Source organism: Candidatus Bathyarchaeota archaeon (assembly GCA_025059045.1).
Classification (GTDB): Archaea; Thermoproteota; Bathyarchaeia; order Bathyarchaeales; family DTEX01; genus JANXEA01.
The window spans coordinates 1-56,910 of sequence record JANXEA010000011.1 but is presented as its reverse complement, the minus strand read 5'-3'; the positions used below and the strand labels follow the sequence as shown (position 1 = coordinate 56,910).

The window sequence follows — 56,910 nt, the reverse complement described above, 5'->3', positions numbered from 1 at the left end:
GGAAGTTAAAATTGAGGAGATGCCGGATTTTAACTGCTGCGGCTTCCCAGCAGACCCAGTAAATCATGAACTTATGTTCACATTGGCGGCTAGGAACCTTTGCATCGCCGAAAGACTTGGGCTCAGCATCATGACCCTCTGCAATGGATGCTTTGGTACGCTTAACAAGGCAAACATTCTACTAAAGAGAGACAAGGAACTGCGAGAAAGGATCAACAATTATCTTCGACATGTGGGGATGGAATTCAAAGGAACGACACAGGTCAAACATTTGATCCACGTCCTTACAGAGGACGTTAAATTAGATAAGATAAGGGAAGCCATTGTAAAGCCTCTTAAAGGATTAAAGGTAGCGCAGCATTTAGGATGCCATGCCTTTAGACCTGCTGAGTACATCGGGAGAGACAACCCGGACAACATGTTCATCCTAAAAGACCTCATAGAGGCTACGGGCGCCGAATGCGTTAAGTATCCGGGAGAGACTGACTGTTGTGGCAACCCAATAATTGGTGTTAACGAGGAGATCCCCCTCAGCATGGCGAAGGAGAAGCTTATGAACATTAAAGCTGTAGGCGCGGACGCGCTTGTAACAATATGCCCATTCTGCTACATGATGTATGATTTGAATCAACCTCGCATAGAGAGGACTTTCAACGTTAAAATCGGCATCACCATCCTTCACTATACACAACTACTAGGACTTGCCATGGGTCTAACAGCCGAAGAAATGAAGATCAATGAATTAAGAATAAAACCGGATTCGATCCTCAAAATTGTTAAAGCATAAACACTCATACCAGTGAGCTAGGCTAATGTGAGCCCCCTAATATTGCATAGTGGAATCGAGTCTAGTAGAGGATCCTTAAATCAAAGGAGAAGCAAATGCCGGCACTGTGGTACAGACCAATCTAAAAAGTGCGCGGACCATTTCCCCACTGTAAGCCACTAAATCGCGCAGATTATACTTCTTAATAGGGTGTAAGGTCGATCTTCTCCCAAGATATGCTTGTGGAAACGTCTAAGCCCTGCACCCTTATTCCCATTTTTTCAAGCGCATTTCGGAGATTGTAAATGCATTCACCCACGTCTCCCTTATCACAAATTATGGCAACGATAATGTCATGAGTACCATAAGTCTTCCAGAGAAACTTCACCTGACTCTGCCTCTTAAGGAAAGAGATCATCTTATCGAGGTCTTCCGTATTCACGTTTATGCCCAAGATCACAGCCGACAATCCCAGTTTCTCAAAATTCGGAAAAGCTGTTATCCTTTTAGTTATTAATCCCTGCTTCTCAAGCCTCTCTATCCGCCGATATATGGTATTCCTTCCAACATTACATGATCTTGCAAGTTCATCATAAGAATGGACGCCGCTTGTGATTTGACGTATTATCTTATGGTCGAGATCATCTAACGTTTGCCTCATGAATTTCACTCATAACTCAATGTCGACTAGTTATATAAAAGGCTAAGCCTTTAATTTCACCAGTGTTATAGGGCTACTCGTTCGATCATAGAACGAGAACCACGCATAATGTTTGTGCATGGGTATAGGTTGCAGTCAGAGCATACGCTAATATTCCTTCTCTCAGCGCAATCTCTTATCGAACACTGCTCAATCTCCCAGCAACCCGGACACCAATCTTCAACGTTGTCTAGTAGATGGTAGGGACATGACTCACAATCTAGTCCGCACGCGCTAATTAACTTCGGTCTACTCTTAGACTTTGCTGAAGTATTCTTCCTTCTAATCGCATAAATGGTCATAGTGTCTCTAATTATAATGCAATTTGTAACATATATTTAAATTTATGTTACATTTAGTACCTGAAAATGGGTAAAAATGTTCCATCGTGAATACTATCTATGTTTTCACCTTATCTAATTTAGTAAATTTAGTGGAAATGTTTAGGATAGGTAAGATTAATATTTTCTCCAACAGAAAATAATTTTCACTCTGAATGATGCGAGGGAAGGTTTGATGAGAAAGTCTTGGAGTGAGGTAGTGAGTTTAGGAATAGTTCATCCGATGATCTATCCCGAGACATTACGTGGAGAAGGTCCGATCCTTGAAACTCTCAGCAAGATTGTTGCTGACGATTCTTTTGGAGCGATAGAGGTTTCATGGATAAAGGATATAGAGATCCGAACTAAGGTTGCAAGTATTTTAGATTCAGCCTATATGGATGTAGTTTACTGCGCAGGGCCGCCAATCTTAATGCAGAAACTCGATCTGAACTCTTTCGATGAGAAGACAAGAATGAAGGCAATCGAAGGCGTAAAGAGTCTAGTTGACGAAGCTTATATGCTTGGCGCAAAGATTATGGCCATAGCAAGCGGACCTGACGTTGAAGCCAGAAAACGTAGTGAAGCCAGAAATCTTCTCCAGGATTCTTTGAAGAAAATCTGTGAATATGCAAGAGAAAATGCAAAGGACTACATTTTGATGATATCACTTGAGAACTTCGACAGAGATTATGACAAGAAGCTTCTAGTTGGTCCGACCGCCGAAGCAGCGGATGTTGTCAAGTCTGTAAGGGAGGAGTATGAGAACATCGGCTTGACAGTTGATCTAAGCCATCTTCCATTACTTCATGAGACCCCAAAGCAATCACTGACTGCTGCAGCAAAATACCTAGAGCATGTTCATGTCGGAAACTGCATTTTGAAGGATAAGAATCATCCGCAGTATGGCGATCAGCATCCACGATTGGGAATTAAGGGTGGAGAAAACTCGGTTAAAGAATTGATCGAATTCCTAAAGATTCTTAAGGAAATAGGGTACTTCGACAAGAAAGCCGTAACCAAGCGGCCAGTAATAAGCTTCGAGGTGAAACCGTCATCAGGAGAATCCTCAGAGGCTATAATTGCAGGTTCAAAAAGGATGTTTGCAGAAGCTTGGTCGAAAATCTAAAAAAGGATAATGAACAACTTTTCCACAGCGTTTGAGGTGAATGAATTGAATAGAAAAAAGATTTATGTAACAACAAGAATTCCGGAGGCAGCGCTACAGATACTTCGACCTAAATTCGATGTGGAATGCTGGACAGAGGAGACACGCCCGCCGAAAAGTCTCATAATCGAGAAGGTGAAACAAGTAGATGGCCTAATCTGCCTTTTGACAGAACGTATAGACAAGGAGGTTATTGACGCTGCGGGACCCAGCTTCCGCGGCATTAGCCAAATCGCCGTCGGATATGATAACATTGACGTAGAGGCCGCAACCAAGAAGGGAATATACGTAACGAACACGCCTGGAGTTTTAACCGAGACCACTGCGGACTTCGCCTTCGCATTATTGATGGCGGTAGCCAGAAGGGTTGCAGAAGCAGACAGATATGTAAGAACTGGAAAATGGAAGGTTCAATGGGACCTTATGATGATGACAGGCCAAGATGTGTGGGGAAAGACCATTGGCATAATAGGCATGGGGCGGATTGGCCAGGCGATGGCGAGAAGAGCAAAGGGTATGAATATGAAGATCCTCTATTATGATGTCGTTAGAAATGAGCAGGCAGAGAAGGAGATAGGAGCCGAATTCACAGACTTAGAAACACTCTTGAAAATGTCCGACTTCGTTTCGGTCCATGTTCCGCTAATGCCACAGACCTATCATCTCATCAATGAGAAAACACTTAAATTAATGAAGAAGACAGCATGCCTAATCAACACTTCACGTGGACCAGTTGTTGACGAGAAAGCGCTATATAAAGCGCTGAAAGAAGGCTGGATATGGGGTGCCGGACTAGATGTTTGGGAGGAAGAGCCTACAAGCCCAAATAATCCTCTTTTGCAGCTTGATAATGTAACAGCAGCGCCGCATATAGCAAGTGCCAGTATAGAAACCAGAACCAAGATGGCGATCATGGCTGCCGAGAACATGGCAGCAATACTTGAGGGAAGGGTCCCGCCAAATTTAGTAAATAAGGAAGTCTTAGAAATTAGTGAACAAAAGAAACGCTGACAGCACATTCTCATTACTTGGATGAGAACTATCCCCTTTTTTATGTAAAGTTTTCTGTCAGTACAATCTAAAAAATCTTCTCAGCCAAACTCTCCCCATAAAGCTTAATGAGAAGATTTCGTGTAATCTCCTCAGGCCTTTTCGCATACAACTTGAATGATAGACTATCATCTTTCCTCATTATATCTAATGCGCCCCATCCCCCCTCCCTGCAAACCTGAACGCACTTCGGATCTCCTCCACATAGGTCGCAGATCACCGCATAATTCTCTTTGGGGTGGATGAACGGAACTTTTCCCGGGCAAGCCTCTATACATTTTCCGCATGCCACGCATCTCTCTTTATTTACTATGACAGCCTCTGTCTCCATATTAACGGAAAGAGCGTTTGTAGGACATGCTGCTACACATGGATAATCATTACATTGGGCACATAGGTGCGGAACTTCAACGCTAGGTACAAGCATGAAGACTCTGATCCTTGATGCCTCGGGCCAGATCTTTCCTTCATGGCTTAGCGAGCAGACAATCTCGCATCTTCTACAGCCACTGCATCTTGCATAATCCCTTGAGATCCATATATGCTCTTTCTCAGACATTCCACATCAAATTAAAATCGTAGCGTCAGAGTATATTACTTTTCCGCATCAACAGCTCATCGCATTTATACTTTAGCAAGCGGTTTGCGAGTCTACGAATGCTTTTTATCTTTCATTTGAAAATATCATGCAGGTTTTAGGCTTCAGCGCAGAGAAGAATTATGGGGCGAAATTTGAATGAATCTTAAGTCTAAGTTTCTTGGATTAGAAGCTGGCGGGAAAAAGGTTGTTGTCCTCAATCGAGAAGACGCTGACGACCTCGTCGTAACAAGTTTAGAAAGAATTAGGGTAAGAAAAGATTCGAGGGAGATAACAGCGATAGTGAACATTACTGATATGCTTATCGAGAAGGGGACTTTGGGAGTTTACAGGGAAGTTAAAGAAGCCCTTAATCTAAGCGATGGCGATGAGGTTGAAGTTCAGGTTTCGCCACCACCGGCATCTGTATACTTTATAAGGAATAAGTTGGCACGGAGGAAACTTACCTATGAAGAGATTCTCGAAATAGTTAATGACGTAGTCAAGGGGAATCTAAGCGAGATCGAGATTGCTTCTTTTGTTACATCCCTCCACATCTATGGATTAGACCTAGATGAAGCAACGAGCCTTTCAATGGCGATGGTGGAGACGGGAAACGTTCTCAAAATAAACAAACAATTGATTGTTGACAAGCATTCTATTGGCGGTGTGCCTGGAGACAAGACGACGCTGCTAGTCGTTCCAATCGTCGCGGCCGCTGGTTTGACTATACCAAAATCTTCTTCACGAGCCATAACATCGGCGGCAGGGACGGCAGACAGGGCGGAGATACTCATGCCAGTCCAATTGTCTAAGAGCGAAATGGAGAAAGTTGTAGAGAGGACTGATGGATGTATCGTTTGGGGAGGGGCACTTGACATGGCGCCCGCGGACGACATATTCATAAGGGTTGAACATCCGCTTTCCATAGACCCGCTTCTTCTGCCATCGATAATGAGTAAGAAGAAGGCGGTTGGCGCCAAAATGCTTGTCGTTGATATTCCAACGGGAAGAGGGACAAAAGTAAAGACTATAGGCGATGCGGATCTTCTGGCGAAAGATTTTATTGAACTTGGAAGGCGCCTAGGAATCAAAGTTCAATGTGCTGTAACCTATGGAGAGCAACCTGTAGGATGCGCAATAGGTCCAGCCCTCGAAGCAAGAGAGGCTTTATCCCTATTAATAGGGGAGAGTTACGTGCCCGACCTATTAGACAAGGCGGTGAACATTGCAGGCATTCTGATCGGGATGAGCGGCATAAGCAATGGGAAGGAGATTGCTCTAGAGATGATCAAGTCGGGAAAGGCTGAGGCAAAACTTAGAGAGATCATAGAGGCGCAGGGCGGAGATCCGAAGATTATGCCGTCAGATATTGAGGTTGGAGATAAAACATTTACGGTTAGATCTGATAAGAAAGGATTCGTACTCTGGATAAACAATGCTTCTCTGGTTGAATTAGCTAGGCTAGCAGGTGCACCTAAAGATAAAGGTGCAGGAGTCTATCTTCACAAGAAGCTAGGCGACGCTGTAGGTGAAGATGATCCTCTCTTCACTATTTATGCTAACAGCAGCGTCAAGCTTCAAAGGGCGATTGACGAGCTTGAAGGCTCATACGTCCTTGGCGTCGGTGAACGCAGGGATATGCTGATCCACGAGATAAGAGAGATTCCAGTAACTAAGAAAACGTTTATGATTGATAGGTAGGATGGTTGCTAAGTGTCTTGATAAAAGCGGTCACATTCGACCTGTGGAATACTCTTCTCGAAGAGAAAGACTACTGGCCGGATAGAGCGAGATACTTGCAGCAGATGCTTAAATGTATCAATCAGCCTAGGACAGAAGAGGTAATAAAAGAGGCTTACAATAAAGTCCAAGAATACATACGAATGATAGATCAAACAGAGGATCATCGCTTCGTACCTATAGAAGACAGGATAGAGCTATTCATCAGAAACTTATCTCTGGAACTGAGCCCTGAGCTGAAGTGGGCGGTGAAAAAACATTTAACAGAGGTTGCTGCTAAAAATCCTCCACCACTGGTGAAGGACGCGGGAGATGTATTGAGGATTCTTAGAAACAAATACCGGCTGGGAATAATAAGTGACAGCGGCTTGACTCCGGGAAGCATTCTAAGAAAAGTTTTAGAGGATCATGGGATCTTGCCACTTCTAGATGTAACAGTCTTCTCTGACGAGGTTGGCTACAACAAACCCCATAAGGCAATGTTTGACAAAGCCCTTAATAATCTCCAGGTTAGACCAGATGAAGCAGTTCATGTAGGCGACCTTCTGCATAAAGATATCGTCGGCGCAAGGAAAGCTGGAATGAAAGCCATATGGTATAATCCTAAAAGAGAAAAGAACCTGAGCGAGGTTGAATTTGACTTTGAAGTTCATAGACTGATTGATGTTGTTAGAGCTATAGAAGAATTGAGCCAACGTTCTTACTGATCTCTTCTCTAAGCAATATGTCCCAAGAGTATCTTAATTCCAACCCCGATGAGTATGAGCCCGCCTATAATCCCGACTCTACGCCCAAATATTGCGCCAAGCTTATGCCCAAGCTGCATTCCAATGAAAGATAGGAAAAATGTCACTAATCCAAACAGAGGTGCTGCAATCATTATAGGCATCCCTAGAATTGCTAGGCTCACCCCGACTACCAAGGCATCAATGCTTGTTGCAACTGATAAAACGAGCAAAACATGGAACGACAGTATTAGGGAATCAGCTGCCTCCTCCTTAAGAGTTTCAAGGATCATCTTAGAACCTATAATAGAAAGGAGAAGAAAGCCTATCCAATGATCTAATTCAGAAATTAAATCGGCCAGCATGACCCCTCCTAGCCAGCCGATTAAGGGCATAGAAGTCTGAAAAAACCCGAAGGAGAATCCAACCTTTAAACTATTCAAAATCCTATTACTTTTTGTCGCTAAGCCATTAGTGACCGATACCGAGAAACAGTCCATAGCAAGACTTAACGCTACAAAAAGTGTTTCAGCGAGTTCCATTAGCTTCTCTTTCCCGGCCGGTTTTTTGTCAGACTGAAAATCAGTGGCATAATAAAAATCTTACGAATAAACACTTCTCCGCTAATCTTGCTCTATCGGCAAATAAGTATCATTCATTAATCTTCACATTTAGGGTGTTGTGGCAAAAACCATTAAATCAATCCGCTTCATATTCCTTAGATAAATTCGAGAGTGGAGAACATGGCCTTTAAAGGCAAGAATCGCATCACGAAAGAGGAGGTTGAACATATATCCTGGCTTGCGCGCATACACCTTACCGAGGTGGAAAAGGAGATCTTCACCGAACAGTTCAACAAAATCTTAGAATACTTCAGAATTATTGATGAAGCGGAAACTAGAGGTATTCCGCCAACATACCATATAATTGATCTTAAGAATGTTTATCGCAAAGATGAGCCTGGAAACACTCTCACAAACGATGAGCCCTTAAGAAATGCCCCCAGAAAAGAGAATCGTTTCTTCAAATCTCCGAGAATGGTTTAGTTGATATCGGATTAGAGGTTCAAAGATGGCGAAACCATACGAATTGTCAGCAATTGAGGTTGTAGAAAAAATAAGGTTATGTGAACTATCCGCTGAAGACTACATTGAGTCAATATTAGAGAGAATTGGGAATTTAGAAGACAGGATACGTGCATTCATAACATTAACGCCCGAAGAATCATTAAGAAAGGCCAGAGAGGTAGATCAAAAAGTTAGAAGAGGCGAAAAAGTAGGGCGCCTAGCCGGGTTAGCAGTCGCTGTCAAGGACAACATAAGCACAAAGAATCTACGCACAACTTGCGCGTCGCGAATGTTGGCGAACTACATTCCTCCATACGATGCGACCGTAATAACGAAGCTGAAGGCCGAGGACGCGATCATCATAGGGAAGACTAACATGGATGAGTTTGCAATGGGGTCAACTACTGAAACAAGCTATTTTGGTGCAACTCGAAACCCATGGAACTTAGAGAAAGTGCCTGGAGGCTCCTCAGGGGGTAGCGCCGCGGCAGTCATAGCTGAGGAGGCTACAGTCGCCCTAGGCTCTGATACCGGAGGATCGATAAGATGTCCCTCAAGCTTCTGCTCCACTTTTGGGCTTAAACCCACGTACGGACTTGTAAGCCGATGCGGACTTATCTCTTATGCCAACAGCCTAGAGCAGATCGGACCTATTACTAGAGAAGCCCAAGACTCAGCTCTCATCCTATCAGTGATAGCGGGACATGACCCACTAGACAGCACCTCTGCAAACTTTTCCAATAAAGATTATCTCAAAACCAGTGAAGATGAAGAGAGAAACTACAAGATCGGTATAATCGAAGAGTTTTTTGGAGAAGGAGTAGAGGATGACGTGAAAGAATGTGTTATGGATGCTGTTTCAACACTAGAAGATCTTGGAGCTACCGTAGAAGAGGTTTCGATTCCAAGCGTGAAATATGCGTTAGCATCCTATTATATTATAGCAATGTCGGAGGCGAGTTCAAACCTCGCCAGATATGATGGATTGAGGTATGGGTATCGGAAAGAAATAGATGAAGGCGACTGGTCTAATGTATTCTCAGAAAACAGGAGGTTAGGGTTTGGACAAGAAGTCCGGAGGCGCATAATACTCGGCACCTATGCATTATCAGCTGGCTATTACAACCAATACTATCTTAAGGCGCTTAGAATCCGCACGCTACTGAGGAAGGACTTCGAGAAAGCCTTGAAGAGATGTAATGTGCTCGTCGGTCCAACTATGCCCGTCCTACCATTCAATATTGGAGAAAAGATAGATGACCCATTAGCACTTTACATGTGCGATATTTTGACTGTACCGGCTAACCTTACTGGAAACCCAGCAGCATCGATACCCTGCGGCTTTAGGAAAGGTCTCCCTGTGGGCATGCAGATAATTGGAAAGCCATTCGACGAAGATACAATTTTTAAAATTGCGTTTCTATACCAACAAAACACGCATTACCATAGACTGAGACCGGACATCTAACTTCTAAGCATATTCCCAAGTCACCTGATCCGAAAAAGGCGAAGTGTGCATATTCTGGAGAATCGCATACAGTTCATACAGATACCAATGAACAGCACGGGTATTTCTTAAACCAGCCGCGACTAGTGGTGATAGAAATATCTCAGAGTCTCAATCGCATCCAAATATCGTTCGAAGTATCTCTCGTAAATGTCTCTGTTCTCGCCTGGTTCAAATACCTTCTCCTTGGAAGAAACTGTCTCCCGCAACTGCTCTGTTGAACTGTGCCACTCCAATCCAAGAAAAGCAAGCATTGCAGCGCCCAAAGCGGTATATTCCTTCTCCTCTGGGACGATTATCGGCAAACCAGTAACGTCTGCTCTAATCTGGTTCCACAGAGGATTCTTTGACCCGCCTCCTACAACTCGGATTCCAACAATTTCCAAGCCCATGGTTGCACGGAGTATATCTAACGCGTATCTCAATTGATACGATAAACCCTCGAATATTGAGCGGATTATTTGACTACGGGAAGACCTTAACGTTAATCCCAGTATTGAACCCATAACTCCATACTTCTTTGTAGGTCCACTTTCCTTGACAAAGCTTGGTAAGAAGAGGATGCCCTCAGATCCAGGAAGAGAACTCGACGCCTCAGCTATGATTGCTTCATACTTTTGTTCGCTCCGATTCTGGAAAATCTTGTCAATTGCCCATTCCAGTACACCAGATCCCATCATAAGTAGCTGAGGATTCCAGAAGCCATCCTGCGCGTCAGCCTCGATCACCAGCCCCTCCTCAAAAGCCTCCCTTGTAGGATGATAACGGTCCATGCGGATACCCAGAATCTCCCATGTTCCACTTGAAAGTATAGCCTCCTTTTCACGTGCACCGGAGCCGAATATCGCAAATTGAGTATCATGACCGCCAGCCAATACCGGCACGCCTGAAGGGATTGAGCAGTCTCTCTCAGCTTTATCTGTTACGTAGCCGACTATTTCTCCAGGCTCACACCATTCTGGAAAAAAGCTCCTGTCCAATCCTGCAAGATCCAGCATCAGATCTGACCAGTCTCTTACCTGTAGATTCATAGCCATCGTAGTGGATGCGCTTGTAGGGTCTATATGAAACCCTCCTGTTAGCCTTGACGTTATTAGACCAGGCATCATCAGCCAACAGTAAGCTTCGTCCAAAGCCTCCGGGGCATTTTCCCTTAGCCAAATCATTTTATATAGGGTGTTAAATGAGATGGGCTGGTAACCTGTTATCTGAAAAACCTCCCATGGTGAAATTCTCTCTTCAAGTTTTCGAACCAGATAGTTAGTTCGATTGCATTGCCAAGATATCGGCGGATAAGTCAGTGATCCATCACGATTAACAGGAGCTCCGTCCGCACCCCACGTCGCTACAATTACCCCTCCAATATTCTTGCCGCCCAATTCTTTACAAACTTCCCTAGCACATAAGCATAATTTTCGCCAGATGGCATCGAGATCCCATATGAGCCAATCCGGGTTGCTGCCGCTCTGCGGCACAGACTCATTAGGCAGACTTCTGTAAGTGACGATACAACCATTTTCGTTTACGGCTACAACCTTCAGATTGGTGGATCCGCAATCAAACACTAAAACGTACTTTTCTTCTCCTTCTTCACCCATCAACCTCAACCTCGCTAATCATATATTGGGACCTTGTTGATCTTAAAATGTATTCATCAGAATCTCTTGCAGGAACGTACATTCATACGAATTTACGCTCAAAATATAGACATAGACTTCCCAGATGCGAATAGCCAGAGCCAAGAATAGTCCCCATATATCACTTTTTCGAAAATTTTTTCGCTTCATTAAGAACTGTCCCGGCAAGCAGCACTCTATCTTCATGGGTCCTCATGATTGTGTTAGTAACGACGACACTAACCCCAAGATCTTCAATTCTAGTTCTTTCTTTCTCGTCAACCTTATCCAATACGAAGATATTTAGGAAGTCGGCATAGAGTTTAGCGACGGAGTATGCCGAAACCTCCAGCCCTATACCGGACATCAGCTTATCGGCGGGACCTTTAATTGGCCTTCCGCCAACTATTGGGCTGATGGCAACCTTGCATCCTTCACTCTTTTTCAATGCGCCTCTTACACCCTTTAACGATAGTATCGTTCCAATGCTAACGATTGGGTTGCTTGGGCAAACAATTATAATTTCACTCTCTTCGATCGCCTCAATAACTCCTGGCGCTGGCTGAGCGGTTTCTTCACCAAAAAACTTCACATCCAGAACTCTATCGGCGGATCCTCTCTTAACTAAGAATTCTTGAAAATGCATCAGTCCAGCGTCGGTAAGCACCCATGTTTCAAATCTGTCATCTGTCATTGGAATTATCTTAACTCTTATTCCAAGTCTCTTACTTATGTCTGCGGTTACTTCAGAGAGTTTGAATCCCCTTCGCAGCATATCCGTCCGATGTATATGTGTTGCAAGGTCTCGATCGCCAAGCTTAAACCACCCCTCATGCCCATATGTCTTGAGCATTTCTAAGCAATGGAATGTGTCGCCATTTATTCCCCACCCCTTACACTCATCAACCAAACCAGCTAAAGTGTAAGTTATTATATCGATGTCCGGTGATATGTGTAGACCATGAAATTCTATGTCATCGCCGGTGTTAACAATGATCGTGATATCCTCATTCGGAACGACTTCTACTAATCCCCTTAGGAATTTTGCTGCTCCAACACCACCAGCTAAAGCCGTGAGCACATTCCTCTCCCCCATGAGTTGATAAAGACGAATTCTTCCAATTTCTTTCGAGTTGGCGGGGTTGGCCATTCAGCCGGATACCCAATAGTGATTACGGCTTGAGGTTCAACGTCTGGAGGTATCCCTAAAACTTTTCTAACAGTATCTTGAGAGAACAAGGGGGCACAGTACCAGCAAGATCCCAGACCCTCGGAATGCGCTAATAGAAGAATATTCTGGATTGCGGCGCCTAAGCTCTGCGTTGCCATAATGTGCTCGCATCTTTTCCTTTCTTCATCTGGATAATGATCCATGCCGCTCATCGTTATGCAAGCAATGATTAATACTGGGGCGGCAGTGAAACGTGCTATGGAATCCTTGATGAGAGATCTGCGAATCTCATAGGGTACTCCATCCCTCATTAATGCTTTATCCCATTCCATCGCCATACTCTCTGCCAGTCTTCTCTTAATCATACTATCGTTTATAATGATGAAACGCCAAGGTTGCGAATTATGAGCTGAAGGAGCCCATCTGGCAGCCTCAAATACTTTACTTAAAAACTTCAAATCCACATCTTTCTCTGTATATCTCCTTACACTCCTTCGAGTTTTAATGAGTTCAAGAAACTCTTGGGTCAATGTCTATCTCTCGCTTAGCTGGATACGGGAAGTTTTTTTCTAAGCATTGTCCGCTCCACTTCTTTGCCGGATTCAGATTTTTGGTCAAGGAAGAATGAATTTACGAAACTATTGAATCCGGTGTTACCGGCAAGTGCGGCCATAAAGACACTTATGAAAATTATTTCTGCCCATGCTTTTGGGAGGACAAATGCAAGCAACCCGGTCCCGCCCCTTCCGATGAAGAAAGGTAGTAGCGAAACAAAATAGACGATTGTAAAGATGCATTCTGGAACATATGAGGCTAAAACCATTGGAATAATGACCAAAGATTTTCCGCTTTTTTGTTTCCATAAAGATCTGCTTAATATTCCTGCTGTCAAACCTGATAATGCCTTCCCAACGGGTAATCCGATTAGACCTAGCCAGCCGCCTGACCCAAGAGGGCCATAATATACTCCTGGCAATATTCCTCCTATTACTCCAGTTAATAAACCCGTGAGTGGACCGCCATATATACTTGCAACAAATATGGATATGTGTGAGAGGTCAAGTGAAACGCCTGGAACGATTGGTCCAACATGGTAGGATATGATGAATAGAATATTTGCAAGCGCACCCATTAAACCGACAAAGGCTATAGTTTTCGTCTTCATGCTTTTCGCCCTTTATGGTTGTAAAGACTAAATTCTTACTATTTAAGAGTTGTTACTCAAAAATGAGTCAATGAGGGTGATTTCGACAAAGCATTCATAGGTATTAAACCATATTGAGAAATTGAAATTCTTTAAGTATTTTCTTTAAAGACTTGTCATTTCAGCAGATTTTAATCCTTCAAGTGATATTTCAAGAAACTTCTCTAGCGGTATTCCTAGTTCCTCACATTTAGATATTCTTTTACGGTCTGCTCCCCTGGCGAAATCCTTATCCTTGAATTTCTTTTTGACAGTTTTGATATCTACGTCTTGAATATTTTTGGATGGCATTACGAGCGCGCATGCTATTAGTAGCCCGGATACAGCGTCTGCGGCGATCAAGCCCTTTTCCATCAGGCTCTCTGGCATGGTGCCAGTAGCTTCATTATGCGCTCTTATAGCTCTTAGAATCTCATCTTTGACCTTGCCCTTCAGCATTTCGCATGCAACAATTCCATGCATGATGAAATTGTCACATGTTTCTTCGTAATCTATATCATGTAACAGGCCTGTCAACTCCCATTTATATTCATCTTCGTTAAGATATTTTGCCAGATTCTTCATAATGGCTCCAACTGCAAGCATGTGGCGAAGGACGTTCCGGTTCTTGACTTTCGAATTAATCAGCTCGATTGCATCTTCACGAAGCATCTGTACCACTTAAACACTATTACCTACCTAATGGATAATTATAACGAGACGGTTTCTTTCGGCCATGATAATAGAGAGAATATGGTCTGCCTATTTGATAAACTTATAGTACCTATAGCCGTAGTCAGTCTCGCTTCGTCCAAGATCAACTAATGCAAACTCTTCTCTAGGAGGGATAACACTATCACCATATCCTAGCCTTCCCTCATGAAGGTCTTCATACACTTCCATTGTTATCTTTTGTCTTTTGTCTAATTGTTCCATAAGTCCAATTTTTTTCGTCACATCTTTGTACTCTGATTGGACGATGAAGCTGCAAACAATGGCGCTGCTTCCACTTCCATACGAACCTATACCAAGTCTTTTACCCTCAAGATCGCTTTTACTCAATTCGAAGTGACTTGCAACGCCAAGCCAAACCGATGCGGTGTAAGAGTTTCCTATTTGGCTTAGCGCAACCAAGGAATTCGCAACCTTCTCTTCATATGCTTTTGTGAATTCTTCTGTAGCTGAGAACCGCTTTCTAAACTCCTTATGCGCGTCTGATATATAATATTCCACATCGGTCATGCCTTCTCGGCTGGGCTCTGAACCTATTCTGCTAATTATATCCCTCCATACAGGGGCGTTGCGTAAATCATGTATTAAGAAAGTCGCGAAAGCATATTGAACCATTTTTGGAAAAGGCGAATGAAATGATATAAGATCGATTTTCTCGATTACTGGGTCATTCATGGACCTAAGGACTCCATACCTTACCATATTCCTTTTATATGCGTCAGCCGCTATTCTCATATCCCTCAGATAGCAACCAATGGAATACTGACCATTAACCACTGCTGTAGTTCTTTCGACTGGCCTAAAGAAGTCTTTGTCATCAACTGTCCCAAACCCCGTGAATTTCGGTTCATATACAAGCAGACGAGGATCATCTTTAAGGAGTAATGCCACTGCAGCCGCTCCCTGCGTCGGCTCCCCTGAGGAGTTCAACTCATATTTTGCGATATCTGTAGCGACTACGATGGAATATTTTGCTCTGTTCCATCCAGACGCAATATATGCGAGACGATCAATAATCGCGTAGGTTGCTCCGACGCATGCGAATTTTGTTTCAGGCGCGCCAATATGATCAAAGCTTCCTTTTCCATAGATTTGTTCAAGCATCCCTTGAACGTAGCATGAAATGGGTTTGGCAGCATCAGGTCCGGACTCGGTCGCCACATGGATAAAGTCTATATCCCTTGGTTTGAGATCATTCTTTACCATAAGATCTAGCGTAGCCATTGCCGCCATGGTAGCAGCATCCTCATGAGCATCAGGAATTGCCAGTTTTTCTATTCCCAAACCCTTCGTTATCTTGTTTGGATCTATGCCTCGAGCTTTTGCCATCTCCTCTGTGTCAAGGTAAATTTTAGGAACATAAGCCGCGATATCGTCAATCCCAACTCTCTTCATAACTAGTCTCCTTTAAAGTTGGATGAGGAGTTGACTACTTGTTACATCTCTTCGGATTAATAATCCTTACTGAAAAAAGGTTAATTTCGTCTTGCATAGAATGAGATGTTTTCAGTCATATGATATATTTTCTGATCTCTTGATCATCCAAGGCTTGTCCCCTCATTATTTCTACTTTATCCTTCTTAGTGATCTTTACGTCCACTTGCTCATGGGAAGGAGCGTCAGAATAACGAATAGTTATTCCGATGGCCTTCTGGATAATCATTTTGTTGCATCTTCCAACTACTACCGTTATAGGACCAGGATAGCCTATTACCTCCATGTGTAGAAGGCCTTCGTTCTTTGCGATTGATAGAAGCCTATGGTTTTCCTCTCTGTTTCTTCCTACAATAATCTTTGTTTTTCCCAACCTAAGGTGCCGTCCAATCTTCAGAAGCTCAACATCAATTAGACGCAATCTTCTTCGGTATTTCAAGTAGTCCCTTAACCTTTCAGAAAATCTCGGATCTGTGAGTAGACAGCCGCCTGAAGGGCTGGCGTATCTCTTGATTCCAAGCCTTCTTGCCAATTCAATCTGGACAACTCTTCTCCTCCCCCTAATAGCCAGTAGCCTTTCGCGATTTACAAAGCCAATCTTTTCTGGCTCTGTTATGGGAAGAAGCTTTGCTGAGAGAGGTCTCAAAATTTTTCCCTCTAATCCAGCCTCTTTCTCTATCATTAGAAGTGCTTCCATTCTCTGAGAGAATGGTCTCTCGTCCAGAACCTCCCCGGTGACGATGAAATCCGCACCAATCTTCTCCATTAATTTCTTAGCCTTCTTAAGTGCGAAAATTCTGCAATCGATGCATGGGTTCATATGACTGCCGTATCCATGCCGTGGATTAATGATCAAATTTAGAAAATCCCTCCCCAACGGTATCTTATGGATCCTTATTCCAGTCTCATCAGAAAATTCATCTAAAAATGAATCGGGATCGGCTGAAAATGGATTTATGAAGTGGACGCCTTCAACTTTCACAGACTCGATCATTATCAGCTTTGCTGCCAAAAGACTATCCAGCCCGCCCGATAAGAGTGCAAGTGCTTTAGGTTTTCTTTTCATATTCCCTCACCCACATTTGTTCAGATGATAGCATTTAAAGGATCCCCTGTCACTTTAATGAATTTCTACTCGATCTTTGCTTATTTGGAACCGAAAATAGTTTCTCACATTTAAGATAACGATAGGCTTAATCTTACGTTAATCGAAAGATTTTTGAGTTACGTTTTTAGATTAGATGTGGTCAAAAAACAAAGATAGGTCTTACCATTCTGTGGAGTAGGTGAAGACGCTTATGCTCGAGATTTCGGAGAGAACACGTAACCTCGGCACAGAGAATGCATTTGTAGTTTTGAAAGAGGTGAATGACCTACTTAGTAAGGGATATGACATTGTTAACTTCTGCATCGGACAACCGGACTTTGACACGCCCGAATACATCAAAGAAGGAGCTATTAAGGCTATAAGAGAGGGGAAAACTGGTTATACTCCGTCGGCAGGGATACCGGAGTTGAGAGAAGCTGTGGCAGAATTTTTCTCAGAAACGAGGAACATTGATGTAAAGCCTGAGTGGGTGGTTATAGCAAATGGCGCCAAACCTTTTATAGGGTACGTTATTCTATCCGTCACAGATTATGGTAAGGGACATGAAGTACTCTATCCAAATCCTGGTTTTCCAATATACGAGTCGCAGATTCGTGCTCATGGAGCTATTCCTGTTCCTCTTCCATTATTAGAGAGAAAAGGCTACGCTTTTGACCTCGATTATCTAGAGAGCCATATAAATGAGAACAGTAGGCTCTTAATCCTGAATTCTCCTCACAATCCAACTGGCAGCGTGCTAGACAAAAAAACGCTAGAAAAGATTGCTGAGATAGTTCTGAATCATGACAAGTTATGGGTCTTCTCTGATGAAGTCTATTCCAGAATGGTTTACGACGGCGAATTTTACAGTATCGCCTCAATTCCGGAGATGATGGAAAGGACGGTAATAGTGGACGGGGCTTCGAAGACTTATGCCATGACCGGATGGAGGATAGGTTTTGCGTCTAATCCGAAACTTGCAGACCATCTTGCACGTTGGGTCACAAATACAGATTCATGTGCAGCTCATCCCAATCAGTATGCTGCTTTAGCAGCATTGACTGGGCCTCAAGATGACTCTAGAAAGATGATGATGAGTTTCAAGAAGAGACGGGACCTTATAGTTGGAGGGCTTAACTCAATAGATGGTATAAAATGCCTGAAGCCTGGCGGCGCATTCTACGTATGGCCAAACGTTACTGAAGCATGTAAAATCGTTGGAGCGAAAGACTCAGAGGATCTCCGCAGGAGACTCCTCTATGAGGCAGGAGTTGCAGTTCTTTCAGACATTCACTTTGGACATCGGAATGAAGGAGAAGGTGAACATATAAGATTCTCATATGCCACTTCTGAAGAGAATATCAAAGAAGGTCTGAAAAGGATCAAAGAGTACATTGAGGATCATCGAATAAAGTAAAGGCTTTCAAAATTTGATCGGATATCCACTACATACAATTCTAATGAATTTTGCTTTGAATGAGCTGTAAGGTACGTGAAAGCATTAGCCCAAGCATCCATCCTGCAACCACGATTATCGTTGCCGGAAAAGCGCCCGAAAATTCAACGTTGAAGACAAATATCTGGAAAACAAATATTGCAAAAGATATCCCTGCAGCAGTTAGTGCTCCCTTGAACCAACCGTCTTTTAAGGTTTGAATAGATAATAGTCCAGCTAAGAAAATATCCCCTAGACCAAGCATCATGTAGCCCATGCGAGGAAACGTAGGCAGCACTACTGCTACAGGCAAGTGTAGAACAAGAACCATTTTTGTCGCGGCCTCCCCCATTAATCCTGTTACGAATACTTGAATAATGTCCATTACCGTTAAGAGTGTAGCGAAAATTAAGATTGTTTTCCAAGAGAAAAGTGATCCCATATAAGCAGTTACCAGGATGACCATGAACGCTGCGAAGAAGTCTGCTATAAGGAAGTTCCAGCAGCACAAATAGAGAAGTAAGAATGTAGTGGGAAATAGCAGGGCTAGATACCATCTTCTTGACGTGATGTACGCGAGTGAAAACATGACGTAAGAGTAGACAGCAAGAAATGTTATTTGTACTGTGTTACTAGGCGCGTAAGCTATGACGGATGTTATAACCCCCAAAGAAATTACTAGAATTATTACCTCATATATTCCCAATTTTCTTTCGGTGAAAAGGGAATAGACACTCCTCTGAAGTTTCTTATGTACAAGCATGCATGAAATAAGTATCAGGAAAACGGTAATTGGAAGTACAAGATCAAATTCCATTTCAATCCCAGCTCCATTCAGGATCTGTAGTTTGGGTGTCATTAACTTGGATTTGTTTTTCTTTTTCTCAGCTCCAGATGGCACATAGGATCGTCGATAACTTTTGGGATGTACTCGATTAAATCCGTGGCGGTCATGTGATGCCCCTTTTCCTCCTCTACTAAGTCACCAGCTGCGCCATTTATGTAAGCACTGGCAACTGCCGCCTCGAATGGGTGGATCCCTCGCGCAAGGAAGGCTCCAACTATGCCGGATAGAACATCGCCTGTTCCTCCTACAGTCATTCCCGGATTTCCGGTGAAATTGAATTTGGTTTTGTATCCGTCGGAAATTATATCAACATGTGACTTCAACAGGACTACCGCATCTAGGTCTTGAGCCGTCTGTTGGACCGCTTTAGCCCTTTCATCCAAGTCTCCGAAAATCTTTCTTCCAGTTAATATCTCATATTCACCCGTGTGTGGAGTCAATACTGTTGGAGTTTTAAGTGCATGCTTGAATTCTGCGAAGGCCTTCAATCCATCTGCATCCAGTAAAATCGGGATCTTTTTCTCCTCCCCGATGGTCAAAATTTCTTTAACAGTTTCCACAGTCTCCTTATGTAGTCCCAAACCTGGGCCTATTATCACTGCACTTACCTTGTTTAAGTGATGTCTCAAGACCGAGATATTCCCTGTATTAAGATGCTCGCCTTCCAATTTGATGGTGATTAAATCCGGGGAGATTGACGAGATTGCATATGCAGTCTTACTGGGTGCGGCTATAAACACTAAGTCAACCCCGGTTCTAAGCGCTGCCAAAGCTGCAAGTGTAGGCGCGCCTGAATATGTCTCGCTTCCGCCGATGATTAGAAGCCTTCCATGATCGCCTTTACGGGCTTCAGGTTTACGTGGCTTTGATATTGCAAAGACATCGCCTGGACCTGCATACATTTCAAGTTCTTCTGGGACGCCAATATCCCTAACTACGCAGTCTCCAGTGTATTCCTTGGCCCTTAATATTCCCGGTTTGAGTTTATGAAAGGTGACAGTTAAATCTGCTTTTACTGCTTCGCCCTTGACCTCCCCAGTTTCCGAGTCGACTCCACTGGGTATATCCACTGCTACCTTGAATGCATCCATTTTGTTGATTATTTGTATAATGTTGGATATGGGCGGTCGCGGCGGACCCTTGAGTCCCGTTCCTAGTAAAGCGTCAATAACCACCTCTGCCTCAATGTTGGGAATGAGAGATGAATCATCTACTTCGTGAATTGTTATGGATCTCTTTAACGGCTTAAGTGCTTGCCAATTGATCTTTGCTTCTTCGCAGGATATGTCGTGAAAACGTCCGGCTAACACCACCGTGGTCCTAAATCCCATGCATGCGAGATGCCTGGCGGCAACAGAGCCATCTCCACCGTTTCCTCCTAAACCGCAAAAAATGGCTACCCTTGCATCGCTTGGCTTAAATCTGGAGGCAACTTCTAGGGCGACATTTCTCCCCGCATTCTCCATCAGAAGAATTCTTGGAATCCCATAATATTCTGCATTAATCTCCAGCGCTTGCATCTCTTTTGAAGTTATTATATTTACCTTTACCATTCGGCAAGCCATCCGATCTAGTATTAGAGATTCACCTTTACATATCCGTTAAATCTACGTATCCTACCATCCTTCTCTAGAAGCCTTAATAAGGTTTCAGTTTCATCTTCTGTCAATCCATATTGTTCTCCGCTTGCTTGATATACCTCATTCACATGCGCCTTTTCAAGTTTCTTTATAATCTCAAGTAGGTCGAGTTTCTTAAACTCGACATCCGGCGGAACCTCCGTGAGCGTCCATGAACGTAGAAGTATGAACGTTATGATCATGCTTTTCTCATCTTTTTCGTCACATAATATGACGAGACCTTTTCCCGCGGCTTTCTTTCCAGTTGCCTCCTCATATGGAATAATCTTAAGCCATTGTCTTGCTGGTTCAGGAATGTCTTCGATTTTATCGATGACTCTTTTCCGAAGGCGGCCTTCCCCATCCATATATGTAGAGGAGGCTACGGCGTAAAGATTGTTACCTAAGAGGCTTGGTTGAAATAGAATTGTGCTCCCCTCAAGTTGAGCGAAACCGCTTCCAGGCGGACACTTTAGCGCCTTTACAGTTACCCTTTTCACTTTGGAGTCCGAGCAAACCTTGAAGAGCCATTTACCAGTTAATGGGTCATCGACCGAATAGAATCGTACTTCGCCCTCCCTCATCGCGCGGAGGCTCATGTCAACCCAAGAATCCTTACGGCGCTCTTCAACCTTAACGATTCGCATTTTTAATTTTTCCGGAAGCACTAGCATTTTGTTCTCACTATGAATTGTTTCGTTATATAAATAAATTAATCTTTAAAGTAGCAACTTCTAACGTTCTCCACAGTGGCATAGTTGAGAAGATCTATAACCGTAGTGAATGGAAATTTTTAAAAAGGCACATGAAAAACATTATTACAAAGAGGTTAAAGGATAAAGGGGGAGAGAGCTATGCCCATAGCTTTTGTTCTGATAAATACGGAGATTGGTTCGGAGGGCGAGGTTTTGAATGAGTTGAAAAAAGTGGAGGGCGTCGAGGAAGCTTATAGCGTCTATGGGGTCTATGATGTAATTGCAAAGGTTAGTGCTGAATCAATGGAGAAGTTGAAGGATATAGTGACATGGCGCATAAGGCGCCTTAATAAAGTCAGGTCCACATTGACTATGATAGTAATAGACTCTATGACGAAATCTAAGTAACAAACATTTCTGCCACCGAGTTTCCCTTCTAGGAAAAGTGTTTATTTCCAGTAAATAACAGCCGTCAGCTTAACTCTGACATCTCATTATAATCAATTAAATGCCTTTTCGTCATCCGGCTGTAAAAATTCTTTTGCAAACCATATAATAAACATTATTGGGCACATAGATGAGAATCATTCTAGACAAGGGATTCCGAAGGCTTCTTAGCTAGATTTTCCAATATTACAAGTAGATCATGTTGTCCTAATACCGGTAAAGCTTCTATTTCATTCCATTCACTGAGACCCGCTTTCCTCTTAAGAACGCCTATGTCAAATCCTTTATTAATTATAGGGGTAAGGGTTTCGATATTAACCTCAACGTTGTCTACTCTCCTTCGATATCTTTTGTTCGGCAATGTCTGATGGACAGCTTCTTCAATGTCTTTAATCAATGTTTTTGGGCTGATTACTGATATTACGCGTCCCATACCAAAGTCAATGTCGAAACATCGGTAGGCTGGAAAGATCATTTTATCGGAGTTGCTGATGAAGATTTTTATATCGTTCGATCTCACAGGTATTAGTTCTCTTGGCATTCCGAAAATTTTGCTTCCTGGGATAAATTTGGTTCCAGCAACGGTTACAATATTGGGCATTTTAATCTTATGCCATTCGCGGCGAATTGGAGATGTATTGAGTGCGTCAATCTCCCATTGGTGTATGTTCCCCTCTCCAATGCCTATTTTAACGTTGTTTCCATAAATAAAGAATCTCACAATTGTGCTACGGTTAAATCTGCCCCACCGTGAGTTTAATAGTCCGCTGAGAACCACTTTTAATGCTAATTCTGGAAGACATAGCTCATTCAATCATTGTTGGCCTCCCAGGTGATTCTTCGACCATCTTCAGCAGTGATATCGCCTGGTATGTCGACTCAAAATCCGAGATTCCGATGAATATTGATCTCCTGAAACCACCATTAGGATTTTGAAATTTTGCAACCAGTCCAGCTGTCTCTTTTGGATACATAAGTTTTTCACCCAATGCTGTTAGCGCTCTAGCACCGAAGTAAGTGTCTTCTAGATATATTGGGGTGAGTCCTGGCAACATAACAAATCCCCCGGATGCGACTTCTCGTTCTCTAATCCACTTCAAGGTGTCTGTCATTGACACTTGATTGTATCCTATTCTTCTAAGGGTCTCGATCGCATAGCGCGTTGAGGCAATCATGGAACGTTTTTCGCTGCCGAAGCTTCCGTCGTCATTCTTAGTCATTAAGATGGCGCGTACGATCTTTCTCGGGTCAAAATTGAGACCTCTAGCATTCTACATAAGTCAACCGCGAGGTAGACATTCTCAACTTCTGAGATAACCTCAATGTCTATATCTGGATTTTCAATCCTACCAATTGATATGTTAAGAAGTTCTACGAGGTTATCGAGCGGTCTTATAGGGTGACCTCCTAGAATTGCCAAAGATGAAACGACGTAAAAGGCGGATCTGATAGAATCAAAGCTTCCATCTTCATGCTGAAGGCTTTGCAAGAAATTGATTGTATACTTCCTATCTTTGGTTCGGCTCCCAGCATCTTCAGAATCATTAAAGCATAGTATGTATCTTGAGCGTTTGATTCCGCACCTCTGCAAAATGTGTATCCGCCATCGCTATTCTGCCGCTCGAGAACATATGTAATAACCTTTTTTATATCAATTAGCCATCCTCCATTAACCATCGGAGGGTCATGATCCCACCATTATATACTGCAGGTTTGTAGAAGCCATCAGCCTAGACCTTTAAGTCTAGGCGGTTAAAGGTGGGCCTCATCACCTTCGTGAAGAGATAAAAGTCAGAAAAGACACACTTAAGTCTTACGTCTTTTTCGAGATAATAAATCCCAATAATAATTACTTCGATTAAGACAAATAGGAGAAATAAAGCAGAAGACTGACAATTCAGGATGTAAACCTATGATCAAACTGCACATAGGGTTGGACGACACTGACTCGCCTAGAGGAGGGTGCACAACGAAAGTAGCGGCCTTGATGATTGAGAATTTTCGAAGAATAGACGTATCCTTCCTTGATTATCCAAATCTTATCAGACTAAATCCAAATGTTCCATGGAAGACTAGAGGGAATGGCGCAGTCTGCCTAAGACTCCTTTGCGACAAAGGGGATCTCGATGATTTAAAGGAGATAGCGATTCAGACTGTGGAGGAGAACTCAGATCTACATTATCCTAGAACAGACCCTGGAATAGTGTTCCTTACGGGGGATGTACCGATCGAGATAGAGACCTTCGCCGAAATGGCGATTACAGGACTAGTTAGGAAAAGAGAGGCATTTCAATTAATAAGACGATATAGGGCTGAGGCCGTATGTTTTAATGAGGGCCGTGGAGTTATTGGAGCCCTTGCAAGCATCGGTGAACAGTTGAAAAAGGACTACACATATGAGTTCATTGCTTACAGAACCCCTGAGAATGTTGGAAAGCCGAGAATGATTGACTCTTCATCAGTTCTTTTGATGAGTAAAGAGTTAGGATCAATGTCCTTCAATAACGTTGATGAGGAAACCGGCCGCATTCTCATAACCCCTCATGGGCCAGATCCTGTATTATATGGCATCAGAGGTGAAAGCCCAGATGCTGTGAGGCGCGGTCATGAATTAGTTGTATCATATGAGCCTATTGACCGCTGGGTCATATTCCGCACCAATCAAGGTACCGACGCACACTTGAGGAGGATAGGCTCGATTGTCTCAGCGAGGCCTTTCTGCCCGGCTATAATAAAAGGTGAAGTTGCTAGTAAACCGCGCGTAATAGCCGGCGGTCACGTTATATTCCAACTTAAAGATCAAACTGGCACAATCGATTGTGCAGCCTATGAACCTACAGGAGATCTTAAAGAGAAAGCAAAGATGCTTAGGGTTGGCGACATCGTTGAGGTATACGGCGGAATACGAAAGGCATCAACGTGTAATCCACTCACGATAAATTTAGAAAAGATTAATGTCCTACGGTTGGCGCCAGAAGTTATTCTTTGCAATCCTTTATGCCCAAGATGTGGAAAGAGAATGAAGTCTATGGGAAGAGGTCAAGGTTTCGAATGCAAGAAATGCGGGCTTCACGGAAAGAGACTTGAGAAGATTGCTGAGGAAGCTAAGAGATCATTAGAGCTGGGAATATATGTTACCTCACCTCGATCTCAAAGGCACCTTACAAAGCCCTTAAGTAGATATAACCTAGAAAAGTGTGGACCTCCAGAATTTTTGGGTAAGCCAATTCCCATCGACAGTTTTTACGGCGTAGGTACATCTAGTGGCTGAGTTCGGATACCTAGCTCAACCCACGAAAATTTCTTCTGTAATGATTTAGGATAGTATAGCTTCCAGTCATAACCAACCCTTTTACCCCATTCATAGTAGATTCTTGGGTCGATATAGCTTCTAAGCGAGGTGCCCAGATTATAAGTGCCAGTTTTCTTCTTGGAGTCTATCTGGAGTCTCATCTTCTCTAGAACTCTGGAACTTTTCTCTTTTTCTTCTTTTAATTTTTCTCTAAGCTTTTGAATTCGCTCTCTATGCTTTTTTCTTAGTTTTATAATTTTATCTTTATAAGAATTGATAGCTTTTCTTTCCAGTCTAATTCGTCTCGAATTCGTCTTATTATATCTCACGTTTGCTTTTAATGAATCCAGCCTTTGCTTTAAAAGATTTATTCTATTCTTTCTCGCCTCTATTCTCTCATAAAATTTCTTTAGGGTTTCCGAGAACCTATTTTTTTCCTTTGCGATCTTCTCTTCAATCTTTTTTTGCTTATCTCGTGCAATCTCCGTTTTATTTTTTAAGTCCATCATCTTTTTCTTTAAAGAGGCGCTCCATCCTCTTGGAAGTGTACGTTTATGATTACATACTTTTGCTGCTTCCAAGTTTGCCATCGTGGCGATATATTTTTTGATGTAATCTGGATCTTCCAGCTTAACTTGTGCGCTGTAAAGCGTATCCTCTACGGCTGCTGTTGCATAGCACGTTCGAAAAACCTTTGCTGACAGTCCAGGTATGACCTCGTCCAGGAATTCGCTCACACGCTCTGAATTAACACCTTCAAAGAGTGATGACTTAGCGTTCTGGCAGAATTCTTTTAGGTTTCTGATAATTATGTCTGGGAGTTCAATGTTGAAAACGTGGGGGACGGAATCTTTGCCAAGAAAGTTAATGATGACTCGATTACCACTGCCGAATGTTATGTGCTCTGGTCGAAGTGTTGATGCGCCGACAGTGTCCGCTTCATCCGGATCTTTCTCGTCGCCAACTCTTATCTTTAGAAAATCTATGAGAAAACAGACCGTGGCGGTCTTTCTACGTCTTATGTCGTTTGAGTTAAGATTTTTCCATATGTGCTCCTTAACAAGATGAAGATTTTGCCTAAGTTCCCTCGCCTTCTCAAACTTCTCAATGTCCTTCATCTGTTTAAGTGTAGTGCTCTCCGAAATCCAAACATACTTCATCTTTCCAGAAAGTTTATCTCGCCATCTTGCTATCCACAAAGCATTAGGCTGCCAAATGATTCTTTTCCAATTTCCAGGTGGTACTGGGGCGTCTGGAGATAAATTCAACTCAATATCTTCTTCTTTGGGTCCCTCCTTCCATCTTCCGCGCAGAGGATGTTTTCCACGACCTAGAAAAATACTAGAGGGCTCAACTCTATAGTTGCCTATCTCAATTTTCACACCGTCAACGATCGCGTATCCATACCTCTCCTTGTTTGCTTCAGCAATAATTTTCGCCTCTTCAGTCAATCTTTTTCTTTCCTCTTTCGAAAGGTTTGCTTTAAGATTCCTCTCATTCTCAATAAATTCAAGAATTGGCGAAAAATCAAAAGCCTCAGGTTTTAGCCTTGCCGTTACTCCCAGAGCTCTACAGAAGTCTTTGAAGAAATTCTTAACGAACGTGCGGTCTTTAGCGTATTTTGTGCCAAGTTTCTTTGCCCATGCAACGGCCATTTCCTCTTGCTGCGGATTGAGAGTAATTATTTTGCCCTGTATCTTAATTGATAGATTTCTGGGAATGTACCTTGGAACCAGGACTCCGTTGTGTATTAGCTGTCTCATCGAGCGTCCATCCATTTTATACTCGAATTTGGTGGGGTCTGGTGAAGATATGTATTCCGATTCGAGATTCGTTGCCTTAGTTCTTAGTAAAGTAAATGTTCATCCAAAAGCATAATATATAACATCAACGTTTGACAGAATTCTCTATTGAAGCAATAGATTAAAGGATGTTGGAGATATGAGTGAAGAAGTCAAATTGCCGCCTGCCGTTCAAGAGAGACTACTCAGACTTCAGCAACTACAGCAGACGCTCCAGAATATTTTGACTCAAAAACAACAACTTGAGATTGAGCTTCTGGAGATTGATCAGGCTCTGTCCGAACTTGAAAAAATATCAGATGATGGTATCGTGTATAAATCTGCCGGCTCATTACTTATAAGGACTGAGAAAGCAAAGGTCATTACAGATCTTAACGAAAGAAAAGAGTTAGCCAATATGAGAATATCCGTTCTAGGAAAACAGGAGGAGCGGCTAAGAAGCCAAATAAAAGAGCTCTCAGAAAAACTACAGAAAGACCTGCGCCCACTATCTCCCGCGTGAATCGGTGAAAGTGCTTGGCCGATTCAAATGTATCGGAGCTAACTCAAGAGGATTTAGAGAAAATATCCGAGGTAGCGGAGGAAGCCGCTCGAAGAGCCATTCTATCCAAAATACCCGCGAATAACATTTCCGACCTAACTGTTTCGGTTGACATCGATAAAGTAGAAGACTTAAACATTGAAGTGGAGGTGGAGTTAACACTCTCGCCGCTTTGTAAAGGGATAGATGTTAAAAGATTGGTCAACGAATCCACGGGAGCCGCATTCGCAGCCGTGGAGAAATACTTGAGGAAGATGGGATGTCAATTCAAGACATCAAGTCCCTGATTGGTAAATCCAAAGTTGAGTCAATTATAATTCTCTGCCATCAGAATGCCGATCCAGATGCCATATGTTCAGCGTACGTGTTTTCACAGTTGTTGAGGCGGCTGATTGAAGGGGCTAATATCCAGATTGTCTGTCCAGAAGGCGTAAGCAAACTGTCAAAAGAGGTATGCAACTTCATACCTATCAATTATGTTGAACTAGAGGCTGAAGAATTCGATCTCGAGCTCGTGGACCTTATTATAATGGTGGATACGAATACGATTCAGCAGCTGGGAGGATGGAAAGAAAAAATTAAAGAATCAAAATCTCCTCTTATCGTCATTGATCATCATGCAATTCACCATGAGACTGAGAAAATTGCAGCCCTAATAGTATCGGATGAAAAATCATCATCAACATGCGAAATAATATACACATTCTTCAAAAGCCTGGGTATTAAGCCCTCGAAAACCGAGGCGGAAGCGCTCATTCTAGGAATAGCGTTTGACACTAAGCATTTCACTCTGGCAAATTCAAGTACTTTTAAGATAATAGCTGACCTTGTTGACGTTGGCGTCGATGCACGAGAAGTCCTTTCAAGACTCTCTGTTAAAATGGACATATCTGAACGTATTGCACGTTTGAAAGCTTGTAAAAGACTTGAATTGATGCGACTTGGAAAATGGCTTATAGTCTTCTCTCATGTTCGTTCTTATCAAGCTTCAGCCTCTAGGGCTCTTGTGGATATGGGCGCGCATGTGGCGATAGTTGCTGGTCAAAAGAAGGGAACTTTGCAGATTAGCATTCGATCTGATCAACAATTTTATAAAGAAACAGGATTCCACCTTGGCAGAGACTTGGCTAAACCACTCGGCGAATGTTTAAATGGTATGGGAGGGGGGCATTCTACAGCTGCAGGGGTTAATTGTGTCGGGAACTTTGAAAATGTGGTGAAAGAGGCGGCGAAAATTATAAGAGAAAGACTGAGTGAACAGTGATAACGCCAAATTCTACTATTAAACCTTATGTTAAGAATTCACGCAACATTAGCTCATGCTTTCTAAGCCAGCTATGCTTGGGGTCATCGGTCCAGGCACCGTATCTTCTCTCATCCCCAGCAAGCGTCCAAAGATAATATAAGCGGTAGCCAGGTGCAGCCGCAACCGGATGGTATCCTCGCGGGATAACTATTGTATCATTGTTCTCCACAACATAAACCACATCGAAAGGTTCATCATCTTCAGGTGAGCTATAGATTCTTTGTAGACCAAATCCCTGTTCAGGTTTGATCTTATAGAAGTAGACCTCTTCCAGCGGGGCTTCTTCAAAAGTTTTTCTGTCATGCTTGTGCGGTGGGCAACTGGACCAGTTTCCCGGAGGATTAATAGTCTCCCCAACGAGAATTCTCTCAGCCTTCACATTCTCTCCTATTATCGTGTATACTTTTCTTGTCCAATTCAATGCTCCGACAGTCCTTTCTATAACATCCACCGGCTTAACTAATGTGGGTACACCTTCTATACTACTCCTGGCCCCGGAAACTCCAATCTCTAATCTCGGTGTTTCAGCTACTACACTATATTCTGTTTTGGGTGGAAGGTAAACAGCCGTTGCTCTTCCAGAGAAAACATCGCTTCTTTCGCCTATGCTTCGAAAGTCAATGTTAAAGGAATTCCTCCATGCTTGAATTGAACATTTCCCAGTAAAGATTGTGAGGACTACCTCGTTACTTTCTGTTCTACCCTCGAACTTGTCACCTACCTCAGGCAGAAACAATATGCCAAACTCTATGTATCTCAGTTCAGAGTTTTGAGGACCAACAATATTTGTATATCCTTTTCGCATCTTCTTTGCCTTATAAATATGAGATTGCAATTTTTCCACCTTTGTGATACTGGTCAGTTATAGAGAGTTTATCTTATTCCAATCTCTGAGGAAAACTTCTTTGCGAACTCGATGCACCTTTTCTTAAATAACTCGTAGCTTGAGGAGAATTCCTTCATTGTCTTTACTGTTGAACCGAAAATAGACCATTCTTCAGGGGGAACACCTCTCTCGCCATATCTCTTAGGATTCAGTATTCCGACCGTCTCAAGTATTGATAGTTGGGATGGCGTTAACTCATAAGCTCGAATGAACTCATCTCTTATATCACCCCACTTACTGGTTAATCTTTCCAAAATTTTGGGATCAACATCCATATTAACGGATTCACGAAACTTTTCAATATTGAAATCTGGACTAAGGCTGACATTCAATACATTCATCTGATGATTTGGAAATTCTGTGTGAGTCATGTTTTTATCTGCGAAGGTAAGTAGGGTTTCCTTTGGGTGTCTCTTTGAAGCTGGTAAGACATCAATTCTTCCAATCACCATTTCAGCTTGCTCTTTCGTTAGTCCGTAACGGGCCTGTATATATTTGATCCACTTGGGTCTATTGGTAGAGGAAAAGAATATTTCATACACCCTCTTGGTTACTAGGATGCCGCAATATTCAATGTCATTCTCAAGCATATCTAACTCTCTCTTAACTTCCTCTATTTTAGTGGAGAAAATGCCGTTCTCGGCTAGGAACTTGATCAAAGGTTCTTTGTTTATTGGGTTTAGGTATTTTCGGCTGCTAAGTGCAACAACTTTTTCCTCAATTGTTGGTAGGTCTTTTATCTCGTTCCATGCATTCAGCGCCTCTGCAAGTTTTCGCAGGGATTCTTCTCGGTCTTTTGATTTCTTTAGCCCTTCAAGAATGATTTTTTCAGCTTGTACTTCGCGGATGTGGTCGTCGAGTCTTCCACCCATATTAGTTTCGTAAACGGTTGTGAGCGGGATCCCCTTTCTGATGGCTTCCGCTCTGCCGTCTATTTTAGCCAATATGAGTTCTACTTCCTGTGACACTGTGAATGTCACTGTATTATTTGTTCCTATTCCCAGACTTTCAAGTTTTCTAGTTATTTCTATCGCAGCAGGTGAGCTCCCGGCAACCTTGAATACAATGTTAGGTCTTCCTCTCTCAAGATAATTCGAGTATCCCCATAAAAGGTAAGCGTCATACTTCTTCAGAAATTCCTCGGCATCCGAGTAGAACTTGAGGGCGTATTGCATACTTTTCTCATAGCTATCTGCTACGAGAGGGTTTAATTGTAAGCTGATCATGCCGTGAAGCATGCCAGAAGCGATCGCAATAGGTCTAAAAACTGTCAAGTTCCTCCATATACTCACTTCAGTTGCATATGCTGCGAGTTCATCTCCTCTTTCGCCAGGATTTTTCATCAATTCAGGATGAAGCCTAAGTATCGTTTTGAAGTCTACGCACAAGTTTTCACCCTTGTATCCCTCCCATTGGCTTGGATCATCATCATAGGCGATTGCCGCCAAAGACGGATTCGTTGATACTTGCACGAATCCCAAGTGCCTGAGCCATCTGAGCCCTAAAGCATAATCGTTCCCAAACTTGCAGATACCTAACTCTGAAGCCTTGTAATAGATATTGCTCCTAATACTCTCCTTTGCCGCTTCTAGAAAGGATTTCAGAATATTTTTTTCATCTATTTTTTTCTCAATCTCCTTAGCAATGTAAGCAACCATTGCACCAGGAGGTCTATAGACCTTCTGCATCACCCTCTCCATTTCATTAAGGTTTTCTTTAACAACAGTCCTTGCAATCAATGCTTCTTTGCCATTAAAGAGTTCCTCTCTCTCAAGCCTTTCCCAATCTTCTAATGTCCTAACTATGATTTCTAAGGCTTCATCCACCTCCTTCTCCGAGAAACCAACGATTTTTCTTTCAAAACCGTAAAAGTTTAGAGCCATATTCAGAAGCGTATCATAAGCCCTTCCGCAGATCAAGATCTCCCTCTCATTGAAGCCGTTTAGCAAACTAACGTTAAAGACAAAATTCAATTGGCGGACCACGTTTTGCAAAGTTTCTACTAGTCTTCCACGCATCTCCTGATGGAGTAGATGGTCTGCAGCTAGCCTGGTGTGACCTTTCAATGTGAGGTAGACGACATGGTGGCTATGATCTAAGCTGGGGGGTGGAAACTCAAGGTCTTCAGGCTGGCTTGAAAAGATGATTTTCTCTATGTTACTCATTTCCTTAGATTCGCTCCATAGTTTACAATATTTTTTATTTAGACGGTGTCCATAGAACTTAAACCTATCGGTTTCAAATGGCTGCAGATATTAACGGTCTACTTCAGATCATTAGAGGCCGCTATCCTTCACGGGTAATATAGGTGGGAATTAAATGGATTGGATAAGCCCTTATCTTGAGTTTACTTTCTACGTAACGAGCGAAGCATTCATCATACTTCTCGCCATGGCAAGTAAGCAAAACTTTAGGTTTGCATTCTTCGACAAATTTTATAAGATTCGGGAAGTCTGCGTGATCGCTTAGGGGGAATGCTTCGCGCCTAGCAAACACAGCCCAGCCTGAAACAAGCGCTGGGACATATTCCCGTCGATTTCTGACATTATAATTTTTAGGGGTTATAAACACAAAGTTTTTGGTCTCAATAATCTCTTTAGCATCCTCTGACTTTTCGTCTACATACTCCAACTTATAACCATAGGATCTATAAATATCGCTTACACGTGTTACTTTCCAATGTGTTACAACCGGGATACCGGCCTCATTGAAGATTCGTGTCACTTCCTGAGCGTTTCCAAGCGGATCCGTTTGAAAGGTCGGGCATTTTCCCTCTCTAATCATATTTTTAGCCCAAGTAACCATCTCATTTGCCACTTTCTCTTTCGGAGGGAAAGTAAAGCTCGGCGAACCGAAGGTTGCCTCAAGAATTAATACATCGCAGTGGACGGGTTCAGCTGGCCTCATAGTTTTTGTGTACTCAGTGTTAAAGTCGCCAGTGAAGAGTATGCTTCCATCAGGCGAGCATATCTCGAACTCATATGACCCTAAAACATGGCCAGAGTTTCTTGGGATCACTTCAATGTCGTCGATCATAACTTTTTTGTGAAGGGTTAGCCGCTGCCAGTTTTCAATTTTAGCCCCAAAAGCAGAGACCAGATGCATCGTTTCTATAGATGAGAACTTTAAAGCATTTTTCAGCCTGAAGGCAAATGAATGGTCATGGTGACCGTGGGAAATAAAGACTGGAGCTCGGTTGCATATGTTTATAATTGGGTCAAGCAGCATTTCGACATTTTTATACTGTAGATGGATTCCATCTCTCCATGAAATTCTCAAGGCAAGCTCCGCCCAGGATTAATATGATGATCGTATTGATTAGAGTTTCTTTTAAATTGCAATAGTTCTTCAAACTTTCTCATTATACGGGTTGCGGAGGTTTGTATTATCTAAACGATTTGTTTAAGTATTTCTGGCCAAGTATCTTCCAAAAAAGTTAAGGTAAGGCCAAAAAAGGTGGCTAAAGAGTTTTGGCTCTAATAGAGACTAAAGAACTGACTTACACGTATCCCACGGGGAGTAGGCCAGCATTTGAAGATATAAATCTGAAGATTGAGAGAGGAGAGTTTGTACTCTTAACGGGCCCTAGTGGATGCGGAAAAACTACATTCTGTCGATGTCTCAACGGTTTGATACCCCATTTCTACCGAGGGAGACTTGAAGGGGAAATAGTGGTTGCAGGTCTTCGGGTCAAGGATCATCCAGTATGTGAACTAGCCCGGCATGTTGGTATGGTGTTTCAGAACCCTGAAAATCAACTATTCGCCCTAACGGTTGAAAAAGATGTTGCATTTGGTCTCGAGAACCTCGGTTACCCGAGGGATGAAATTCGTGAAAGGATCGATTGGGCGATGAGGATTACAGGCGTATATGATCTTAAAAATCGTCCACCATTTGAGCTTTCGGGGGGGCAACAGCAAAGAGTAGCAATCGCCTCGGTATTGGCGATGCGGCCTGAAATCATAGTCTTGGATGAGCCGACGAGTTTCCTAGATCCGCTGGGCGCTAGACAGATATTTGAGGTGATAAATAAACTGAACAAGGATTTGGGAATAACGATTATCCTTGTTGAGCATAGGCTTGATATGACGGCAAAGTATGTAAACCGCGTAGTAGTTATGAATAATGGTAAAGTGGTTATGGATGGGGACCCCAGAAAAGTCTTCACAGCTGAAGAATTGAGACTTGTAGGTGTTGGCGTACCTAAGATTGTTAGACTTTTCGAGTCTCTTAGAGCGAAGGGTTTCGACCTAGGTAAGGTTCCACTTAGTCCCGAGGAAGTCTATCAATCAATTTTGGAGGTTCTTAAAAGATGATTGAAATTGAGGACTTACATTTCAGGTATCCTAACGGGGTTGAAGCGTTAAGGGGCATAACACTTGAAATACTTGACGGAGAGTTTGTGGCGATTATGGGGCAAAATGGAGCTGGCAAGACGACGCTTGTAAAGCATATTAATGGACTCTTAAAGCCGACGAAAGGAAAAGTTATTGTTGATGGAGTTGATACTAGGCAGGTCAGTGTGGCTGCGCTATCTCGGAATGTGGGTCTGGTCTTTCAGAATCCAGATCATCAGTTATTCAGTGAGACTGTAGAGGAGGAGATAGCGTTTGCGTTAAGGAATTTCGGGTTCGATGAAAGGACAGTGCAAGAAAGGATTAATTGGGTGTTGGATCTCTTAGATCTAGCGCAGTATCGAAAAGCCTCGCCCTTTATGCTTAGTGGTGGTGAAAGGAAAAGGTTAGCTTTGGCTTCCGTTTTAGCGTGGGATCCAAAAATTATAATTATAGATGAACCAACTATAGGTCAAGACAGCCAGCAGAAGGAGAGCCTTAAAGAGTTTATTTTTGAACTGAATAAACAAGAGAAGACGGTTATAATAGTGTCTCATGATGTGGAGTTTGTGGCAGAATGCAAACCTAGGATTATTCTTATGTCTAATGGCAGGGTGATCGGTGATGGAGCCGCCCAGGAGATTCTGACAAATTCTGAACTGCTTACCGAAGCCTCTGTGGCTCTTCCAGAGATCACACAAGTATTCATCAAGCTTTCAGACCTTGGCTTTCCAAAGAATGTTATCGACCTTTACGAGGCAGTTGACATACTCTCAAGGGCCATAGGTGAAAAGGTTTGAGCATTTTCGACGGGTTTAAATTCAGAAGTGTTTCATCCCCGGTTCATCGGCTGGATCCACGGGTCAAATTCTTCTATATCTGCGTGACTTTTACTGTTGCTATTATCTTTAATAATTTAATCCCGCTTTTAGTAATCTTTCTTATGCAGATTCCATTTGTTGTTGTAGCAGGAGTCGGGAGGGAATGGACACGTTCCATGCGGGGTGCCTTGTTTTTTGCGTCCATAATTTTCATTGTGAATTTCCTATCACTTCATTTCTACGGATATTACTCATCAGTTGCATACATTGTTGAGAGATCAGTTACGATGACAGTACGTTTTCTCGTGCTGGTCGAAACGTTCTCGATTTTCTTCCTAACAACATCACCCGACCTACTTGGTTTGGCACTTGAGCAAAGCGGTTTCCCATACGACATATGCTTTGCATTTACGACGGCGGTCCGCTTTGTTCCGGTTTTAGCAGAAGAAGCGCAGACAATTGTGGATGCGCAGAAGGCAAGGGGGCTTGAACTTGAAGGAGGCAACTTTGTCAAAAGGATTAAAAATTATATTCCAATTCTGGTGCCGCTGCTCGTGAACTCGATAAGAAGAAGTCTTGAACTTGCCGAAACTATGGAATCAAGGGCGTGGGGGGCAAGCAGAAAGCGAACCAATATATATGCGTTAAAGATCGGGATGAAAGATGTAGCGCTTACACTTTTCTCGATTATGCTGCTCACCGTCTCACTATACACGCATTTCTTTGTTGAAATCTCTCCGATTTCTCAAATGTTTTCCTAACCCTCTACTAATCAATATAGAAAATAGTTGCCGAGATATAATAAAAAAATAAAAAAAATTGGAAGACGATTTTAGTTCATCTATGGTATACATACTGCTGTCTGAGTATGTTGTACGCCTTCTATTTGATGAATGCTTTTAACCAAATCTTTGAGTGCATCTAGGCTCTCAAGCTCGGCGAAAACAATTACATCGTATTGACCAGTAACTGTATGAGCAGTTTTGACTCCCTCAATTCTTGAGACCTCTTTTGCAACCTGCCAAGGTTCACCCTTTTCTACCTGGATAAAAATGTAGACGTTCACCTGCATAGAAATGGCACCGCTTTAAATTTTTAGTGTATACTACAGAAAAATCTATCGGAACGATTTATGACCTAGTCCCTTGTTAGCTTAAAAAACCTTTTAAGAAAAGGCGAATTATCAATTCTTAGGGCATGAGGGCCAGGGTTGAGATTTCGGTGATTATTAAGGAAGGAATGAATGGGTAATGGAAGAAGATAGAATTAGGAGATTTGCGGAGTTAAGAGAGAAACTGGAATCAAGAGTTAAGAATCTAGAAGCAGAGTTAGATGACCTTAGGGATCTCTTGGAATTTGTCAATGAAGCTCTTGTTGAGAAAAGCTTTAAGAAGGCGGAGGAGATTACAAAGCCTCACGTTACTGCTCTGCAGAAAAAAACTAGAACCGTAGAACTAAGAACTGACGGTGGAGAAGTACTTGGTAACATCTATATTGATGAAGGATCTATGCGAATTATTCCAGATCCGAGCAAACTATTTAATACAAAAACGCCTCCGTTTTCATCATTTTTTGTCGACAAGATTCTGAATAAGATGAAGAATAAAGATGAAGAACTTGCGCGTGAAGGTAAAATTTCCCAAGAGAAGATTTTTTCATTTGAGATAATAGCGGAAGAAAATATGTTGAAACAAATAATTATTAAAAATGTTGACGGTCAAAGAGAGCGAGAGATTACATCTGCGATAAGGTGGACATTGGAAAAGATGTACCAAAAGATTAGGGAAAGCGCGTTAAGCTGAGGTCCCAGTACTCCTCATAATAAAATTGGGGATCCATTTTCGGTTAGTCACAAAATTTGATGAACGTTCGTATGTTTCTGATTGCAGAAATGAAGTTAAACTTGAAGGGCGTCTTAGGATACATGGACTCAGAAGCGGGAAAAGGCAGTCATTCTCCGATGGGTCAGTGTACCTCGATCTCTTCATCGTCCAAAATAAAACATGAGAGAAGCACACATTTTAAATTTTTTGTGGTAATAAATGTTGGTTGCCACCTAGCTATTCTGGTGGTTTGTAAGCATTCTCTTTCGTTGGTGTAGCATTTAGAATTATGTATAGAATATTGTTTCCTCGGACTAGAACTTGACCATAGTGAGCAAGCAGGTTGCCGTTATTGTATTCAGACGCCCCATCCAAAATTATATTCATGTAACTGTCACAATGAACCATTTTCCCTCTGTACTCAACGCCATTTTTCAGCACAATGGCAATGTAACCGTTCAGCTCTCTAGTTAACATGTTAAGAGGTTTCTTGCTAGGTTCCATAAGATACCGCCAGACTTTGCATTATGAGATTTTAGGCTAATCGTATAAAAAGTTTATCGAAAAGCTTTAAAAGTCTCTGTTACAAGTTCTTCTAATTCTTGTTTGACGCAAAAGGAAAATTTCATGCTCCGTTGAAGTTGAGTGTGTAAGCATACACGTTTATAAGTGTAGATTTCTTAAGTAATCTGGAACAATGGAGACCAAAAATGGCATCAAATGTTTACTCCTTCTTGATTAGAACGGAGATTGCTCCTGCATATCTGGGTGAACTGCTGCTTTTCATTTATCGTGAGTACCTAGTTCCGCTACATCGAAGATTTACAAATGTTAGACGTTGGTTTGAAAATGGTCGAGAAGTGCTAGCCTTTACAGCTGTGGACATGCATGGTTTTTGGTATGTCGACATTGAAGTTGCATTTGGCAATCCAATCGAAGTTAAAATGTTTCCTTTCGGCGATGTTCCAAAGGATGTTTTGTCTAGACTCAAGGATGACCTCATTATAGCGGTTCAGCTTTTCGAGGAAAAGATGCGGCAGACAACTATTTACTTTGCATGGGTTCCGGAGGCTAGGATGGTTCCAGAGAAAACTGTTGATAGAAGAAGAAAGCTGATAAGTAGGATTTTTTTGGGGAACATGCTTGTCTTCTTCATGATCTTTATTATTATGAGTTATGTCCTGTTTATAACGGTCACAGAAGTTCTTGGTTTACCCATTGAATATTATCCATTGATCCTCGTTGTCCTACAGTTCTTGACAGTTCTGTTTTCAGACAAGATCGTTGCAACTATGGGAGATTGGACGATAACCCCTTCGAGCCCATATGTTCACATTTTGCAGTATCATCTTTCGCCAGAACAGTTTGCTTTTGTTAAACAAAATTTCGGAAAGGAAAGGTTTCTTCAGATGAAAAAAGAGATTTACGATAGAACCTTAAGTCTGGGGCAACCTCTCACATATGAAGTTGCTAGAGACGTGTTCCATAGGCATGGTCTCTATATTAAACCTGAAAACTTAGTGATAAGAACTATTGATGTATATAGTATTGTAAAGAGCGTAGCTGAGAAATTCGGGATACCTATTCCAAAAATTATGATATCTAACATCATAGTGCCTAATGCAGCTGCGACGGGACCAACTCCGAGACTCGGTTTAGTTCTAATTACGACTGGTCTACTCGTTCAACTGGATGAGGACGAGATCTATGCCGTTGTTGGGCATGAGTTAAGTCACGTGAAAAGGAGGGATCCCTTAGCACTTTCTATCTTAGTCAACACCGAGTATCTTCTCAGAGTTTATTGGTTATGGAACATTCTCTACTTCTTTGGGTTGTTCTATTTCTTCTTAGCTATTTCCGTAATTTACTTTATAGCTAAGTTTTTTGAGGCTAGGGCGGATTTAGAGTCCGCAATAAACTTGGGCACGCCTGAAATTTTGGCCAATGCGCTTAGGAAAATAGGCTATCGGCGGATCCAAATGGAAAGGTCACAGGGTAACTGGCTTGGAACATGGTTCGGCATGAATCCTCATCCTCCAGTATCCTTCAGGGTTAAGCGACTTGAAAGTATTGAAAACCTTCGTAAGATTAGGCATCCCTTCTTACAGTCTATAAGGGATTGTATAGAAGGTCTACTCGAAGATATTAAACGAATTTAAGAGAAGCCAAAAAGGGCACGCTTAAATAACATTGTACGAGATTTCAAGAAGGAATATCCCGGCTAAAGCAAGCATTAACACGCTCCAAACCTTCGTCACTTTGCATCTTCTAAGAGCCATAGCATATAGAATAAGGGTGACAAGAATCATGAAGGGAACCGTAGATATAATATCAAAAAATGAAACGACGAAAGGTCTAATCAATCCAACCGATCCCAAGACGAGGGTCATTGTTATGATGTTATCGCCTATAACATTTCCTATCGAAATTTCTTCTTCTCCTCGAATGGCAGCAGCGACCGAAACTGCCAATTCGGGGATGATGCAACCAAATGAGAGTATCGTCAGTCCTGCATAGAAGTGTGTTATTCCAAGGGCATTAACAACGGATAGCGCTCCATGAACAAGTAGGTAACTTCCGCAAGCTAGTATAGCGCCGCCTAGAATAATGGCTGCAATAATCTTCGCATCCAAGCGAATAGAGCCGTTTACGGTCTGGCCACTCCCGTTTCCTCTACGAATATGATAGAAGATAATGATGGGATACGCTGCCAAAAAACTTAAGGCGATCCACCATGTTACTGCACCAAACACCAAGGATATTAATGTTATCATACCTGACATCCCGATCATGAAGAGACACTGATCTTTCACTGGATTATCCTTAATTCTAAATTCTCGTATCAATCCGCATATGCCGAGGACGAGAGGAACATTATAAATGTTGGATCCAATAATATTCCCCAGCGCCATATAGCTAGAGACTGAAAGAGCTGCAACAAGAGAGGTTACGAATTCTGGGAGAGACGTTGCCAGAGCTACGAAAATTGCTCCAACTGCGGCTTTATGAAGATTAATCCTTTCTGATAGCGATAATGCGGAAAAAACCACCTCCTTTGATCCGATGTGAATCAATATGATGCCTGTCAGGATAGCTAATATGCTAATTAATAGGTCCATATTTATCTTAAGATTTCAGAATTTTATAGATCCAAGATATAAACTTACCTGATTAATTATAAGGCATAAAATTTTTTGCTTGGTGGGGTCGCCCGGATTTGAACCGGGGTCACGAGCGCCCGAGGCTCATAGCCTAGACCATGCTAGCCGACGACCCCTTTTCCGTCATTAGCGCCCATAAAGGATTAGCTTCAGGTTCCTAAATAACTTAACCCCGGACATATCGATAAAAACCTTGTACTCTGATTCTATAAGCTGCTTAGCCTCCTCTACTTCTCAGCCAGCTTGCAGATGGAGAACAAAGGTGGTGGATACACATCCTATAGAAGAGCAGAATCCCACGTTCAAGACGGGTTTAACGCGTTAAAGTTACTTGAGATGTTTGGCGCTAGCCTAGAAATGTACAAAGTCCGTTTCTTACAAAGGCTCAGTATTGTGAGCAAGGCTTCGATTAAGTGATGGTTATGTACTATGCGATTTGTTTCTTACTCCACCTTGGGCATAAGCCAGCAAAGCCTCTGGGCCGAATTCGCCAATCTTTTGACGCCATTTTTGCCTAGATTTTCGTGCGCAGTAAAGTAGAAGATAGAGGAGTAAAGCGGCAAGTCATTAATAGTTTAATGAGTGTTCATATTATGAACAAGAAAAAAATGGGGAGCAATGTCTATAATTCATGGGCGCACGTAAACTTCTGATGGGATGATCCGCTTTCTCTTGTAAAGATCCCCTTCAATCCTACGGAAATAGGAGATTACATCTCTCCCTTTTTGTGTCAATGAGAAGATTATGGTTCCCTCTTCTTCTTCCTCTCGTATAAGATCTTGGCTCGCGAGGAAGTCAATATACCTTTTAAGTCTTGTCCATGAAAGATTTGCACGGCACATAACGTGGGTTGGTCTTCTTCTACCCTCGGCAACTGCCTTAAGGATGTCTATATAGATTTCCATCTGTGACCTTCTAGACATCCAGTCACCGCCGAGAAGGTTTGCTGGTAACATGTAGATACATATGCATATATTTATAAGCTTTATGAACGATCTGACTCAAGAATACATGTTTAACGGTCAAGAATTAAATTTTCTTTATTCCTTCAGGGATTCGATCACCCTTAAGGCTTCATCCAGATTATTAAATTTTATTTTTAGGTATGCGACTGTGACGGGGGGATCAGAGGTCTTCTCCTTCTTTCCCTCTTTTGCGTTCTCGTTTGCCGTATTCACCCCCTCTTTTGCTGCAAGTTCACTTATTATTGTTTCAAGTCTATTCACTAGGTTGTCAAGGTTTCTCTCATGTTGTCTAAGCGTAGATACAAGCAAGTCCAGATAGCTGCATCTTCCTTTTTCTTCTTCAACGCTCATTCTTTATCCATCGCTGTATTGAATTTGGATTGTACCCATATTTTCTAGGCATTGATTATTTGAAGTTTTCTGTTATCGGAGCTCTGAAATTAGTGGCCCCAATGATTTTAATTAATTGTCAACTTTCCAGTCAATTCTAGTTTCACCGATTTTAGCATACACTTTCACTATGCTAACGACTATTATGAGTAGCCAAATCGGAGAGTAGATTAGGTAGAAAGCCGCAAACTCGACCGGATGAAACGCTGTATTCATTTTTCTCGTAATCCAGCCAAAAAGTGAGGAGTATACTCCGATACTTCCAACCAATGGTATAAAGCACTTCAAGAGGGCAAGCGATGATGCTGTAAATGCTGTTGGAGGGAGGAGGATGCTGGTTTGGGTTGAGAAGAAAATTAACGCGAGATAAATTGTCTTTACATATAACTCGTCAGGCGTGAATAGAATGAAGAGGAAGAAGGGAAGAAACGGAAACATGAAGAAGAGAGGTGGAAGAACTACGGAAGGATGCTGCTTGACTATTTTTAGTAGGTATCCCAGATTTTCCCTAAGCCATAATGCACCGCCAATTCCCCAGCGTTTCCTTTGTTCGAACCATTGTCGCCAAGATGGAGGTGCCCTTGTATAAATCTCAATATCATCAAGAAACTTGTAGGCTAAGCCTTCCCTGAACGATCTTATTCCAATATCCAAATCTTCCAGAATCACTTTTCTAAATCCGCCGAGCTTGATGAAAGTCTCTCTCCTAATTGCAAATGCAGCTCCATTAAGTCCTAAACACTTTCCAAGTTTTTTTGAGAGGAACCAGCTTGTAAAATTGAAGCCAAGATAATCATAGTTTACAATTCTTGAAAGAATTGAATCTCTTATTACGAACTTCTTAACCTCAACTATATCAGCTTTTGAAGTTTCGGCGTAGATTCTAGATAAGAATCCATTTGAGTTATTTTTTATCATCACATCAGAATCAAGAAAGAGGAGTATCTCTCCACTAGATTTTCCGATGACTTCGTTTAATGCGTTAGCTTTTCCCTTTCTCTTTCCGTTCCATATAAAGGTGACTTTACTGCTGAACTTTTTCTCCAAACCGAGACTATTGGGCGTCGGTTCATCGATTATCACGAATATTTCCTTATCTTCAAATGGGTCAGACAATAATGTATTAAGTAACTGTTCGAGAAGTTCAGACTCCTTATAGACAGGGATGAAAATGCTGAGATTAGACATTAATCTAATTAGGTTTTATAGTATAATTAAAGCCTTTTTCAGGATAGGGATTGAAACCTAACCTAAGAAGTTATGTCTCTCCTGAAAAGAAACGCATTTGAGCAAGACGATCCATGACTTCCACAATTTGCCTCTCCAATTCTCGCCTCTTCTCCTTATATGCCTCCTCGCTTAGTTCTCCTTTTTTCCGTCTTTCTTCCAGATTTTTTAACTCATCGACAAGTTTGTCTCTTTGCCTTTCCAGATCTTTCGTTTTTCCTGCAATATCTTCTACGTGAAACATGTTAATCAATGAATTTGAATAGCGAATCCTTTATTAAAACTTTCCAAGTACCCTCTTTTGAGGGAGGCAGGCTGAGCAATAATATCTCGCGCATAAACATCAGAATCGTAGTTAACGGATTGGGCGAAGCAAAAGGTGAATTGATACGCTTTCTCGCTCCTAGAACCGTGGACGCTATATCGAGAAAACTGCCCCTTGAGGGTAGAGCGGCAATATGGGAGAACGAAGTCCGCGTTGAGGTTCCAATAATTGTTGGTGAAGAGAAAGCTAAGACTGTTGTAGAGAAGGGTTCAATCGTATATTGGCCTATGGGAAAGACCATCTGTATATTCTATAATGACGCGAGGTCGCATGGCAGAGTAAACATGATTGGCAGGGTAACTGAGAATCTAGATATTTTTCGACAGGTAAAAAGTGGAACGAAAATTAGGCTTGAGAAGAGCATGTCCAAGTAAATATCAGTCTACTTTTGATCACGCGTATCTTTTAATTCAGTTTCCGTCTCTATTGCACCGCAGGTCTATAGATCTTTACGTTTCCTCCTCCATACACAAATGTTATGATACCTTTGCGCTGTAGCTCCTCCAGAAAGTCTTTGGCTACGCTTAGCCGAATGTTAAATCTGGAAGCAACCGAATATGGGGTTAGAACTTTCATCTTTTCAATCTCTTTAATAATGCTTTTATCGTCTAAATCTGGAGAAAGGATTCGAAGCGTCTTTTTTTCTGTAGCTGCTGGACCACTACGCTTCGAAGATTTGCTGTCAGTTTTAGCTTCTTCTTTCAATTGACTTTTAGCTAGTTGTGATAATGTTGGCTTCTTTTTTCCTCCTCCCATACTTGACGCCTCATAAAAGGGAGGCGTATTGTTAGATTTATATGTTTCTCTGACCTTGAAGACCGCGCTTTTGATTCCATTCTTCTAAGGGAACACCGATTCTTCTTTCAATGTTATACCTATGAATAGAGTTCATTGTGCAGAAGGGTATTATTCTTCCATCCGGTGTTGCATAGTGTATGCAGCATCTTTGAACTCTCTCGAGATCAAAGTTGTATGGATCCATGAAGTGCATAGCTGATATCATAAGAACTTTCCTTTGAAAGTCACCAAGAGCTTCATAGCTCCCATCCCTTAATACTGGCCAAAGATATTTTCTGATGAAACCAAAGTTTATGTAGCGAATTGAGGTAAGTAACCGCATTTTGGCCTTAGAGTCATGACCCTTTAATGATTCTTCCCAAACCTTTTCCAAAGAATTCATAAACCTATCAACATCAGCGTATCTCGTTATGGGTACTATCTCTCCATTCTCGACAAGGACGAAGGTAGCAACTCCGCAATGTGGATGAGTAGTGAACTCTACATACCTTTTCTTCTTTAATGCTCCTACTGCACGTGAAACGGGTACGACGACGGGAACAGGGTAAAAGTCCTTTGCCTTAATCTTTCCTCCAGTCTGTTCTTCAACAAGTCTCATGAAATCCGGAATCGTTATTCGCATTTCCTTCCTCTCCTTTTCAGGTACTCTGCCACAGAAAGATACTGGCTGCACATTTACGCATCGAACCACATCGAAGTTGTCAATAGCGAACTTTATGATGTCGCCGATCTGCTGATCATTTATCCCCTTGATTAACGTGACCACGAGCACGATGCTGTCAATACCTGCTTTTCTACAGTTTTCAATAACCCTCTTTTTTACCTCTAATAGATCTGCGCCCCTAGTAAACTTGTATACATCCGGGGTTACACCGTCAAATTGTAGGTATACTGTGCTCATTCCAGCCTCCTTTAATTTACGGCAATAGTCTACGCTTGTGGCCATTTTAAGCCCATTTGTATTAACCTCCACGTGTCTAATACCTAGGTCTTTCGCCATCTTGATGAGCTCTGGAAGATCATCTCTTATGGTCGGCTCACCGCCGGAATACTGTAGGGCAACTGTGGGGATAGGCTTATTGCTTCTCAGGTTGACAAGCATGTTTTTTATTTCTTCCTTCGTAGGCTCGTATACATACCCCGTAGTTCCAGCAGTAGCAAAGCAGACGGGACATCTCAGGTTGCAGCGGTTTGTAACATCTATTATCGCTAGGACCGTGTGAGATTTATGTTGAGGACATATCCCACAATCATAGGGACAGTTAAGTTTAATCTCTGTCCGAGGGTTCTCAAGTCCACTGCCAATCTGTTCAAAAGTCATAGCGCGTTCAAATTGTTCATAATTGGACCAGTACACATCTTCAAATGGACCATGGTCTAGGCACTCTTTCCTAAGGTAGACAACATTATTCTCTTCAAAAACCATGGCATCGATAACTTTAAGGCATTCTGGGCATAAGCTCTTCGTGTGTTTAAGTATTCTCATATTTCACCACTTTAAGGTGTAAATATTTATTACTTAAACCAGTTACCTATAATAGGGTTTCCAAACTTTTCATAAGGTGAAAGGTTGCGGTGGCCGAAGAAATTAGCAATGTAGCAAAAGAAATCTTAAGTGGTCTAGGGTTGACGGAATATGAAATTAGGGCCTACATCAATCTTTTAAGAGTGGGAGCGACAACTGCCGGGCAAATCAGTAAAGACGCCAATATACCTTACTCAAAGATATATGAGGTTCTTAATTCGCTTGAGAGAAAGGGCTGGGTTGAAAGTCGCTCTGAGAGACCTAAGAGGTATTATCCCAAGTCTCCTGTTGAGGCGGTTGAAGCTGAAAGGCTTAGGATTGAAAAAAGGATGAAGCATCTTAGCGAGAAAATTTTGGAAGAGCTGCAGCCACTTTACGTTAGGCGTGAAATTCGAGAGAAGCCGGACATCTGGATCCTACGTGGGGAGTTTGACGCTACAGCCAAACTAAAAGAGATAATTTTTGGGGCTGAGAGTGAAGCCATGTTGGCGCTACCTGCTTCTATCAAACCCTTAATTCAACTTATTAAAGAAAGCCTTATCCTAGCAAAGAGCCGGGGAGTAAAAGTATTCGTTTTGGTCTCAGATGGCTTTGAAGAGTATATTGATCTTCTCATGGGAATTGGTGAAGTAAGAAGACGAGATAACATGTTCGGCGGCGGTGTAATAGTAGATGGTCGTGAGGCGTTGCTTTATTTAGGCGATGCTAAGCATCCGTTAGTGATATGGGCCGATCATATTGGCTTAGTGAAATTTGCAAAGGACTATTTTCAGCATCTTTGGAATACCGCTAAAGATTTTGAATGAAAAGAAAGGGTGAAAGTGGTCATTTTTTAAGCACATCATTTATCGCCGCCTTAATATAATTGGCCCCTTCGATGAACCTCTGCTTCTCTACCTCGCTCAAGTCGTATTCGAGAATCTTTTCGACGCCGCTCGGTCCAAGAATAACCGGGACCCCAATGCTTACGTCTCGAAGGCCGTACTCCCCACATAATAGGACAGAACATATGCAGATCTTCTTTTCGTTTTTCAGGATCATCTCGATCATGTTAACCGTATTATTTGCTGGAGCAAAAATAGTTGCACCCTTCTTAGATATTATCCTGGAGGCAGACGATTTAATCTCTCTGAGAATCTCTTCCTGCTCCTTTAAATCAAATGTTTTCTTTTCCCCTTTAATCTTAACGTGGCTGAATAATGGTACTTGATGCTCTCCATGCTCTCCGATAACGTACGTTTCTATATCTGTGACCTGAACATTAAACCGCTGCTTGAGAATTGTTCTGAATCTCGATGAATCCAACATACCTGCACTGCCGATTACCCTCATACGGTCTATGTTGGTGGCTTTCTGCATGAGGTAGTTCATAACATCTACAGGATTAGTGAGAGTGATAATGATCGGCCGTTTTCCTGACAGGTGAGATTTAATCTCAGAGGCTACAGACTCAATTATCCGCCTGTTCGATTCTAGAAGTTCCATTCTAGACTTCATGTCCGGAGTTCTGGGTTTTCCAGCTGCTACAACAATTATCTTAGCCCCTCTGATTTCGCTATAATCTCCTGCGAAAACATCTGTGTCATTTCGAAAAGCAATGGCCTGCGCAATATCCTCAGCATGTCCCTCAGCAAGTTCCTTATACAGGTCAATCAAGACTAGCTCATCAACAATGCCCCTATTTGCTACCTCATAGGCTATGCATGAACCTAAATTTCCGACACCGACAATTGCCACTTTATCCATGAAAAAATGTTAATCACTTAGCCATGCTTAACATTTACTGTCAATTAATCCTGCAATCCGGATATTTCTGACCAGATCGCCATGTCTATTCAGGCAGGCTAGAAATCGGAATGGAAAAGTAATTAAGCAGAATTAAGATGTATTGAGAAAATGATCTAAAAGTGGAGGAGCCAAATTGACTAGGAGAATTAAAATCATAAGTGAGAAGATTGGTGAAGTTGAAGCAGAACTACTTGAAGAAAAGAATCCCCAAACGGCAAATGCAATATGGAATGCCCTCCCAATTGAAGCTCGTGCATACACGTGGGGAGATGAAATATACTTTTCCATACCTGTAAAGCTTGATGAAGAGAACGCGCAGGAGGTCGTTGAACTCGGTGACATTGGATACTGGCCTCCTGGAAGAGGATTCTGTATATTCTTTGGACCAACACCTATAAGTAAGAAAGGCGAGATACGACCCGCCGACCCAGTTAACGTATTCGCTAGAGTAAAAGGCGATCCCAAAATATTCAAGAAAGTTAAGAGTGGAGACAAGATCCGAATAGAGAAAGCATAAAGATCTCTGCATAATATCAGCATGACTGGTCGACAGATGCGATCATAAACTCCGCGTCCAAACGCTCCCCTTCATAAAATTTGAAGAACGGCTTTATAACTATCAATAACATTCTACATTATAGGTACACCTAAATTGTAAGACTAGAATAAAGGGCCCGTAGCCCAGACGGACGGGGCGCAGAAGGTCTAACCTGCGAAGGCCTTCGGTTACAAGGAGAAAGCCTGAGGTCGAGGGTTCAAATCCCTCCGGGCCCGCCAAAAAACTCGCTGATCCTCCATGAGGATGGATTTCTATTCACTTTCCTCATATTCTCCTTTGCAGCGCCAATTTTCTAGGCCATTATCAGAATATTTGGACGTCTTTGCGGCTTCTATTGATTCTGTTTCCTCTTTCAGTAGATCTCTTAAGGCTTCTAAGCATGATCGACATCCGGATATCCCACCTCTGATTAGTATTAGGGTCTCTCGCCTATAACAGAGCGGGCATCTGCCATCTTTCGTTCCTATGACGAAGTTCCTTTTTAGCCTGTTAAGCCTCTGCTCGTAGCTCTCTCCAACCACCCTAAGTATTTTCTCCATATCCATTGTTGTGATTACAATCGAGGCGTTTCTTCGGAATTCATGGTCTCCACTGTAAAGAGAGATGCAGATTGTCTTGTTTCCTTCCTCTTCCTCTATGACCTCCACATCCACCATGTCTGATGAGACGGTCTCTTTTCCAATGCTCAGTAGGCAGTTTGCCTTAATTCTCTTGACCGAGCCTTCTCCGGACCCAGACGAGTATTTCACCATCTTTAATCCCCCTCATATTCCGCCGTTTCTATATCACTGCTTAACCTCACACTAGACTAAGGTGAAGACCAAGAGGATGTTGTATGTCTTATTTTTGTAACTTGTGAAGGGAAACTTCATAACAAATTTTCGAAACTATCTATCGCTTTATATTAAGCAATCAGAATGCTATAGCCTATCCGAAAAATAAAAATAACTAGACCAAAACGTTGTCGAGCATCTCATCCGCTACACATCAGTCTATGTTGAAAAGTGTGAGAAAAACAATCCGAGTACTGAGTCGAGGCTATCGACGTCCCCTGTGATCAGGGGCAACATAATGTAGGTTACTAACGGTTTTGGAGTACGTGGGTCGGGTTCACAAATTCTTTATTATGTAATTTTTTGAGATCTGCCTTGGAGTGCCGGACGGCATGAGTATGCGAACTGTTTTAGAGGCTGAGCGTCATGATGCTGCCCGATGCAGGTTCTGGCGTATCTGTCCGGTCTATGTTTCCGGTAAGAATGGTGAATGCCTGAATAGGGGAGGCCCTCTCTGCAGGTCTTTTCTGGACTCTCTTAGAACTTCTGAAGTCTAGCGGGCAGTTTCAACGCTTGGCGTTAGCGCTTCTGTAACCCTCTCTAATGATTCTAATGCCTCTAGACCTCTAGGAGTCAACTTATATTCTGCTCTTCCGTTGGGTTTCTTGATAGCCTTTACGAAGCCCTCTTGCTCAAGGAACTTCAGGTGCTTCATCGTGTCCTTCCATGATAGATTGGTCATATTTCCTATATGGGTTGGCTTACTCGTTTCACGTACCGCCTTCAGCAGGTCGAGGTAGACTTCAAATCTTGAACGTCTCTTCATACACATTCACCTGACATGTCTTTGCCATCTATATCTCCTACATGAATTTAAATTGCTTCTGAACCCAAGGTCCATGACTTTGGCTCGGTCCATTGCTACGGCTTTCAGATCAGTTGTTCAAAGCCCTGAAGCGTGGTGCCGAAGGCGATGTTCATGAACAATTCGGCGCCAAGCCAAGCAACCCCACTGAGCATTAGAAGAATCCCAGCATAGAGCAGCGTGGTTCCCCAAAACCCCCCCTTAGCCACATTAAGCCCCAACGCATTGGTAATCGTGATAAGAACAATTATGATAATATTCCCAATCTCAACCACTGAGATAGGTATCTCCCCGAACGTGAAGTATGGGAGAGACATGAGGCTCTGGGAGAAGTATCGACAAAGGAATGTAAGGATTATTAGTAGGGCAACAGAGAGTGGCTGAAGAAGGAAGACGACGGCCTCGAAGCTCTTCTCAACCGAGAGTCTCCTCTTCCTAAATTCTAGCAGCCTAACACACCTATTACCTATTAGTGTGCCAATCTGGAGCGGATCCCCTCCAAAGTTCACCGCATCCACAAAAATCTTATTCATGGAGTGAACCCGATGTGATCCAGCCTCGGCCGAGAGCATTGCCAAAGCCTTCTCATTGCTTAATCCCAGCCTCGCCCTCGCTAGCGCCTTCTTCAACAAAGCCTTGAGGGGGCCGAGCTCCATGTAGAGAACGTATGAGAGGGCAGCCTTCATATCCGAGGTTGAAGCCATGTTTTCGCCGAGCGCCTTTATGAACGTCGGGTAATGCTCGTCAATCTTGTATACGAAGTACTCAAACTTATTAGCTAGGAGACCTGGAAAAACGAGAATAGCTCCGTAGAATAGCATGGCGAATGGTACGCCGAGCATCCTAGCTATGATTATTGTGGGAGCAATGCATGCAGCGGCAATTGGAAGCGAGAGCTTAAAATTTCTGTAGAGTGCAGGTTGATTCTTACGGTCCATATGGATTAAAGCATCTCCGGGGACAACGGCCCTGAGACCCGCATATATGGCCAATATTGCAACCGCTGAGACTCCATAAGCATAGTAAACGACGTTTGGATCGGCCATGAATATTGTTAAGATGTCAAGCGTCATAACTATGAAGACGATAACGCTTTGGATCGTGCTGAATATCCCGCCTATAGTTCTAATTGACTCTATTGACCTCTGATAGTAGCCTGAGTACTCTTCCGCCATCGTCGTCTCCTCGAGCTCAAGATACCCCTTCGGCTGCGTCGTTGAGAAGACTTCTACGCATCTTACTAAGATATCCTTCAATGGAGTCTTTACCGTCTCTGCAATCTTTGCGGTCGCCTTTGTGAATCCATAACCCAGGTCCTTAGCTAAGCTTCGGATCTTCCGGAAGACTTTACTATAGTAGCCATAATCAGGGTTGTCGGCTACCACATTTACAAGGTCTTCAGCATCCACTTGACCATGAGAGACCGCATACATGTGGAGTAGGAAGGTTACAAGTTTCTCATCGATCTTTGTAGGGGGCTTTTCTCTCATGTAATAGTAGAAGAATAAACCCATTATGAGGGCAAATACTGAGAAGATTATTTGAACCCAATTCAGCTCGCCCCTAATGAATGAGTATAAGAGGTAGGTTGCTGTTGGGACAGCGATGAGGGGTAGGAAAAATCTGCTCAGTCTCAACTTAGCCAGTCGCATTTTCCCTCCTTAATCTTCCAGTAGACGGCGTCAAACCCCCTGTTCTCAACTTCTATCACTGTTCTCCAAACATTGCGGAACCTGGGATTCTTGTCCGCCAGAATCTTGAGGATCTCCGCCCGTCTCCTAAGCTCATCATACAAGTCTGGAAGCCTATCCTTCGTCCAGCCCCTGAATGGCAGAACCTTGGTTTCCATCATGAAGCTTGTTCCCGTGAAGCGCAGGTGGTCGCGGTCGGCATCATAGATGAATGTGGGAAGATAGTTCAGGCTGCCTTCTTCGAGATCGTAGCCTAAGATCTCGTTTACTGAGGTTACTCTCCTGACGAGCTTGGTTCCACGTTTTATCCTATTCTGGAAGACGGCGAGGTTAAGGCCGCTTATGTGGGCTTTGGGCACATTAATGGGATCTGATGTCAGCCTCTGGAACAGCTGCTCAAGGTCACCTGCGTGGATAGTTGACATCACGGGGTGACCTGTCTCGATCGCTTGAAATGCAATCCTTCCCTCCTCACCCCTGATCTCTCCAACAATGATCTGGTCTGGCCTCTGTCTGAGAGCAGCCTTGAGAAGGTCGAACATTGTAACCATGCTTCCAGTATGCATCCTAGTTACCTCCCGAACCCAGTTCCGATGTGGCAGATTAACCTCAGGCGTCTCTTCTATGCTGACAATCTTGGCGTTAGGTCTTATCATGCCTGCGAATGCATTCAGCGTCGTCGTCTTTCCAGACGCGGTCTCTCCACAGATGAAACATGAAACCCCAACCTCCAGAAGGATCCACATATAGGCGCCTAGCTCAGGCGAGAATGTGGACCACCTTATCAAATGCGCGACAGATATGGGTTCCTTCGGGAACTTTCGGATTGTGAAGTTACTCCCTTTAAGGCTGATGTCCTCCCCGAATACAATGTTAAATCTTGAGCCGTCTGGAAGGTGGACATCAATGATGGGATGGGTGAAACTCAAGACCTTTCCATATCTCTCCGAGAGTGTTCTCAGAAGATTGTTCGTGTCCTCCTTTGATAGTTCGATGTTGCTCTCGAGAGATCCGAAGAACTTATGGTACACGTATACTTTTCCCTCTCCAGGAACACTGACATCTTCTAGCCATGGATCTGCCAAAAAGTCGTCCAGTACTCCATGGCCAACCTTCTCTCTTAAGAAGTGGTAAAGGGCATCCATCTGTACGTCTGGCGGGATCTTTAGCATCTTCCTCCTAATCGCTTCCCTGAACAGTCTAACAAGGGCCCTTTCCTTCTCACGTTCATCCCTTATAGAGACTTCCCTTTCACTAACTAGTTTTGCAATGGCGTCCTCAACCTGATCCAGTATCTTCCTGTCAGGCTTCTTCGGCTCAATTAGATTATATTTTCCCATCTCATCTCCGACGGAGATGTGAACGAATGCTCCGTAACTCAGTGGGTAAATGACATTTGGTTTATCAGACCCGATCTCTAGGCTTGGGTCATTAACGTATATGGGCTGCGTCTCCAAACTTTCAATGTAGGTTTTCAGATACGGATATTTCTCAAGCGCTTCCTCCAATGTTTCAGGTATCTCGTATTCGAATATGCTTATCTCTTCTTTCCCTTTCTCATCCTTATTTACGGCCGCCTTAGGCTTGGAAACGGGAACCTTCAAGCTTGAGATAGCCATCTAGATCCTCACGTCTCCTAAGGGCAGAACCCTCAGGCCGAGGTGAGGGTTTATCTCAAGCGTCACCGAGCCCTTCCTTTCTCCACTCGTGCCCCAGAGCTTAACCACCTTGAGAATCTTCACAGGCATCCCTGCAACTTTCGCATTAGATATTATTAGATAGACATCTGATGATGCCTTCAGTTTCATAACAGACTTTTCGGGGAGAAAGTTTGGGTGGAACGTCAGCACAATAGTCTTGCCATCCGCAACCAGATTCTTCATCCTAGTGATGAAGGTTAGGAATTCATGTGGTGGAGTATCAACGGTCAAGACGCTCAGGCTGTCGATTGCCACAGCGTCATAGCGTTCTTTCCTAAGCTCGAGAAATCCTCTCGTCACTCTGCAGAAGAGTGAGGAGAGAAACTGGCTCCAACGTCCACCCTCCACATGCAACGGGTAAATATCCAGTTTTCTGCTTAGATAGTAGGGATAAGCATCAAGCTTGATCGAATACATCATATTCAAATATTCTCTAACTGTTGTTTCGCTAGTGACCACGCATACATTGAGCCCAGCCTTTAACATGGCGAGAACTATCTGCTGAGTCAAGGCCGTTTTTCCAGATCCATAGTCGCCCTCGATGCTTGCTAGGCAGGGGTGAGGGAAACCTCCGCCCAAACATGCGTCAAGATCGGGGATTCCTAACTGTATGAGCTTAATTTCTGACACCCTCCTTCATGGCTGTAGAGCCATAATGAGAGATGAATATGACGAGGACGACGGCGTTCTGGGGGATGTCAGGCGCCAACTGCGGCAGGTAAACCTCGATGAGGGCTTCCTCACCTGGATTTATGTACTGGTGGCCATGGACATTGAATGTGACATTAGTCCCCTCAACTCTCACCTCAGAGATCACGTAATCCTCGATGACATATGATCTTAAGCCGTCGCTATCATACGAGATTATCACCGTGTTCCATTTATAGTCTTGTTGACCCATGAAAAAGATTGGTTTTGAACCCCTATTCTTCACGTAGAAAGAGATCCTCCGAGCTTCTAGGCTGGTTATGTTTAACTTGATATCGACATTTGAGCCTGTGCGATTAGAAATATCTGTAAATGCTGCGATATTCTCGAGAGTGAACATGAGGGAGGAGGCAACCGCGCCTGCAAAGGCTACTAGCCCTATAAGGATTATTGTTGAGGCTATTGTAACGGAGAAGCCCATATTTGTCCTCCTCTAAGGCTGTGAGGGAAATATGTAGGTTGAAGGTATCCCCCTGTAGGGGATGATTTTGACTTCGTATACGCTGCCGGTAGGCTCGGCTGTGGGGTAGGCTCGAATTGTGGCGGTTTCGTAGGGTTCCCAGACACCGTCTCCGTCCACGTCAGACAAGCTGAATCTCCCGCTTCCAGGCTCGGCACTTGCACTATAGGAGTATAGTAGAGCCCTTCCATACGTTCCAACATATACGTCAAGGGATGAGTAATCCGTGATTGGGAGGGTCCCTGTATTCTTGACGTAGATGACGAAATGTGCTGGGCTTGTTGAAGTGTCAATCGCTGCATACCCGACATCCACCCTCGTATGAATGTTTCTTTTAAAAGTGTCAAGGTTTTGGACGATGTTGCTCTGGAGGGATACCCCTGCATATATGGCGTAGGCTGCGGTTCCGCTTGCCAAGACTATTGAGGCAATCAGGATTATGACTTCAGTGAGCGTTGTTGAGAAGCCCATTACTCCTTTATCATCCTCTCAAGCTTATTCCTCTTGAGGACTTGGAGAAGTAGACTGCTTATCTTATCTGGCTTGACTGTTTTTCCGACGGCTTCAGCCGCTGAATACATGGCGAGCTCTAGGTCCTCCACTAGCAGTCCCTTAGACCTTGCATTTACGACTGTAGATATTAAGCCTGCGAGATGATCTGAAGCGCCTCTCGGGACTATTCCCACGTATTCAAAATACTTGCAGAGACCATGCAGGATTTCTTCGTCGAAGCCGACGTCCAGCATTAAGTAGACCCAACGGAGAAAAGCTGCTCCGTCTTCGAGGCTATCTGGCTGAACTGATGTGGAAGCCTTGGATTGTGGCACAACTGGAGCTTCTTTAATCTCCTCCTTTGCAGGCGGAGCTTCAACCTGCTCCTCCGCCACTTTCTCCTCGCCGACCCTTTCCTCAGTCTCCGTTGTTCCTGTTCCCTTTGGAGCAAATCTCTTCTCGATCATTGGTCTCGCTTCGATTACCTTGCCCAGATCCTTCTCATTCGTGATTACACGTAGTAGGTTGAAGGGGTTCTCGATCTCGCTCACAGCTGATCTTATGTCTACGACAGCTTTCCTGAGATCATCAACTGTCCTCTTCATCTCAGATGAGGATTCATTGACACTTGCCTTCAACTGTTCTAGCTTCTTCTCCAGCTCTTCTATGCGCCCTTCACTCATGGCTCCGCTGGCGCCCTGAGCACCCCCACTATCCTTTTCCTCCGCTTTGGCAGTATTCTGGCTCATAAGTCGTCCTCAGAAGCTTCTGAGGGCATAGAGAATTTAATGTATTATGAACGTTGAATACGGGTCAGAAGACTCAGAATTCTGAAGAAAATGGGGGCAGGGACCCTACTAGTTGAGGTCCACGTAATCTTTCTCCGGCAGTCCGCCGGGAACAGATCTCTGGATCATCAACGCCGCTCCCGAGCCCGTCTTCACCTCGATCTTTATTATGTCATATTCCCGTAGCCCGCGGTTTCCAAGATCTATTAGGAAGAAGGCCTTCTCGAAGTTCTCCAGCACAGTGTCGTTATCATCATTGTAGAGTATGGCGAATGCGGCTGGGGTGCTGACGTTAGGGAAGACCTTCGTTAATATTTCGTCTAAGTCGCTTGGGTCCTCAGTCAGTCCGACCGCGGACTCATTGACTACCCCCTTATATACGTCTAGGAGGATGACGCTTCCACCTATCGAGAGCACAATCGTATCCTGATGAAGGTCAACCTCGGACTTTCCTACTGATAGCTTCACTGGGAAGAGCAGGTAGACAAGATGCCTTGTCTGATTTGTCTTTCCCATCACTGATCCATCCAGCTGGAGCGCGCTTGTGGATTCCTGTACACCGCGGGTGATCGTCTCTTTCGCTTTCTGGGCTGAGAAGAAGCCCATGTTGATGACTACGTAGGCAAGCGCCGAAGCGATCACAACGAAGGCGATGAGGACGATGGCGGCCTCGATGCCTACGATGGCACGCCTACTTTTCCGACCGCACCTTCTATTTTTTTGCCTGCGCATTTTTATCCCGCCGTTACATAAGAGTTTTTAGTTAGAGCTTCAGGAATCACGAACTCTATAGTCAATGGGGCGCCCTTTTCAGGTCTTATCTCGATGACCACCGTAGATCTTCCCGGAGCCTTATTCTCTTCGTCGAGGATGATTATGAGGAATCCTTTCTCATAGTAGTGCAATGAGTCGTCGCCGTTGCTGTTCTCGACAACCAAGACCGCGCCTGTTATGTAGGTTCCGGTCTCATTATTGTATAACTGGCCCCACCATGTTGGTTCTCTTATGTTTTCTATGCCCTTCGTCAGATTGGCTATGATGGTTTCGTATCTGAGGTTAGTTGGGTCTATTTGTTTCCTCGGCTCTGATCCGTTGAAAACGCCGATTCCCTGATAGACATTTGCCCATGCCTTAGAGTTGATCATAAGGGATACAACCGTCTCGTTCTTAGCCATCGCAACCCATTTCGTGCCCATGGTCTTCAATGGGATGATGAAGGCGTCCGCCTGTCCAGTCTTATTCGACCAGACGAGTATCGTACCATCAATCGTTAGTGGGCAGCCTGACTCCGTTATCCCCTGATTTATCACCTCTCGACCCCTCTGTGTGGCGTATAGGCCCATGTTGACGACCATGAAGCTGAATGCAGCAGCGACGATCACGAAGGCTATTAGTATTATGGCGGCTTCTACGCCGACCATCCCTCGCTTCTTCTTCTCGACTCTCTGCATTTTCATATTTACCCCTTTTTTTCTTTACGGGTCAAATATTGGGGTCAGAAGATTTAATACGGTTGTGAACCAATGGGACGTGGCGAAGAACCATTACATTAACCTTGTCTGCCGCCACTTTTCCGTGGTCGGGGATGGAATCGTCTTATGGCATGATTAAACATTAAGCAAAAATGAATAGTGATTACCTATTCTCTATGCATAAGCCGTTTATAAAGGCACGTCGATTCTATGATCCTAGAGGTTTAGGGTTATGTCTGACTCAGCCAAGATGACAACCCTGGACTTCGTTATAAGCGCCCTTAAAGAGCATGAGAAGATGCTTGACGCGGCGACCAGGAAGCTAGAGAAGGTTTTTAAGACCATCTCAGCCACCGCTGAGAAAACGGAGGCAAGGGCGAATGCCCAGGTGAAGGGCAGCTTCAAGATCTTATGCGAAAACTGGGACGAGTTCAAGAAGGTAGGTATCGGCGCGACTGCAGTTACATTTCACATTAATGGTCGTGAACTTAAGATTCAAACCGTCAGGCGGGGAATGGTTTTCGAGTAT

Annotated in this window: 62 protein-coding genes, 2 tRNA genes and 1 riboswitch (1 of these 65 only partly in view); of the genes, 23 read left to right on the top strand and 41 right to left on the bottom strand. The window is 43.1% G+C overall.

Going from position 1 to position 56,910, the window contains the following annotated elements:
• On the top strand, positions 1–787 hold the 3' portion of the coding sequence (locus tag NZ952_04330) for a CoB--CoM heterodisulfide reductase iron-sulfur subunit B family protein (protein MCS7120413.1). It extends 95 nt beyond the left edge of the window; the window shows 787 of its 882 coding nt (coding positions 96–882); the start codon falls outside the window, past its left edge; the stop codon is at positions 785–787.
• Positions 788–968: 181 nt separating this feature from the next.
• Here the strand turns inward: NZ952_04330 and NZ952_04325 are convergent, their stop codons facing one another.
• On the bottom strand, positions 969–1,427 hold the full coding sequence (locus tag NZ952_04325; protein ID MCS7120412.1) for a winged helix-turn-helix transcriptional regulator: 459 nt from the start codon (positions 1,425–1,427) through the stop codon (positions 969–971).
• Between the two features lie 555 nt (positions 1,428–1,982).
• On the opposite strand from NZ952_04325, the gene NZ952_04320 reads away from it, so the two are divergent.
• Together NZ952_04320 and NZ952_04315 are read left to right on the top strand one after the other, a co-directional pair.
• Positions 1,983–2,915, top strand: coding sequence for a sugar phosphate isomerase/epimerase (locus NZ952_04320; protein MCS7120411.1), 933 nt, complete (start codon positions 1,983–1,985; stop codon positions 2,913–2,915).
• A gap of 45 nt (positions 2,916–2,960) precedes the next feature.
• Positions 2,961–3,965 carry a D-glycerate dehydrogenase gene (locus NZ952_04315; protein ID MCS7120410.1) on the top strand — a complete coding sequence of 335 codons (1,005 nt, stop codon included), beginning with the start codon at positions 2,961–2,963 and terminating at the stop codon, positions 3,963–3,965.
• Positions 3,966–4,032: 67 nt separating this feature from the next.
• On the opposite strand, the gene NZ952_04310 is transcribed toward NZ952_04315, so the two are convergent.
• Positions 4,033–4,563: a 4Fe-4S dicluster domain-containing protein gene (locus tag NZ952_04310; protein MCS7120409.1), complete on the bottom strand. Its 531-nt coding sequence runs from the start codon at positions 4,561–4,563 to the stop codon at positions 4,033–4,035.
• Positions 4,564–4,740: 177 nt separating this feature from the next.
• Here NZ952_04310 and NZ952_04305 point away from each other — a divergent pair, with 177 nt between their 5' ends.
• Together NZ952_04305 and NZ952_04300 are read left to right on the top strand one after the other, a co-directional pair.
• On the top strand, positions 4,741–6,285 hold the full coding sequence (locus tag NZ952_04305) for an AMP phosphorylase (GenBank protein MCS7120408.1): 1,545 nt from the start codon (positions 4,741–4,743) through the stop codon (positions 6,283–6,285).
• A gap of 5 nt (positions 6,286–6,290) precedes the next feature.
• Positions 6,291–7,031 carry an HAD family hydrolase gene (locus NZ952_04300; protein ID MCS7120407.1) on the top strand — a complete coding sequence of 247 codons (741 nt, stop codon included), beginning with the start codon at positions 6,291–6,293 and terminating at the stop codon, positions 7,029–7,031.
• Between the two features lie 8 nt (positions 7,032–7,039).
• Here the strand turns inward: NZ952_04300 and NZ952_04295 are convergent, their stop codons facing one another.
• A complete protein-coding gene (locus tag NZ952_04295) occupies positions 7,040–7,591 on the bottom strand; it encodes a manganese efflux pump MntP family protein (protein MCS7120406.1) in 552 nt (183 codons plus the stop codon).
• A 201-nt stretch (positions 7,592–7,792) separates the two neighbouring features.
• Here NZ952_04295 and gatC point away from each other — a divergent pair, with 201 nt between their 5' ends.
• On the top strand, positions 7,793–8,095 hold the full coding sequence (gatC, locus tag NZ952_04290) for an Asp-tRNA(Asn)/Glu-tRNA(Gln) amidotransferase subunit GatC (protein MCS7120405.1): 303 nt from the start codon (positions 7,793–7,795) through the stop codon (positions 8,093–8,095).
• Positions 8,096–8,120: 25 nt separating this feature from the next.
• Complete coding sequence (gene gatA / locus NZ952_04285) at positions 8,121–9,584, top strand: Asp-tRNA(Asn)/Glu-tRNA(Gln) amidotransferase subunit GatA (GenBank protein ID MCS7120404.1); 1,464 nt, start codon at positions 8,121–8,123, stop codon at positions 9,582–9,584.
• A 122-nt stretch (positions 9,585–9,706) separates the two neighbouring features.
• Here the strand turns inward: gatA and NZ952_04280 are convergent, their stop codons facing one another.
• The 7 genes from NZ952_04280 to NZ952_04250 form a co-directional block, all read right to left on the bottom strand.
• Entirely contained in the window at positions 9,707–11,221 is a 1,515-nt protein-coding gene (locus NZ952_04280; GenBank protein ID MCS7120403.1) for an FGGY family carbohydrate kinase, read from the bottom strand.
• 160 nt (positions 11,222–11,381) lie between these two features.
• Positions 11,382–12,320: a 2-phospho-L-lactate transferase gene (gene cofD / locus NZ952_04275; protein ID MCS7120402.1), complete on the bottom strand. Its 939-nt coding sequence runs from the start codon at positions 12,318–12,320 to the stop codon at positions 11,382–11,384.
• A complete protein-coding gene (locus NZ952_04270; GenBank protein MCS7120401.1) occupies positions 12,305–12,940 on the bottom strand; it encodes a nitroreductase family protein in 636 nt (211 codons plus the stop codon). The genes cofD and NZ952_04270 overlap by 16 nt, the downstream gene beginning before the upstream one ends.
• A gap of 14 nt (positions 12,941–12,954) precedes the next feature.
• The gene (locus tag NZ952_04265) at positions 12,955–13,575 is read right to left on the bottom strand and encodes a hypothetical protein (GenBank protein MCS7120400.1); all 621 of its coding nucleotides are present in this window, start codon (positions 13,573–13,575) and stop codon (positions 12,955–12,957) included.
• A gap of 144 nt (positions 13,576–13,719) precedes the next feature.
• Entirely contained in the window at positions 13,720–14,265 is a 546-nt protein-coding gene (locus NZ952_04260) for an HDIG domain-containing protein (protein ID MCS7120399.1), read from the bottom strand.
• Positions 14,266–14,355: 90 nt separating this feature from the next.
• Entirely contained in the window at positions 14,356–15,720 is a 1,365-nt protein-coding gene (locus NZ952_04255) for a 3-hydroxy-3-methylglutaryl-CoA synthase (protein ID MCS7120398.1), read from the bottom strand.
• Positions 15,721–15,835: 115 nt separating this feature from the next.
• A complete protein-coding gene (locus NZ952_04250) occupies positions 15,836–16,825 on the bottom strand; it encodes a tRNA 4-thiouridine(8) synthase ThiI (protein MCS7120397.1) in 990 nt (329 codons plus the stop codon).
• A 232-nt stretch (positions 16,826–17,057) separates the two neighbouring features.
• On the opposite strand from NZ952_04250, the gene NZ952_04245 reads away from it, so the two are divergent.
• On the top strand, positions 17,058–18,263 hold the full coding sequence (locus NZ952_04245) for a pyridoxal phosphate-dependent aminotransferase (GenBank protein MCS7120396.1): 1,206 nt from the start codon (positions 17,058–17,060) through the stop codon (positions 18,261–18,263).
• Between the two features lie 40 nt (positions 18,264–18,303).
• Here the strand turns inward: NZ952_04245 and NZ952_04240 are convergent, their stop codons facing one another.
• Genes NZ952_04240 through NZ952_04230 form a run of 3 tightly spaced genes read right to left on the bottom strand, consistent with a single transcriptional unit; the run spans position 18,304 to position 21,421 of the window.
• Positions 18,304–19,098 carry a hypothetical protein gene (locus NZ952_04240; protein ID MCS7120395.1) on the bottom strand — a complete coding sequence of 265 codons (795 nt, stop codon included), beginning with the start codon at positions 19,096–19,098 and terminating at the stop codon, positions 18,304–18,306.
• Between the two features lie 41 nt (positions 19,099–19,139).
• Positions 19,140–20,681 carry an NAD(P)H-hydrate dehydratase gene (locus NZ952_04235; GenBank protein MCS7120394.1) on the bottom strand — a complete coding sequence of 514 codons (1,542 nt, stop codon included), beginning with the start codon at positions 20,679–20,681 and terminating at the stop codon, positions 19,140–19,142.
• 23 nt (positions 20,682–20,704) lie between these two features.
• The gene (locus NZ952_04230) at positions 20,705–21,421 is read right to left on the bottom strand and encodes a hypothetical protein (GenBank protein ID MCS7120393.1); all 717 of its coding nucleotides are present in this window, start codon (positions 21,419–21,421) and stop codon (positions 20,705–20,707) included.
• Positions 21,422–21,601: 180 nt separating this feature from the next.
• On the opposite strand from NZ952_04230, the gene NZ952_04225 reads away from it, so the two are divergent.
• The gene (locus tag NZ952_04225; GenBank protein MCS7120392.1) at positions 21,602–21,850 is read left to right on the top strand and encodes an Lrp/AsnC ligand binding domain-containing protein; all 249 of its coding nucleotides are present in this window, start codon (positions 21,602–21,604) and stop codon (positions 21,848–21,850) included.
• Between the two features lie 181 nt (positions 21,851–22,031).
• On the opposite strand, the gene NZ952_04220 is transcribed toward NZ952_04225, so the two are convergent.
• From NZ952_04220 to NZ952_04210, 3 genes are read right to left on the bottom strand one after another with little or no spacing between them, the layout of a single operon-like run.
• Positions 22,032–22,703: a hypothetical protein gene (locus tag NZ952_04220; protein MCS7120391.1), complete on the bottom strand. Its 672-nt coding sequence runs from the start codon at positions 22,701–22,703 to the stop codon at positions 22,032–22,034.
• Positions 22,696–23,109 carry a hypothetical protein gene (locus NZ952_04215; GenBank protein MCS7120390.1) on the bottom strand — a complete coding sequence of 138 codons (414 nt, stop codon included), beginning with the start codon at positions 23,107–23,109 and terminating at the stop codon, positions 22,696–22,698. Before NZ952_04215 ends, NZ952_04220 begins: the two co-directional genes overlap by 8 nt.
• Positions 23,109–23,480 (bottom strand): hypothetical protein, encoded by a 372-nt coding sequence (locus NZ952_04210; protein MCS7120389.1) that lies wholly within the window; start codon positions 23,478–23,480, stop codon positions 23,109–23,111. Before NZ952_04210 ends, NZ952_04215 begins: the two co-directional genes overlap by 1 nt.
• 118 nt (positions 23,481–23,598) lie before the next feature.
• A riboswitch (Fluoride riboswitch) is annotated at positions 23,599–23,671 on the bottom strand.
• Positions 23,672–23,801: 130 nt separating this feature from the next.
• Here NZ952_04210 and NZ952_04205 point away from each other — a divergent pair.
• Positions 23,802–25,160 (top strand): tRNA(Ile)(2)-agmatinylcytidine synthase, encoded by a 1,359-nt coding sequence (locus tag NZ952_04205; GenBank protein ID MCS7120388.1) that lies wholly within the window; start codon positions 23,802–23,804, stop codon positions 25,158–25,160.
• On the opposite strand, the gene NZ952_04200 is transcribed toward NZ952_04205, so the two are convergent.
• Entirely contained in the window at positions 25,133–26,944 is a 1,812-nt protein-coding gene (locus NZ952_04200) for a DNA topoisomerase I (GenBank protein MCS7120387.1), read from the bottom strand. The genes NZ952_04205 and NZ952_04200 overlap by 28 nt on opposite strands.
• 178 nt (positions 26,945–27,122) lie before the next feature.
• On the opposite strand from NZ952_04200, the gene NZ952_04195 reads away from it, so the two are divergent.
• The 3 genes from NZ952_04195 to NZ952_04185 are packed head-to-tail and all read left to right on the top strand — an operon-like array spanning position 27,123 to position 28,788.
• Positions 27,123–27,485: a prefoldin subunit beta gene (locus NZ952_04195; protein MCS7120386.1), complete on the top strand. Its 363-nt coding sequence runs from the start codon at positions 27,123–27,125 to the stop codon at positions 27,483–27,485.
• A 14-nt stretch (positions 27,486–27,499) separates the two neighbouring features.
• Positions 27,500–27,811 (top strand): DUF3194 domain-containing protein, encoded by a 312-nt coding sequence (locus tag NZ952_04190; protein MCS7120385.1) that lies wholly within the window; start codon positions 27,500–27,502, stop codon positions 27,809–27,811.
• Positions 27,784–28,788 (top strand): DHH family phosphoesterase, encoded by a 1,005-nt coding sequence (locus NZ952_04185; protein MCS7120384.1) that lies wholly within the window; start codon positions 27,784–27,786, stop codon positions 28,786–28,788. The genes NZ952_04190 and NZ952_04185 overlap by 28 nt, the downstream gene beginning before the upstream one ends.
• Before the next feature lie 25 nt (positions 28,789–28,813).
• Here the strand turns inward: NZ952_04185 and iolB are convergent, their stop codons facing one another.
• From iolB to NZ952_04170, 3 genes are all read right to left on the bottom strand, one after another.
• Complete coding sequence (gene iolB / locus NZ952_04180; protein ID MCS7120383.1) at positions 28,814–29,665, bottom strand: 5-deoxy-glucuronate isomerase; 852 nt, start codon at positions 29,663–29,665, stop codon at positions 28,814–28,816.
• Between the two features lie 38 nt (positions 29,666–29,703).
• Positions 29,704–31,881: a hypothetical protein gene (locus NZ952_04175; GenBank protein ID MCS7120382.1), complete on the bottom strand. Its 2,178-nt coding sequence runs from the start codon at positions 31,879–31,881 to the stop codon at positions 29,704–29,706.
• Positions 31,882–32,002: 121 nt separating this feature from the next.
• Complete coding sequence (locus NZ952_04170; GenBank protein MCS7120381.1) at positions 32,003–32,995, bottom strand: MBL fold metallo-hydrolase; 993 nt, start codon at positions 32,993–32,995, stop codon at positions 32,003–32,005.
• A 191-nt stretch (positions 32,996–33,186) separates the two neighbouring features.
• On the opposite strand from NZ952_04170, the gene NZ952_04165 reads away from it, so the two are divergent.
• The 3 genes from NZ952_04165 to NZ952_04155 are packed head-to-tail and all read left to right on the top strand — an operon-like array spanning position 33,187 to position 35,632.
• Positions 33,187–34,032, top strand: a complete 846-nt coding sequence (locus NZ952_04165; protein MCS7120380.1) for an ATP-binding cassette domain-containing protein — start codon at positions 33,187–33,189, stop codon at positions 34,030–34,032.
• Positions 34,029–34,850 (top strand): energy-coupling factor ABC transporter ATP-binding protein, encoded by an 822-nt coding sequence (locus NZ952_04160; protein ID MCS7120379.1) that lies wholly within the window; start codon positions 34,029–34,031, stop codon positions 34,848–34,850. Before NZ952_04165 ends, NZ952_04160 begins: the two co-directional genes overlap by 4 nt.
• Positions 34,847–35,632 (top strand): energy-coupling factor transporter transmembrane protein EcfT, encoded by a 786-nt coding sequence (locus NZ952_04155; GenBank protein MCS7120378.1) that lies wholly within the window; start codon positions 34,847–34,849, stop codon positions 35,630–35,632. Before NZ952_04160 ends, NZ952_04155 begins: the two co-directional genes overlap by 4 nt.
• An 80-nt stretch (positions 35,633–35,712) precedes the next feature.
• Here NZ952_04155 and NZ952_04150 read toward each other — a convergent pair whose 3' ends face one another.
• Positions 35,713–35,943, bottom strand: coding sequence for an Lrp/AsnC ligand binding domain-containing protein (locus NZ952_04150; GenBank protein MCS7120377.1), 231 nt, complete (start codon positions 35,941–35,943; stop codon positions 35,713–35,715).
• A 178-nt stretch (positions 35,944–36,121) separates the two neighbouring features.
• Here NZ952_04150 and NZ952_04145 point away from each other — a divergent pair, with 178 nt between their 5' ends.
• A complete protein-coding gene (locus NZ952_04145) occupies positions 36,122–36,673 on the top strand; it encodes a hypothetical protein (protein MCS7120376.1) in 552 nt (183 codons plus the stop codon).
• Between the two features lie 258 nt (positions 36,674–36,931).
• On the opposite strand, the gene NZ952_04140 is transcribed toward NZ952_04145, so the two are convergent.
• Positions 36,932–37,198, bottom strand: coding sequence for a ribonucleoprotein (locus NZ952_04140; GenBank protein ID MCS7120375.1), 267 nt, complete (start codon positions 37,196–37,198; stop codon positions 36,932–36,934).
• Positions 37,199–37,404: 206 nt separating this feature from the next.
• Here NZ952_04140 and NZ952_04135 point away from each other — a divergent pair, with 206 nt between their 5' ends.
• Complete coding sequence (locus tag NZ952_04135) at positions 37,405–38,853, top strand: M48 family metalloprotease (GenBank protein ID MCS7120374.1); 1,449 nt, start codon at positions 37,405–37,407, stop codon at positions 38,851–38,853.
• Between the two features lie 21 nt (positions 38,854–38,874).
• Here NZ952_04135 and NZ952_04130 read toward each other — a convergent pair whose 3' ends face one another.
• The 6 genes from NZ952_04130 to NZ952_04105 all read right to left on the bottom strand — a co-directional run bounded on the left by NZ952_04130 (position 38,875) and on the right by NZ952_04105 (position 42,681).
• Positions 38,875–39,813, bottom strand: a complete 939-nt coding sequence (locus tag NZ952_04130) for a hypothetical protein (protein MCS7120373.1) — start codon at positions 39,811–39,813, stop codon at positions 38,875–38,877.
• An 80-nt stretch (positions 39,814–39,893) separates the two neighbouring features.
• Positions 39,894–39,971 (bottom strand) — tRNA-Pro (locus tag NZ952_04125).
• 513 nt (positions 39,972–40,484) lie between these two features.
• The gene (locus tag NZ952_04120) at positions 40,485–40,778 is read right to left on the bottom strand and encodes a winged helix-turn-helix domain-containing protein (protein ID MCS7120372.1); all 294 of its coding nucleotides are present in this window, start codon (positions 40,776–40,778) and stop codon (positions 40,485–40,487) included.
• A gap of 117 nt (positions 40,779–40,895) precedes the next feature.
• A complete protein-coding gene (locus tag NZ952_04115; GenBank protein MCS7120371.1) occupies positions 40,896–41,171 on the bottom strand; it encodes a hypothetical protein in 276 nt (91 codons plus the stop codon).
• A 111-nt stretch (positions 41,172–41,282) separates the two neighbouring features.
• A complete protein-coding gene (locus NZ952_04110; GenBank protein MCS7120370.1) occupies positions 41,283–42,398 on the bottom strand; it encodes a glycosyltransferase family 2 protein in 1,116 nt (371 codons plus the stop codon).
• A gap of 70 nt (positions 42,399–42,468) precedes the next feature.
• Positions 42,469–42,681 (bottom strand): hypothetical protein, encoded by a 213-nt coding sequence (locus tag NZ952_04105; protein MCS7120369.1) that lies wholly within the window; start codon positions 42,679–42,681, stop codon positions 42,469–42,471.
• A gap of 8 nt (positions 42,682–42,689) precedes the next feature.
• Here NZ952_04105 and NZ952_04100 point away from each other — a divergent pair, with 8 nt between their 5' ends.
• On the top strand, positions 42,690–43,136 hold the full coding sequence (locus NZ952_04100) for a cyclophilin-like fold protein (GenBank protein MCS7120368.1): 447 nt from the start codon (positions 42,690–42,692) through the stop codon (positions 43,134–43,136).
• A gap of 49 nt (positions 43,137–43,185) precedes the next feature.
• Here NZ952_04100 and NZ952_04095 read toward each other — a convergent pair whose 3' ends face one another.
• Together NZ952_04095 and NZ952_04090 are read right to left on the bottom strand one after the other, a co-directional pair.
• Complete coding sequence (locus tag NZ952_04095) at positions 43,186–43,518, bottom strand: 30S ribosomal protein S25e (GenBank protein MCS7120367.1); 333 nt, start codon at positions 43,516–43,518, stop codon at positions 43,186–43,188.
• Positions 43,519–43,555: 37 nt separating this feature from the next.
• Positions 43,556–45,040, bottom strand: a complete 1,485-nt coding sequence (locus tag NZ952_04090; protein MCS7120366.1) for a radical SAM protein — start codon at positions 45,038–45,040, stop codon at positions 43,556–43,558.
• Between the two features lie 95 nt (positions 45,041–45,135).
• On the opposite strand from NZ952_04090, the gene NZ952_04085 reads away from it, so the two are divergent.
• Positions 45,136–45,891: a TrmB family transcriptional regulator gene (locus NZ952_04085; GenBank protein ID MCS7120365.1), complete on the top strand. Its 756-nt coding sequence runs from the start codon at positions 45,136–45,138 to the stop codon at positions 45,889–45,891.
• Positions 45,892–45,910: 19 nt separating this feature from the next.
• On the opposite strand, the gene NZ952_04080 is transcribed toward NZ952_04085, so the two are convergent.
• Positions 45,911–46,831, bottom strand: coding sequence for a malate dehydrogenase (locus NZ952_04080; GenBank protein ID MCS7120364.1), 921 nt, complete (start codon positions 46,829–46,831; stop codon positions 45,911–45,913).
• Positions 46,832–47,006: 175 nt separating this feature from the next.
• Between NZ952_04080 and NZ952_04075 the strand changes: the two genes are divergently transcribed.
• Both NZ952_04075 and NZ952_04070 read left to right on the top strand, forming a co-directional pair.
• Complete coding sequence (locus NZ952_04075) at positions 47,007–47,390, top strand: cyclophilin-like fold protein (GenBank protein MCS7120363.1); 384 nt, start codon at positions 47,007–47,009, stop codon at positions 47,388–47,390.
• A 153-nt stretch (positions 47,391–47,543) separates the two neighbouring features.
• Positions 47,544–47,650 (top strand) — tRNA-OTHER (locus tag NZ952_04070).
• Between the two features lie 33 nt (positions 47,651–47,683).
• On the opposite strand, the gene NZ952_04065 is transcribed toward NZ952_04070, so the two are convergent.
• From NZ952_04065 to NZ952_04020, 10 genes are all read right to left on the bottom strand, one after another.
• A complete protein-coding gene (locus NZ952_04065) occupies positions 47,684–48,184 on the bottom strand; it encodes a hypothetical protein (protein MCS7120362.1) in 501 nt (166 codons plus the stop codon).
• Positions 48,185–48,758: 574 nt separating this feature from the next.
• Positions 48,759–49,031 (bottom strand): hypothetical protein, encoded by a 273-nt coding sequence (locus NZ952_04060; protein ID MCS7120361.1) that lies wholly within the window; start codon positions 49,029–49,031, stop codon positions 48,759–48,761.
• A 104-nt stretch (positions 49,032–49,135) separates the two neighbouring features.
• Positions 49,136–50,722 carry a hypothetical protein gene (locus tag NZ952_04055; protein MCS7120360.1) on the bottom strand — a complete coding sequence of 529 codons (1,587 nt, stop codon included), beginning with the start codon at positions 50,720–50,722 and terminating at the stop codon, positions 49,136–49,138.
• Positions 50,704–52,380, bottom strand: a complete 1,677-nt coding sequence (locus NZ952_04050) for a type II/IV secretion system ATPase subunit (GenBank protein MCS7120359.1) — start codon at positions 52,378–52,380, stop codon at positions 50,704–50,706. Before NZ952_04050 ends, NZ952_04055 begins: the two co-directional genes overlap by 19 nt.
• Entirely contained in the window at positions 52,381–53,091 is a 711-nt protein-coding gene (locus NZ952_04045; GenBank protein MCS7120358.1) for a hypothetical protein, read from the bottom strand. It lies immediately after the preceding gene.
• Positions 53,078–53,590, bottom strand: coding sequence for a hypothetical protein (locus NZ952_04040; protein ID MCS7120357.1), 513 nt, complete (start codon positions 53,588–53,590; stop codon positions 53,078–53,080). Before NZ952_04040 ends, NZ952_04045 begins: the two co-directional genes overlap by 14 nt.
• A 12-nt stretch (positions 53,591–53,602) precedes the next feature.
• Complete coding sequence (locus tag NZ952_04035) at positions 53,603–54,100, bottom strand: flagellin (GenBank protein MCS7120356.1); 498 nt, start codon at positions 54,098–54,100, stop codon at positions 53,603–53,605.
• Positions 54,100–54,870: a hypothetical protein gene (locus NZ952_04030; protein ID MCS7120355.1), complete on the bottom strand. Its 771-nt coding sequence runs from the start codon at positions 54,868–54,870 to the stop codon at positions 54,100–54,102. Before NZ952_04030 ends, NZ952_04035 begins: the two co-directional genes overlap by 1 nt.
• Before the next feature lie 108 nt (positions 54,871–54,978).
• Positions 54,979–55,641 carry a flagellin gene (locus NZ952_04025; protein ID MCS7120354.1) on the bottom strand — a complete coding sequence of 221 codons (663 nt, stop codon included), beginning with the start codon at positions 55,639–55,641 and terminating at the stop codon, positions 54,979–54,981.
• Positions 55,642–55,643: 2 nt separating this feature from the next.
• Positions 55,644–56,366, bottom strand: coding sequence for a hypothetical protein (locus NZ952_04020; GenBank protein ID MCS7120353.1), 723 nt, complete (start codon positions 56,364–56,366; stop codon positions 55,644–55,646).
• 247 nt (positions 56,367–56,613) lie between these two features.
• Here NZ952_04020 and NZ952_04015 point away from each other — a divergent pair.
• Positions 56,614–56,910, top strand: a 297-nt coding sequence (locus NZ952_04015) for a hypothetical protein (protein ID MCS7120352.1), incomplete at its 3' end; no start/stop codon positions are given.

Coding starts and splice junctions, on each gene's coding strand:
- NZ952_04325 (MCS7120412.1), bottom strand. CDS start 1,427: ATGAGGCAAACGTTAGATGATCTCGACCATAAGATAATACGTCAAATC.
- NZ952_04320 (MCS7120411.1), top strand. CDS start 1,983: ATGAGAAAGTCTTGGAGTGAGGTAGTGAGTTTAGGAATAGTTCATCCG.
- NZ952_04310 (MCS7120409.1), bottom strand. CDS start 4,563: ATGTCTGAGAAAGAGCATATATGGATCTCAAGGGATTATGCAAGATGC.
- NZ952_04305 (MCS7120408.1), top strand. CDS start 4,741: ATGAATCTTAAGTCTAAGTTTCTTGGATTAGAAGCTGGCGGGAAAAAG.
- NZ952_04295 (MCS7120406.1), bottom strand. CDS start 7,591: ATGGAACTCGCTGAAACACTTTTTGTAGCGTTAAGTCTTGCTATGGAC.
- gatC (MCS7120405.1), top strand. CDS start 7,793: ATGGCCTTTAAAGGCAAGAATCGCATCACGAAAGAGGAGGTTGAACAT.
- gatA (MCS7120404.1), top strand. CDS start 8,121: ATGGCGAAACCATACGAATTGTCAGCAATTGAGGTTGTAGAAAAAATA.
- NZ952_04280 (MCS7120403.1), bottom strand. CDS start 11,221: ATGGGTGAAGAAGGAGAAGAAAAGTACGTTTTAGTGTTTGATTGCGGA.
- NZ952_04265 (MCS7120400.1), bottom strand. CDS start 13,575: ATGAAGACGAAAACTATAGCCTTTGTCGGTTTAATGGGTGCGCTTGCA.
- NZ952_04260 (MCS7120399.1), bottom strand. CDS start 14,265: ATGCTTCGTGAAGATGCAATCGAGCTGATTAATTCGAAAGTCAAGAAC.
- NZ952_04255 (MCS7120398.1), bottom strand. CDS start 15,720: ATGAAGAGAGTTGGGATTGACGATATCGCGGCTTATGTTCCTAAAATT.
- NZ952_04250 (MCS7120397.1), bottom strand. CDS start 16,825: ATGAAAAGAAAACCTAAAGCACTTGCACTCTTATCGGGCGGGCTGGAT.
- NZ952_04245 (MCS7120396.1), top strand. CDS start 17,058: ATGCTCGAGATTTCGGAGAGAACACGTAACCTCGGCACAGAGAATGCA.
- NZ952_04240 (MCS7120395.1), bottom strand. CDS start 19,098: ATGGAATTTGATCTTGTACTTCCAATTACCGTTTTCCTGATACTTATT.
- NZ952_04235 (MCS7120394.1), bottom strand. CDS start 20,681: ATGGTAAAGGTAAATATAATAACTTCAAAAGAGATGCAAGCGCTGGAG.
- NZ952_04230 (MCS7120393.1), bottom strand. CDS start 21,421: ATGCTAGTGCTTCCGGAAAAATTAAAAATGCGAATCGTTAAGGTTGAA.
- NZ952_04225 (MCS7120392.1), top strand. CDS start 21,602: ATGCCCATAGCTTTTGTTCTGATAAATACGGAGATTGGTTCGGAGGGC.
- NZ952_04215 (MCS7120390.1), bottom strand. CDS start 23,109: ATGACTAAGAATGACGACGGAAGCTTCGGCAGCGAAAAACGTTCCATG.
- NZ952_04205 (MCS7120388.1), top strand. CDS start 23,802: ATGATCAAACTGCACATAGGGTTGGACGACACTGACTCGCCTAGAGGA.
- NZ952_04200 (MCS7120387.1), bottom strand. CDS start 26,944: ATGAGACAGCTAATACACAACGGAGTCCTGGTTCCAAGGTACATTCCC.
- NZ952_04195 (MCS7120386.1), top strand. CDS start 27,123: ATGAGTGAAGAAGTCAAATTGCCGCCTGCCGTTCAAGAGAGACTACTC.
- NZ952_04185 (MCS7120384.1), top strand. CDS start 27,784: ATGTCAATTCAAGACATCAAGTCCCTGATTGGTAAATCCAAAGTTGAG.
- NZ952_04175 (MCS7120382.1), bottom strand. CDS start 31,881: ATGAGTAACATAGAGAAAATCATCTTTTCAAGCCAGCCTGAAGACCTT.
- NZ952_04160 (MCS7120379.1), top strand. CDS start 34,029: ATGATTGAAATTGAGGACTTACATTTCAGGTATCCTAACGGGGTTGAA.
- NZ952_04150 (MCS7120377.1), bottom strand. CDS start 35,943: ATGCAGGTGAACGTCTACATTTTTATCCAGGTAGAAAAGGGTGAACCT.
- NZ952_04145 (MCS7120376.1), top strand. CDS start 36,122: ATGGAAGAAGATAGAATTAGGAGATTTGCGGAGTTAAGAGAGAAACTG.
- NZ952_04140 (MCS7120375.1), bottom strand. CDS start 37,198: ATGGAACCTAGCAAGAAACCTCTTAACATGTTAACTAGAGAGCTGAAC.
- NZ952_04135 (MCS7120374.1), top strand. CDS start 37,405: ATGGCATCAAATGTTTACTCCTTCTTGATTAGAACGGAGATTGCTCCT.
- NZ952_04130 (MCS7120373.1), bottom strand. CDS start 39,813: ATGGACCTATTAATTAGCATATTAGCTATCCTGACAGGCATCATATTG.
- NZ952_04120 (MCS7120372.1), bottom strand. CDS start 40,778: ATGTCTAGAAGGTCACAGATGGAAATCTATATAGACATCCTTAAGGCA.
- NZ952_04115 (MCS7120371.1), bottom strand. CDS start 41,171: ATGAGCGTTGAAGAAGAAAAAGGAAGATGCAGCTATCTGGACTTGCTT.
- NZ952_04110 (MCS7120370.1), bottom strand. CDS start 42,398: ATGTCTAATCTCAGCATTTTCATCCCTGTCTATAAGGAGTCTGAACTT.
- NZ952_04105 (MCS7120369.1), bottom strand. CDS start 42,681: ATGTTTCACGTAGAAGATATTGCAGGAAAAACGAAAGATCTGGAAAGG.
- NZ952_04100 (MCS7120368.1), top strand. CDS start 42,690: ATGAATTTGAATAGCGAATCCTTTATTAAAACTTTCCAAGTACCCTCT.
- NZ952_04095 (MCS7120367.1), bottom strand. CDS start 43,518: ATGGGAGGAGGAAAAAAGAAGCCAACATTATCACAACTAGCTAAAAGT.
- NZ952_04080 (MCS7120364.1), bottom strand. CDS start 46,831: ATGGATAAAGTGGCAATTGTCGGTGTCGGAAATTTAGGTTCATGCATA.
- NZ952_04065 (MCS7120362.1), bottom strand. CDS start 48,184: ATGGTGAAATACTCGTCTGGGTCCGGAGAAGGCTCGGTCAAGAGAATT.
- NZ952_04060 (MCS7120361.1), bottom strand. CDS start 49,031: ATGAAGAGACGTTCAAGATTTGAAGTCTACCTCGACCTGCTGAAGGCG.
- NZ952_04055 (MCS7120360.1), bottom strand. CDS start 50,722: ATGCGACTGGCTAAGTTGAGACTGAGCAGATTTTTCCTACCCCTCATC.
- NZ952_04050 (MCS7120359.1), bottom strand. CDS start 52,380: ATGGCTATCTCAAGCTTGAAGGTTCCCGTTTCCAAGCCTAAGGCGGCC.
- NZ952_04040 (MCS7120357.1), bottom strand. CDS start 53,590: ATGGGCTTCTCCGTTACAATAGCCTCAACAATAATCCTTATAGGGCTA.
- NZ952_04035 (MCS7120356.1), bottom strand. CDS start 54,100: ATGGGCTTCTCAACAACGCTCACTGAAGTCATAATCCTGATTGCCTCA.
- NZ952_04030 (MCS7120355.1), bottom strand. CDS start 54,870: ATGAGCCAGAATACTGCCAAAGCGGAGGAAAAGGATAGTGGGGGTGCT.
- NZ952_04025 (MCS7120354.1), bottom strand. CDS start 55,641: ATGCGCAGGCAAAAAAATAGAAGGTGCGGTCGGAAAAGTAGGCGTGCC.
- NZ952_04020 (MCS7120353.1), bottom strand. CDS start 56,366: ATGAAAATGCAGAGAGTCGAGAAGAAGAAGCGAGGGATGGTCGGCGTA.